This window comes from Streptomyces sp. NPDC043996, from assembly GCF_056435225.1.
The window spans coordinates 56,187-113,254 of sequence record NZ_JBWKEY010000020.1 but is presented as its reverse complement, the minus strand read 5'-3'; the positions used below and the strand labels follow the sequence as shown (position 1 = coordinate 113,254).

At 72.3% G+C, this 57,068-nt stretch carries 49 protein-coding genes and 1 tRNA gene (2 of these 50 cut by a window edge); 22 read left to right on the top strand and 28 right to left on the bottom strand.

Annotated features, from left to right (window positions below; translation table 11 throughout):
* Window positions 1-1,063 carry the end of a SpoIIE family protein phosphatase gene (locus tag AC07A4_RS38220; protein WP_478608487.1) on the top strand. It extends 1,223 nt beyond the left edge of the window, so only the last 1,063 of its 2,286 coding nucleotides appear in the window; its start codon lies beyond the left edge, outside the window; the stop codon is at window positions 1,061-1,063.
* On the opposite strand, the gene AC07A4_RS38215 is transcribed toward AC07A4_RS38220, so the two are convergent.
* The 3 genes from AC07A4_RS38215 to AC07A4_RS38205 all read right to left on the bottom strand — a co-directional run bounded on the left by AC07A4_RS38215 (window position 973) and on the right by AC07A4_RS38205 (window position 4,046).
* A complete protein-coding gene (locus AC07A4_RS38215; protein ID WP_478608317.1) occupies window positions 973-2,079 on the bottom strand; it encodes an AI-2E family transporter in 1,107 nt (368 codons plus the stop codon). The genes AC07A4_RS38220 and AC07A4_RS38215 overlap by 91 nt on opposite strands.
* 207 nt (window positions 2,080-2,286) lie before the next feature.
* Window positions 2,287-3,258 (bottom strand): pirin family protein, encoded by a 972-nt coding sequence (locus AC07A4_RS38210; RefSeq protein ID WP_478608315.1) that lies wholly within the window; start codon window positions 3,256-3,258, stop codon window positions 2,287-2,289.
* Window positions 3,259-3,563: 305 nt separating this feature from the next.
* Entirely contained in the window at window positions 3,564-4,046 is a 483-nt protein-coding gene (locus AC07A4_RS38205) for an SseB family protein (protein ID WP_478608313.1), read from the bottom strand.
* Window positions 4,047-4,190: 144 nt separating this feature from the next.
* Between AC07A4_RS38205 and AC07A4_RS38200 the strand changes: the two genes are divergently transcribed.
* The 4 genes from AC07A4_RS38200 to AC07A4_RS38185 all read left to right on the top strand — a co-directional run bounded on the left by AC07A4_RS38200 (window position 4,191) and on the right by AC07A4_RS38185 (window position 9,817).
* The gene (locus tag AC07A4_RS38200) at window positions 4,191-5,066 is read left to right on the top strand and encodes an alpha/beta fold hydrolase (RefSeq protein WP_478608311.1); all 876 of its coding nucleotides are present in this window, start codon (window positions 4,191-4,193) and stop codon (window positions 5,064-5,066) included.
* A 129-nt stretch (window positions 5,067-5,195) separates the two neighbouring features.
* On the top strand, window positions 5,196-7,022 hold the full coding sequence (locus AC07A4_RS38195) for an acyl-CoA dehydrogenase (protein WP_478608309.1): 1,827 nt from the start codon (window positions 5,196-5,198) through the stop codon (window positions 7,020-7,022).
* Window positions 7,023-7,908: 886 nt separating this feature from the next.
* On the top strand, window positions 7,909-9,207 hold the full coding sequence (locus AC07A4_RS38190; protein ID WP_478608307.1) for a M18 family aminopeptidase: 1,299 nt from the start codon (window positions 7,909-7,911) through the stop codon (window positions 9,205-9,207).
* Window positions 9,208-9,319: 112 nt separating this feature from the next.
* Entirely contained in the window at window positions 9,320-9,817 is a 498-nt protein-coding gene (locus AC07A4_RS38185) for an LURP-one-related/scramblase family protein (RefSeq protein ID WP_478608305.1), read from the top strand.
* A gap of 10 nt (window positions 9,818-9,827) precedes the next feature.
* On the opposite strand, the gene AC07A4_RS38180 is transcribed toward AC07A4_RS38185, so the two are convergent.
* On the bottom strand, window positions 9,828-10,658 hold the full coding sequence (locus AC07A4_RS38180) for a carbon-nitrogen family hydrolase (protein ID WP_478608303.1): 831 nt from the start codon (window positions 10,656-10,658) through the stop codon (window positions 9,828-9,830).
* A 136-nt stretch (window positions 10,659-10,794) separates the two neighbouring features.
* Here AC07A4_RS38180 and AC07A4_RS38175 point away from each other — a divergent pair, with 136 nt between their 5' ends.
* Window positions 10,795-11,619, top strand: coding sequence for a maleylpyruvate isomerase family mycothiol-dependent enzyme (locus AC07A4_RS38175; RefSeq protein ID WP_478608301.1), 825 nt, complete (start codon window positions 10,795-10,797; stop codon window positions 11,617-11,619).
* 85 nt (window positions 11,620-11,704) lie between these two features.
* On the opposite strand, the gene AC07A4_RS38170 is transcribed toward AC07A4_RS38175, so the two are convergent.
* On the bottom strand, window positions 11,705-13,015 hold the full coding sequence (locus AC07A4_RS38170; protein WP_478608298.1) for an MFS transporter: 1,311 nt from the start codon (window positions 13,013-13,015) through the stop codon (window positions 11,705-11,707).
* A complete protein-coding gene (locus AC07A4_RS38165) occupies window positions 13,012-13,743 on the bottom strand; it encodes a GntR family transcriptional regulator (RefSeq protein WP_478608296.1) in 732 nt (243 codons plus the stop codon). The genes AC07A4_RS38170 and AC07A4_RS38165 overlap by 4 nt, the downstream gene beginning before the upstream one ends.
* A 274-nt stretch (window positions 13,744-14,017) precedes the next feature.
* Between AC07A4_RS38165 and AC07A4_RS38160 the strand changes: the two genes are divergently transcribed.
* The gene (locus AC07A4_RS38160; protein WP_478608294.1) at window positions 14,018-14,899 is read left to right on the top strand and encodes a D-alanyl-D-alanine carboxypeptidase family protein; all 882 of its coding nucleotides are present in this window, start codon (window positions 14,018-14,020) and stop codon (window positions 14,897-14,899) included.
* Between the two features lie 113 nt (window positions 14,900-15,012).
* Here the strand turns inward: AC07A4_RS38160 and AC07A4_RS38155 are convergent, their stop codons facing one another.
* From AC07A4_RS38155 to pdhA (AC07A4_RS38145), 3 genes are read right to left on the bottom strand one after another with little or no spacing between them, the layout of a single operon-like run.
* Entirely contained in the window at window positions 15,013-16,458 is a 1,446-nt protein-coding gene (locus tag AC07A4_RS38155) for a dihydrolipoamide acetyltransferase family protein (RefSeq protein WP_478608292.1), read from the bottom strand.
* A 12-nt stretch (window positions 16,459-16,470) separates the two neighbouring features.
* Window positions 16,471-17,451 carry an alpha-ketoacid dehydrogenase subunit beta gene (locus AC07A4_RS38150; protein ID WP_478608290.1) on the bottom strand — a complete coding sequence of 327 codons (981 nt, stop codon included), beginning with the start codon at window positions 17,449-17,451 and terminating at the stop codon, window positions 16,471-16,473.
* A gap of 2 nt (window positions 17,452-17,453) precedes the next feature.
* A complete protein-coding gene (gene pdhA, locus AC07A4_RS38145; RefSeq protein WP_478608289.1) occupies window positions 17,454-18,680 on the bottom strand; it encodes a pyruvate dehydrogenase (acetyl-transferring) E1 component subunit alpha in 1,227 nt (408 codons plus the stop codon).
* A 358-nt stretch (window positions 18,681-19,038) separates the two neighbouring features.
* Here pdhA (AC07A4_RS38145) and AC07A4_RS38140 point away from each other — a divergent pair, with 358 nt between their 5' ends.
* Together AC07A4_RS38140 and AC07A4_RS38135 are read left to right on the top strand one after the other, a co-directional pair.
* The gene (locus tag AC07A4_RS38140) at window positions 19,039-19,701 is read left to right on the top strand and encodes a response regulator (RefSeq protein ID WP_478608287.1); all 663 of its coding nucleotides are present in this window, start codon (window positions 19,039-19,041) and stop codon (window positions 19,699-19,701) included.
* 202 nt (window positions 19,702-19,903) lie between these two features.
* Complete coding sequence (locus AC07A4_RS38135; protein ID WP_478608285.1) at window positions 19,904-20,344, top strand: pyridoxamine 5'-phosphate oxidase family protein; 441 nt, start codon at window positions 19,904-19,906, stop codon at window positions 20,342-20,344.
* A gap of 25 nt (window positions 20,345-20,369) precedes the next feature.
* Here the strand turns inward: AC07A4_RS38135 and AC07A4_RS38130 are convergent, their stop codons facing one another.
* Window positions 20,370-21,971, bottom strand: coding sequence for a protein kinase domain-containing protein (locus AC07A4_RS38130; protein ID WP_478608284.1), 1,602 nt, complete (start codon window positions 21,969-21,971; stop codon window positions 20,370-20,372).
* 362 nt (window positions 21,972-22,333) lie between these two features.
* On the opposite strand from AC07A4_RS38130, the gene AC07A4_RS38125 reads away from it, so the two are divergent.
* Window positions 22,334-23,980 carry a protein kinase domain-containing protein gene (locus AC07A4_RS38125; protein ID WP_478608281.1) on the top strand — a complete coding sequence of 549 codons (1,647 nt, stop codon included), beginning with the start codon at window positions 22,334-22,336 and terminating at the stop codon, window positions 23,978-23,980.
* Between the two features lie 82 nt (window positions 23,981-24,062).
* On the opposite strand, the gene AC07A4_RS38120 is transcribed toward AC07A4_RS38125, so the two are convergent.
* The 9 genes from AC07A4_RS38120 to pdhA (AC07A4_RS38080) form a co-directional block, all read right to left on the bottom strand.
* Complete coding sequence (locus AC07A4_RS38120) at window positions 24,063-24,605, bottom strand: bacterial proteasome activator family protein (protein WP_478608279.1); 543 nt, start codon at window positions 24,603-24,605, stop codon at window positions 24,063-24,065.
* An 89-nt stretch (window positions 24,606-24,694) separates the two neighbouring features.
* Window positions 24,695-25,099: a hypothetical protein gene (locus AC07A4_RS38115; RefSeq protein WP_478608277.1), complete on the bottom strand. Its 405-nt coding sequence runs from the start codon at window positions 25,097-25,099 to the stop codon at window positions 24,695-24,697.
* A gap of 233 nt (window positions 25,100-25,332) precedes the next feature.
* Window positions 25,333-26,310, bottom strand: a complete 978-nt coding sequence (locus tag AC07A4_RS38110) for an NAD(P)H-quinone oxidoreductase (protein WP_478608274.1) — start codon at window positions 26,308-26,310, stop codon at window positions 25,333-25,335.
* A gap of 112 nt (window positions 26,311-26,422) precedes the next feature.
* Window positions 26,423-27,529 carry a potassium channel family protein gene (locus AC07A4_RS38105; protein WP_478608272.1) on the bottom strand — a complete coding sequence of 369 codons (1,107 nt, stop codon included), beginning with the start codon at window positions 27,527-27,529 and terminating at the stop codon, window positions 26,423-26,425.
* Window positions 27,526-29,121 carry a molybdopterin molybdotransferase MoeA gene (locus AC07A4_RS38100; RefSeq protein WP_478608269.1) on the bottom strand — a complete coding sequence of 532 codons (1,596 nt, stop codon included), beginning with the start codon at window positions 29,119-29,121 and terminating at the stop codon, window positions 27,526-27,528. Before AC07A4_RS38100 ends, AC07A4_RS38105 begins: the two co-directional genes overlap by 4 nt.
* 590 nt (window positions 29,122-29,711) lie before the next feature.
* A complete protein-coding gene (locus AC07A4_RS38095; protein WP_478608267.1) occupies window positions 29,712-30,896 on the bottom strand; it encodes a DUF6457 domain-containing protein in 1,185 nt (394 codons plus the stop codon).
* Window positions 30,897-31,101: 205 nt separating this feature from the next.
* The gene (locus tag AC07A4_RS38090; protein ID WP_478608264.1) at window positions 31,102-32,520 is read right to left on the bottom strand and encodes a dihydrolipoamide acetyltransferase family protein; all 1,419 of its coding nucleotides are present in this window, start codon (window positions 32,518-32,520) and stop codon (window positions 31,102-31,104) included.
* Window positions 32,520-33,524: an alpha-ketoacid dehydrogenase subunit beta gene (locus AC07A4_RS38085; protein WP_478608261.1), complete on the bottom strand. Its 1,005-nt coding sequence runs from the start codon at window positions 33,522-33,524 to the stop codon at window positions 32,520-32,522. Before AC07A4_RS38085 ends, AC07A4_RS38090 begins: the two co-directional genes overlap by 1 nt.
* Complete coding sequence (pdhA, locus tag AC07A4_RS38080) at window positions 33,521-34,663, bottom strand: pyruvate dehydrogenase (acetyl-transferring) E1 component subunit alpha (RefSeq protein WP_478608258.1); 1,143 nt, start codon at window positions 34,661-34,663, stop codon at window positions 33,521-33,523. The genes AC07A4_RS38085 and pdhA (AC07A4_RS38080) overlap by 4 nt, the downstream gene beginning before the upstream one ends.
* 215 nt (window positions 34,664-34,878) lie before the next feature.
* On the opposite strand from pdhA (AC07A4_RS38080), the gene AC07A4_RS38075 reads away from it, so the two are divergent.
* Window positions 34,879-35,364 (top strand): Lrp/AsnC family transcriptional regulator, encoded by a 486-nt coding sequence (locus AC07A4_RS38075; RefSeq protein ID WP_478608485.1) that lies wholly within the window; start codon window positions 34,879-34,881, stop codon window positions 35,362-35,364.
* Window positions 35,365-35,435: 71 nt separating this feature from the next.
* Here the strand turns inward: AC07A4_RS38075 and AC07A4_RS38070 are convergent, their stop codons facing one another.
* Both AC07A4_RS38070 and AC07A4_RS38065 read right to left on the bottom strand, forming a co-directional pair.
* The gene (locus tag AC07A4_RS38070; protein WP_478608255.1) at window positions 35,436-36,029 is read right to left on the bottom strand and encodes a TetR/AcrR family transcriptional regulator; all 594 of its coding nucleotides are present in this window, start codon (window positions 36,027-36,029) and stop codon (window positions 35,436-35,438) included.
* Complete coding sequence (locus AC07A4_RS38065) at window positions 36,026-37,540, bottom strand: 3-hydroxyacyl-CoA dehydrogenase (protein WP_478608252.1); 1,515 nt, start codon at window positions 37,538-37,540, stop codon at window positions 36,026-36,028. The genes AC07A4_RS38070 and AC07A4_RS38065 overlap by 4 nt, the downstream gene beginning before the upstream one ends.
* Window positions 37,541-37,735: 195 nt before the next feature.
* On the opposite strand from AC07A4_RS38065, the gene paaN reads away from it, so the two are divergent.
* The gene (paaN, locus tag AC07A4_RS38060) at window positions 37,736-39,427 is read left to right on the top strand and encodes a phenylacetic acid degradation protein PaaN (protein ID WP_478608249.1); all 1,692 of its coding nucleotides are present in this window, start codon (window positions 37,736-37,738) and stop codon (window positions 39,425-39,427) included.
* A 61-nt stretch (window positions 39,428-39,488) separates the two neighbouring features.
* On the opposite strand, the gene AC07A4_RS38055 is transcribed toward paaN, so the two are convergent.
* The 3 genes from AC07A4_RS38055 to AC07A4_RS38045 are packed head-to-tail and all read right to left on the bottom strand — an operon-like array spanning window position 39,489 to window position 42,585.
* Window positions 39,489-40,295 carry a TrmH family RNA methyltransferase gene (locus AC07A4_RS38055; RefSeq protein ID WP_478608246.1) on the bottom strand — a complete coding sequence of 269 codons (807 nt, stop codon included), beginning with the start codon at window positions 40,293-40,295 and terminating at the stop codon, window positions 39,489-39,491.
* Window positions 40,292-41,698: an HTTM domain-containing protein gene (locus tag AC07A4_RS38050; RefSeq protein ID WP_478608243.1), complete on the bottom strand. Its 1,407-nt coding sequence runs from the start codon at window positions 41,696-41,698 to the stop codon at window positions 40,292-40,294. Before AC07A4_RS38050 ends, AC07A4_RS38055 begins: the two co-directional genes overlap by 4 nt.
* Window positions 41,695-42,585, bottom strand: coding sequence for a DUF5819 family protein (locus AC07A4_RS38045; protein ID WP_478608242.1), 891 nt, complete (start codon window positions 42,583-42,585; stop codon window positions 41,695-41,697). The genes AC07A4_RS38050 and AC07A4_RS38045 overlap by 4 nt, the downstream gene beginning before the upstream one ends.
* Before the next feature lie 412 nt (window positions 42,586-42,997).
* Between AC07A4_RS38045 and paaA the strand changes: the two genes are divergently transcribed.
* From paaA to AC07A4_RS38015, 6 genes are all read left to right on the top strand, one after another.
* Window positions 42,998-44,053, top strand: a complete 1,056-nt coding sequence (paaA, locus tag AC07A4_RS38040) for a 1,2-phenylacetyl-CoA epoxidase subunit PaaA (protein WP_478608240.1) — start codon at window positions 42,998-43,000, stop codon at window positions 44,051-44,053.
* Window positions 44,050-44,340, top strand: coding sequence for a 1,2-phenylacetyl-CoA epoxidase subunit PaaB (gene paaB / locus AC07A4_RS38035; RefSeq protein ID WP_478608237.1), 291 nt, complete (start codon window positions 44,050-44,052; stop codon window positions 44,338-44,340). Before paaA ends, paaB begins: the two co-directional genes overlap by 4 nt.
* Complete coding sequence (paaC, locus tag AC07A4_RS38030) at window positions 44,337-45,065, top strand: 1,2-phenylacetyl-CoA epoxidase subunit PaaC (protein ID WP_478608235.1); 729 nt, start codon at window positions 44,337-44,339, stop codon at window positions 45,063-45,065. The genes paaB and paaC overlap by 4 nt, the downstream gene beginning before the upstream one ends.
* Window positions 45,059-45,559: a 1,2-phenylacetyl-CoA epoxidase subunit PaaD gene (gene paaD / locus AC07A4_RS38025; RefSeq protein ID WP_478608232.1), complete on the top strand. Its 501-nt coding sequence runs from the start codon at window positions 45,059-45,061 to the stop codon at window positions 45,557-45,559. The genes paaC and paaD overlap by 7 nt, the downstream gene beginning before the upstream one ends.
* Window positions 45,559-46,626 (top strand): 1,2-phenylacetyl-CoA epoxidase subunit PaaE, encoded by a 1,068-nt coding sequence (gene paaE, locus AC07A4_RS38020; protein ID WP_478608229.1) that lies wholly within the window; start codon window positions 45,559-45,561, stop codon window positions 46,624-46,626. The genes paaD and paaE overlap by 1 nt, the downstream gene beginning before the upstream one ends.
* 134 nt (window positions 46,627-46,760) lie before the next feature.
* Entirely contained in the window at window positions 46,761-47,912 is a 1,152-nt protein-coding gene (locus tag AC07A4_RS38015; protein WP_478608227.1) for an acyl-CoA dehydrogenase family protein, read from the top strand.
* Between the two features lie 54 nt (window positions 47,913-47,966).
* Here AC07A4_RS38015 and AC07A4_RS38010 read toward each other — a convergent pair whose 3' ends face one another.
* From AC07A4_RS38010 to AC07A4_RS37995, 4 genes are all read right to left on the bottom strand, one after another.
* Window positions 47,967-48,296 carry a rhodanese-like domain-containing protein gene (locus tag AC07A4_RS38010; RefSeq protein WP_478608482.1) on the bottom strand — a complete coding sequence of 110 codons (330 nt, stop codon included), beginning with the start codon at window positions 48,294-48,296 and terminating at the stop codon, window positions 47,967-47,969.
* A gap of 80 nt (window positions 48,297-48,376) precedes the next feature.
* Window positions 48,377-49,240, bottom strand: coding sequence for a J domain-containing protein (locus AC07A4_RS38005; protein WP_478608224.1), 864 nt, complete (start codon window positions 49,238-49,240; stop codon window positions 48,377-48,379).
* A gap of 75 nt (window positions 49,241-49,315) precedes the next feature.
* The gene (locus AC07A4_RS38000; RefSeq protein ID WP_478608221.1) at window positions 49,316-50,860 is read right to left on the bottom strand and encodes a DUF2252 domain-containing protein; all 1,545 of its coding nucleotides are present in this window, start codon (window positions 50,858-50,860) and stop codon (window positions 49,316-49,318) included.
* 412 nt (window positions 50,861-51,272) lie between these two features.
* Window positions 51,273-51,359: transfer RNA gene (locus AC07A4_RS37995), tRNA-Leu, on the bottom strand.
* Window positions 51,360-52,706: 1,347 nt separating this feature from the next.
* Here AC07A4_RS37995 and AC07A4_RS37990 point away from each other — a divergent pair.
* The 4 genes from AC07A4_RS37990 to AC07A4_RS37975 form a co-directional block, all read left to right on the top strand.
* On the top strand, window positions 52,707-53,570 hold the full coding sequence (locus AC07A4_RS37990; protein ID WP_478608218.1) for an FhaA domain-containing protein: 864 nt from the start codon (window positions 52,707-52,709) through the stop codon (window positions 53,568-53,570).
* A 10-nt stretch (window positions 53,571-53,580) separates the two neighbouring features.
* Window positions 53,581-54,105 carry an FHA domain-containing protein FhaB/FipA gene (locus tag AC07A4_RS37985; protein ID WP_478608215.1) on the top strand — a complete coding sequence of 175 codons (525 nt, stop codon included), beginning with the start codon at window positions 53,581-53,583 and terminating at the stop codon, window positions 54,103-54,105.
* A gap of 90 nt (window positions 54,106-54,195) precedes the next feature.
* Window positions 54,196-55,788, top strand: a complete 1,593-nt coding sequence (locus AC07A4_RS37980; RefSeq protein WP_478608480.1) for a Stp1/IreP family PP2C-type Ser/Thr phosphatase — start codon at window positions 54,196-54,198, stop codon at window positions 55,786-55,788.
* Window positions 55,789-55,814: 26 nt separating this feature from the next.
* On the top strand, window positions 55,815-57,068 hold the 5' portion of the coding sequence (locus AC07A4_RS37975) for an FtsW/RodA/SpoVE family cell cycle protein (RefSeq protein ID WP_478608213.1). 159 nt of this gene lie beyond the right edge of the window; 1,254 of the gene's 1,413 nt are visible here — the first part of the coding sequence; the start codon lies at window positions 55,815-55,817; its stop codon lies off the right edge, out of view.

Sequence of the window (57,068 nt, the reverse complement as noted above, 5' to 3'; positions counted from 1 at the left end):
CCGCGCCACGCGCTTCCTCTCGGGCATCACCGACGGGATCACCTACGGCTCCACGGACAGCCGGGACGAGCCGGGCGCCGACCCGCGCTTCGCGACGTGCCTCTACGTAGAGGCCGACCCGGCCACCGGCGTCCTGGAGATCGCCCGCGCGGGCCACCCCGAGCCCGTCATACGCATGGCCGACGGAACGGTTCTCCAGCGGTCCGTCGCGGGCGGTCTGCCCCTGGGCATCGACCCGGACGCGGACTACCCCACGACCCGGCTCGTCCTTGACACCGGCGAAACGATGCTGACCTGCACGGACGGCCTCATCGAGACCGGCGGCCACGACCTGGAGACCGGCTGGTCCCGGATCCGGCGCATCCTGGAGGAGTACGAGGGGTTCACCGAGCCGTCCCCGTACGCGGCGCGGACGGAGCCGCGGTACGAGCGGAGGCCCGGCGCGGACGACGGCCTGGAGACGCTCGCCGACACCCTCGTCCAGGCCGTGCACGGGCCGTCCTCGCACCACACGACCGGGCCGCTCGCCGACCGCCGCGAGGACGACATAGCCGTCCTGCTGCTGCGCCGCACCGGCCGCCCCGAGCTCCGCTCCCGGGCCCGCCGCACGATGCTGACCATCGCCCAGGCCGAGCCGGAGCGGGTCGCGGGCGCGCGCGGCCATCTGCGGGACCTGCTGCACGACTGGGCGGACGCCGACCAGGTCGACTCGGCGGTCCTGCTGATCTCCGAGATGATCACCAACGTCCTGGTGCACACCGACGGCGACGCCCTGCTGGTCGCGGAGGTCACCGGCGATGAGGGCACGCGCAGGCTCCGCGCGGAGGTCACCGACGGCAGCGACGACCTGCCGCACAAGCGGCACCCCGGGGAGCTCGCCTCCTCGGGCCGGGGCCTGGTCCTGATGGACCTGCTTGCCGACCGGTGGGGCGTCGACCCGCGCGGCGAGGGCAAGAGCATCTGGTTCGAGCTCTACGAAGGGCCGGGGGCGGGCGGCGGCTCCGTAGAGGGCGCGGAGGCCCCCGGGGAGGCCGGGGAGGCCGAGGGTGCCTTCTCCTCGTAGCGGGCGCGCAGTTCGCTGATCACCCCGAACGCGGCCGCCGTCAGCGGCACGGCGAGCAGCATCCCGATGATCCCGGCGACGGACGCGCCCGCGGTGATCGCGAGCATCACGACCGCCGGGTGCATCTGCACGGTCCTGCTCTGGATCATCGGCTGGAGCACGTGCCCCTCCAGGACCTGCACGGCGAGCACCACGCCGAGCGCCCACAGAGCGATCACCAGGCCGCGGTCGGCGAGCGCCACGAGGATGGCGATGGCGCCGGACAGGAACGCTCCCAGGTACGGGATGTAGGCGCCCACGAAGACCAGCGCGCCGAGCCCCAGGGCGCCCGGGACGCGCAGGACCAGCAGCCCGACGGTGATGCACACGGCGTCGATGAGCGCGATGAACGTGGTGCCGCGCATGAACCCCTCGACGGCCCCGAAGGCCCGCCGGGCCATCGCCTCGACGGTGTCCCCGGAGTGCGCGGGCACCAGCGAGCGCAGCGCGTCCGCCGTCTTGTGGGAGTCCCGCAGGAAGAAGAACACGAGGAGCAGCGCGAGCACGGCGGTGGCGATCATCTCGCCCACCACGCTCAGCCCGCTGACGACCCCGGAGGCCGCCGTCCCGCCGAACTTGCCCAGGAGGTCCTTGGAGTTGGCCGCCAGGTCGTCCAGGGACGTACCGGCCGCGCCGAAGTGGTCGGCGAGCGACCGCGCCGCGTCCCTGAGCGAGGCGATGATCTGGTCGCCGGTGTCGATGAGCGCGGCGACCACGATGTACACCGCGCCGCCGACCACGGCGAGCACGGCCGCGCAGGTCAGCCCCGCGGCCACCGACCGGTGGACCCCGGCCTTGACGAGGCGCCGGTACATCGGCCCGAGCAGGGCCGTGCCGAGCAGCGCCAGGAGCACGGGCGTCACGGCCGTCTTGAACTCCACGCACAGCCGGATCCCGACCCAGGCCACCCCGGCGACGAGCAGGACGACGGCACACCAGGCGGCGAGCCGGCGTACGGGTTCGGGAAGCAGTCGCACGCCTCCAGCGGAGCACGGCCGTGGTGGGCTGTCGCGGGCGGACGGCCAATCGGATGACGCCCCGTCACCGGGGGTGCCGCGCGGGGTGGCGTGGCCGTTCGGCGGCGTGGCCGTGCCGGGCGCGGTACGGCGAGCGCCCCTGCCGGGCGCGGCACGGCGAGGGGTGGCGCGCCCCGCTCAGCGGGCGGGGCACGCCACCCCGTGGGCTCACACGCCGCTCTGGGACATCCCGTGCACCGCCGGGACGGACCCGAGCAGCCCCTTCTGGAAGTCCTCGAACGCCTGCTGCAGCTCGGCGCGGGTGTTCATCACGAACGGCCCGTAGTGCGCCATCGGCTCCCGGATCGGCAGCCCGCCGAGCAGGACGACCTCCAGGTCCGGGGTGTGGGCGTCCTGCTTCTCGTCCGCCCGGACGGTGAGGGACCCGCCGGCCCCGAACACCGCGGTCTGCCCCAGCTGGACGGGCCGCCGCTCGGCGCCCACGGTGCCGCGCCCGGCGAGCACGTACGCGAGCCCGTTGAAGTCCTCCCGCCACGGGAGCGTGACCTCGGCCCCCGGGCGCACCGTCGCGTGGATCATGGTGATCGGCGTGTGGGTGATCCCGGGCCCCTCGTGCCCGTCGAGCTCCCCGGCGATGACCCGCAGCAGCGCGCCGCCGTCCGGCGAGGTGAGCAGCCGCACCTGGCCGCCGCGGATGTCCTGGTAGCGGGGGTCCATCATCTTGTCCTTGGCGGGCAGGTTCACCCACAGCTGGAGCCCGTGGAAGAGCCCGCCGGACAGCACGAGCGACTCCGGCGGCGCCTCGATGTGCAGCAGGCCTGAGCCCGCCGTCATCCACTGGGTGTCACCGTTCTTGATGGTGCCGCCACCGCCGTTGGAGTCCTGGTGGACGAAGGTTCCGTCGATCAGGTACGTCACGGTCTCGAAGCCGCGGTGGGGGTGCCAGGGCGTGCCCTTGGGCTCTCCGGCCGCGTACTCCACCTCGCCCATCTGGTCCATCATGATGAACGGGTCCAGGTACTTGTAGTTGATCCCCGCGAAGGCCCGGCGCACCGGGAACCCCTCGCCCTCGAAGCCGCTCGGCGCGGTCGTCACGGCGAGCACCGGCCGGGCCGCCGCGTCGGCGGGCACGGTCACGCGGGGCAGGGTCAGCGGGTTCTCAACGGTCACTGCAGGCATCTTCGGACCTCCTCGTACACTCAGATTAGTTGAACGTAGAACTTTCTGCCACTCAGAACGCGGCACAGCCCGTCGGCATTCCCCCCGACCGCCCCGCCGAACATCCCGTGGCCGGAACCCCACCCCTCGCGCACCGCCCCCACGCGTCACCGCCGCGCGGCCGTCGGTCAGGGAGCGCGGGCATGCGGGAACGACACAGGCCCGCGTGGAGAACGCGGGCCTGCGTGGAGGAAGGGGGGCGTGCGCGGAGGGCGCCGGGGGGTCAGCCGTACCCGCGGACCATCAGCCGCACCCGCCGCGGGCCGTCAGCCGTACATGCGGCGCATGGCGAAGTCCACCATCTGCTCGACGGCCTTCGCGTCGAAGACCATGCGGTGCTCGCCCTCCATGTCCAGGACGAAGCCGTAGCCGGTGGGCAGCAGGTCGATCACCTCGGCGCCGGTGATGACGAAGTACTTGGAGTCCTTGCCCGCGTACCGGCGCAGCTCCTTGAGCGAGGTGAACATCGGGATGACCGGCTGCTGGGTGTTGTGCAGCGCGAGGAAGCCCGGGTTGTCGCCGCGCGGGCAGTAGACCTTCGAGGTCGCGAAGATCTGCTGGAAGTCCTCGGCGGACATCGAGCCGGTCGTGAACGCGCGCACCGCGTCCGCGAGGGAGGGCGGCGAGGGCTCGGGGTACAGCGGGGGCTGCTGGCCGTAACCACCGGGCATCTGCTGCGCGTGCTGCTGCGGCTGCTGCGGCGGGGCGTAGCCCTGGCCGGCACCGGCGTGCTGGTCGTAGCCGTACATGCCCACAGCGTACCGACGCCGCCGGGGGCGTCAGCGGGAAACTTTCTCTAACGAGCGATAGACAATTACCGGCGGGCTCGGCTACGTTTTCTGTAGTGGCGGCTACAGATGGCTGTGGCCGCCTGGACCCAGGGGGGACCTCCCATGCCCGCACACCCGCACGCACCGGCCTCAGCAGCGGATTCCGCCGCCTCGCCCGCATCCACGCGGCCCGCTCCGGCCGCCACGGCCGCCCCGTTCGCGCGCACGGCGGCGGGCACCGGCCCCGGACTGCTGCTCGCCCACGGGGCGGGCGGCTCCGTGGCGGCCAACTACGGCCCGGTCATGGGCGAGTTGACGGCGACCCACCGCGTCGTGGGCGTGGACTATCCGGGCACGGGCGCGACACCCCGCGCCCAGGCCCCGCTCACGCTGGACGCGCTCGCGGACGAGCTGATCGCCGCGGCGGACGCCGAAGGCCTGGAGACCTTCGCGCTCTCCGGGTATTCGCTGGGTACGGCCGTGGCGGTGCGCCTGGCCGCGCTCCACCCGGAGCGGGTGACGGCCCTGGTCCTGACGGCCCCCTTCGCCCGGGCGGACCACCGCACACGGCTCGCGGCCGAGGTCTGGCGCCAGCTGGCCGCGTCCCGTGACCGGGACACCCTGGCCCGCTTCCTGCTCCCGCTCGCGCTCAGCCCCGCGGCCCTGGAGTCCCTGTCCGCCGCGGACCTGGAGGCGGCGGTGCGGGGGACGGCACAGACGGTCCCCGAGGGCACCCAGGAGCATGTGGACCTGGTCGCCAGGGCCGATGTCCGGGCGGATCTGGCGCGCGTCACGGCGCCGACGCTGGTGATCGAGACGACCGAGGACCAGCTGATCCCGCCGGGGCTCCAGCGCGAGGTCGCCGCGGGCATCGCGGGCGCCCGCACGGAGCGCCTGGGGACGGGCCATCTGCCCTTCGCCGAGAACCCCACGGCCTGGCAGCGGCTGATATCCGCCTTCCTCGCGGAGCCCGGGGCGCGGCCCACCCCGGGGAAGTAGACCCAGCTCACACTTGGGCGCTCAGGGGTTGCCTCTTATTACCGACGGGTAGCATCATTTAAGACCACAAGCTACTTACTGGTACGCCTACGAGGTCCCCGCCTCCCAAGCCACTACGGAGCCGTCGCCATGGGGCACTACAAGTCGAATCTCCGCGACATCGAGTTCAACCTCTTCGAGGTCCTCGGCCGCGACAAGCTGTACGGCACCGGCCCGTTCGCGGAGATGGACGTCGAGACCGCCAAGAGCATCCTCAGCGAGCTCGCCCGCCTCGCGGAGAACGAGCTGGCGGAGTCCTTCGAGGACGCCGACCGCAACCCGCCGGTGTTCGACCCGGAGACCAACACCGCGCCCGTCCCGGCCTCCTTCAAGAAGAGCTACCAGGCCTTCATGGACTCCGAGTACTGGCGCCTCGGCCTGCCCGAGGAGATCGGCGGCACCACCTCGCCCCGCTCCCTGATCTGGGCGTACGCGGAGCTCCTGCTCGGCGCCAACCCGGCCGTCTGGATGTACTCCTCGGGCCCGGCGTTCGCCGGCATCCTCTTCGAGGAGGGCAACGACGTCCAGAAGAAGATCGCCGAGATCGCCGTCGAGAAGCAGTGGGGCTCGACGATGGTCCTCACCGAGCCGGACGCGGGATCGGACGTGGGCGCGGGCCGCACCAAGGCCGTGCCGCAGGACGACGGCTCCTGGCACATCGAGGGCGTGAAGCGCTTCATCACGTCCGGCGAGCACGACATGTCGGAGAACATCCTCCACTACGTCCTCGCCCGCCCCGAAGGCGCGGGCCCCGGCACCAAGGGCCTGTCCCTTTTCCTCGTCCCGAAGTTCGAGTTCGACTTCGAGACCGGCGGCCTTGGCGCGCGCAACGGCGTGTACGCGACCAACGTCGAGCACAAGATGGGCCTCAAGGCCTCCAACACCTGCGAGATGACGTTCGGCGACAACCACCCCGCCAAGGGCTGGCTGATCGGCGACAAGCACGACGGCATCCGCCAGATGTTCCGCATCATCGAGTTCGCCCGCATGATGGTCGGCACGAAGGCGATCTCCACCCTCTCCACGGGCTACCTGAACGCCCTGGAGTACGCCAAGGAGCGCGTCCAGGGCCCCGACCTCGCCCAGTTCATGGACAAGGCCGCGCCCAAGGTGACGATCACCCACCACCCGGACGTGCGCCGCTCCCTGATGACGCAGAAGGCGTACGCGGAGGGCATGCGCGCCCTGGTCCTGCACACCGCCGCCGTCCAGGACGAGATCGCGGTCAAGGAGGCGGAGGGCGAGGACGCGAGCGCCCTGCACGCCCTCAACGACCTGCTCCTGCCCATCGTCAAGGGCTATGGCTCGGAGAAGGCCTACGAACAGCTGGCCCAGTCCCTCCAGACCTTCGGCGGCTCGGGCTACCTGCAGGAATACCCGATCGAGCAGTACATCCGCGACGCCAAGATCGACACCCTCTACGAGGGCACGACGGCCATCCAGGGCCAGGACTTCTTCTTCCGGAAGATCGTCCGCAACCAGGGTGCCGCGCTGAACGGCCTCGCCGAGGACATCAAGAAGTTCCTCGCCGTCGGCACGGGCGGCGAGGAGCTCGCCGGGGCCCGCGAGGAGCTGGCCAAGGCCGCCGTGGAGCTGGAGGCCATGGTCGGCGTCATGCTCACCGACCTCGCGGCCACGGAGAAGGACGTCAAGTCCATCTACAAGGTCGGCCTCAACACCACCCGCCTGCTCATGGCCTCCGGTGACGTCGTCGTCGGCTATCTGCTCCTGCGGGGCGCCGCGGTGGCCGCGGAGCGCCTGGAGACCGCCTCCGCGAAGGACGTGCCCTTCTACCAGGGCAAGATCGCGGCGGCGAAGTTCTTCGCGGCGAACGTCCTGCCGGGCGTGGCCACCCAGCGCACCCTCTCCGAGGGCGTCTCCCTCGACCTGATGACCCTGGACGAGGCCGCGTTCTAACCCTCCCTCCACCCCACCGGCCCGCTTCCCCCACCTCGGGGAGGCGGGCCGCCCCCTTCCATGCCCGCGGCCCGCTTCGCCTACCCCGGGGAGGCAGGCCGCCCCTCCCACCCCACGCCCGCTTCCCCCACCCCGGGGAGGCGGGCCGCCCCCTTCCATGCCCGCGGCCCGCTTCGCCTACCCCGGGGAAGCGGGCCGCCCCCTCCCACCCCACGCCCTCCGCTCGCACCCCGAGACAGACGGGCCGCCCCCATCCACCCCACCGCCTGCTTCCCCCCACCCCGGCACAGACGGGCCACCCCTTACCGCCCCCACAGCCCGCTTCGCCCACCCCAGGCCAGACAGGCCACCCCCATCCACCCCCCACAACCCGCTTCCCCCACCTCCGGGGCACACGGGCCGGTCTGGCCCCCTCGCCACCGCAGCCCTTCCCCTCGCCGAGGGAGGCGAGCCGCCCCTTTCCGCCCCCACAGCCCGCCGCTCCGCGCCGGGCCTCCCCACCCACCCACCCGCACCCAGCACCCGCCGACACCGAGCAACCCCCACAAGAACCGCCCACCGAACACCAAACCCGCACGGGCGGGCGGGTGGGAAAGGCAGTCCACCCACCGACGGGCGGCCGCCAACGGCGAACAACCCCCACGTGGAGCGCCCACCTGGCACCAGGCCCGCACGGGCGGGCGGGTGGGAAAGGGCGGTCCACCCACCGACGGGCGGCCGCCAACGGCGAGAGGCGCCCACCTGGCACCGGGGCCGCACGGGCGGGCGGGTGGGCGTGGCACCCGCCCAACGGCCACCGCAGGGCACGCAACCCCCGCCAGGGCAAAGGCACCCAGGCCAACAGGCACAAGGCACGGGCCACACCCTCCTGGTTAGGCTGAGCGCCATGCGCACACGCTTCGATCGCGGTCACACCGACGACCTGATGTCCTTCCTCGCGGCCAGCCCGTCGCCGTACCACGCCGTGGCGAGCGCCGCCGAACGGCTGGAGAAGGCCGGCTTCCGGCAAGTCGAGGAGACCGATGCCTGGGACTCCGCCAGCGGCGGCAAGTACGTGCTGCGGGGCGGCGCGATCATCGCCTGGTACGTCCCGGAGGGCGCCCCCGCACACACCCCCTTCCGGATCGTGGGCGCCCACACCGACTCCCCGAACCTGCGCGTGAAGCCGCTGCCGGACGCGGGCGCGCACGGCTGGCGCCAGGTGGCCGTGGAGATCTACGGCGGGCCGCTGCTCAACTCCTGGCTGGACCGCGACCTCGGCCTCGCGGGCCGTCTCACCCTGCGGGACGGCACGACCCGTCTGGTCAACATCGACCGCCCGCTGCTCCGCGTGCCCCAACTGGCCATTCACATGGACCGTTCGGTGCTCACCGACGGCCTCAAGCTCGACAAGCAGAAGCACATGCAGCCCATCTGGGGCCTCGGCGACGACGTCCGCGAGGGCGATCTGATCCGCTTCCTGGAGGAGGAGAGCGGCGTCGCCCCCGGCGAGGTGACGGGCTGGGACCTGATGACCCACTCCGTGGAGCCGCCCGCCTACCTGGGCCGCGACCGCGAGCTGCTCGCGGGGCCGCGCATGGACAACCTGCTGTCCGTGCACGCCGCGACGGCCGCGCTCGCCGCCGTCGCCACCGCGCCGGAGGCGGGCGAGCTGCCGTACATCCCGGTGCTCGCCGCCTTCGACCACGAGGAGAACGGCTCGCAGTCCGACACCGGGGCCGACGGCCCGCTGCTCGGCGGCGTCCTGGAGCGCACGGTGTTCGCGCGCGGCGGCGGCTACGAGGACAAGGCGCGGGCCTTCGCGGGCACGGTGTGCCTGTCGTCGGACACCGGCCACGCCGTGCACCCCAACTACGCCGAGCGGCACGACCCGACGCACCACCCGCGCGCCAACGGCGGCCCGATCCTGAAGGTGAACGTCAACAACCGCTACGCCACCGACGGCGGCGGCCGCGCCGTGTTCGCCGCCGCCTGCGAGAAGGCGGGCGTGCCGTTCCAGTCCTTCGTCTCGAACAACGCGATGCCGTGCGGCACGACGATCGGCCCGATCACGGCGGCGCGGCACGGCATCAAGACCGTCGACATCGGCGTCGCGATCCTGTCCATGCACAGCGTGCGCGAGCTGTGCGGCGTCGACGACCCGCCCATGCTGGCGGACGCCCTGCGGGCGTTCCTCGAAGGCTGACCCCCGACGCCTGCCCCTCGGGAGGGCAGGCACCACGGGCGGAACCCACGAGCGGAACCCACGAGCGGAACCCAACGGGGGAAACATCCCGTTCGCGGGTACTCATGGCGGCATGAGACTTCTCGTACGGGACCGGCTGTTCGGCATCGGCGACGACTACTGGATCGAGGACGACCAGGGCCGCAAGGTCTTCCTCGTCGACGGCAAGGCCATGCGCCTGCGGGAGACCTTCGAGCTGAAGGACCCGCAGGGGCGCGTGCTCATCGACATCCACGCCAAGATGCTCGCCCTGCGCGACACGATGGTGATCGAGCGCGAGGGCGAGCCGCTGGCCAGGGTCAAGCGCAAACGGCTCTCGCTCCTTCGCAACCACTACCGGGTGGAGCTGGCCGACGGCAGCACAGAGCTCGACGTCAGCGGCAAGATCCTGGACCGCGAGTTCGCCATCGAGTACGAGGGTGAGCTGCTCGCGGACATCTCGCGCCGCTGGTTCAGCGTGCGGGACACCTACGGTCTCCACATCACCCGTGACGACGCTGATCCGGCGCTGCTCGTGGCCGTCACGGTGTGCGTGATCCGCCTCGCGGAGAAGGAGCGGGGCGAAGACTGACGGCGCCGGATCAGCGGCGAGGCTTCGCCACGCCCAGGAGCCGGTCCTTCAGCGCCGGGAACTGCTCCCGCGTCTCGGCGACCTTCGCCAGGTCCAGATCCACGGTGAGCACCTCCTCGGCGGTGCCGCTCGCCTCCCCCAGAACCTCGCCCCACGGGTCGACGACGACGCTGGCGCCTGCCTGCTCCACCCCGCCGTGCGTCCCGGCGGTGCCGCAGGCCAGGACGTACGCCTGGTCCTCGACGGCCCGCGCCCGCGCGAACAGCGACCAGTGCGCGCGCCGCCGGGCGGGCCAGCCCGCGGCCACCACGAAGGCCTCGGCGCCCGCGTCCACGAGCCCCCGGAAGAGCTCGGGGAAGCGCAGGTCGTAGCAGGTGGCGAGGCCGAGGACGGCCTCCGGGGCCCGGACCGTGACCAGTTCGTCGCCCGCGCCCATCAGCACGGCCTCGCCCTGGTCGAAGCCGAAGCGGTGGATCTTGCGGTAGGAGGCGGCGAGCTCGCCGGAGGGGGAGAAGACCAGGGAGGTGTTGTAGAGGGCGCCCTCGCCCCCGGCGGAGCCGCCCGCCGCGGGCGCGCGCTCGGGGATCGACCCGGCGTGCAGCCAGACGCCCGCGTCGCTCGCGGCCTTGGCCATCGTCTCGAACGTGGGCCCCCGCAGCGGTTCGGCCTCCGTGGCGAACGCCTCGTACCCGAACGCGCCCGTCGTCCACAGCTCGGGCAGGACGACCAGGTCCGGTCCGTCCCGCTCGGCGACCTCGCGGATCAGCGAAGAGACGCGCTGTCGGCGGGAATTGACTGATTCGTCATCGTCTACGGCGATCTGAAGGAGAGAAGCGCGCACAGTACCACCGTCCTGGCATTCGAACCGTCAACTAGGCCTACGATCGTCACACGAAAGCACTGCCGGGGTGCCCACGGGCAGCGTAACTTAAGCCCCCAAGACACCCACCGCCCGCGTACGACCGCCGAGGGGTCCCGTGAGTCTCCATCCCAGCCTGCAAACCTACGCCGATGCCTGGGCGCACGCCGTGGAAGCGATATCCGAGCTGGTGTCGCCGCTCCCCGAGGGCGAGTGGAACCAGCCAACGCCGTGCCCGGGCTGGTCCGTCCGGGACATCGTCTCCCACGTCATCGGTCTCGACTGCGAGATGCTGGGCGATCCGCGCCCGATCCACACGCTGCCGCGCGATCTGTACCACGTACAGACCGAGGGCCAGCGGTACATGGAGATGCAGGTCGACGTCCGCCGCCACCACACGGCCCCGGAGATGACCTCCGAGCTCGAGTACACGATCATCCGCCGCAACCGTCAGCTGCGCAACGAGTCGCGCTCCCCCGAGACGCTGGTGCGCGGCCCGCTCAGCACCGAGCAGACCCTGGAACTCGCCATGCGGCTGCGCGCGTTCGACGTGTGGGTGCACGAGCAGGACCTGCGGGTGACGCTGCGCAAGCCCGGCAACCTCGACTCCCCCGGCGCGTACGTCGCCCGCGATCTGATGCTCCTCGGGCTGCCCAAGGTCGTCGCCAAGAAGGCGGGCGCGCCCGCGAACTCCGCGATCGTCCTGGACGTGAGCGGGCCCGTCGACTTCCTGCGCACCGTGCGCGTGGACGCCGAGGGCCGGGGCACCGTCGACAACACGCCCTCGCTCGGCCCGCTCGTCACCATCGGGACGGACTGGGAGACGTACTCCCGCCTCGCCTGCGGGCGCGTGACGTACGCGGCGGTCAGGGACCGGGTGAAGGTCGAGGGCGACCTGGACCTCGGCGACGCGATCCTGGAGGACTTCGCGGTCACCCCGTGAGACCGGTCGCGCCGCCCCCGCGGCCGGTCGAAGGGGAGGGGGCGGCCCCCTCCCCGGCCCCCCGCCTGGCCCCCTCCCCGGCCCGTCACGCGGCGGGCACGTGCACCGTCTCCACCCGGCTCGCCACCAGGCGCTCCCGCTCCCGGCGCGCCGCCCGCCCGCGCAGCCGCAGGACCTGGCTCACGCCGAGCGCCTGCAGGACGAAGACCGCGGAGAACGCGATCCGGTAGTCGTCGCCCGTGGCGTCGAGCAGCACGCCGATCGCGAGCAGCGTGGTCATGGACGCGATGAAGCCGCCCATGTTGGTGATGCCCGACGCCGTGCCCTGCCGCTCCGGCGGGTTCGCGGGGCGCGCGAAGTCGAAGCCGATCATCGACGCGGGCCCGCACGCCCCGAGGACCAGGCACAACACCACGAGCAGCCACATCGGCGCGTGCTCGGCGGGGTAGGCGAGGGTCGCGCCCCACACGAGCGCCGTCGCGCCCACCGTGGAGAGCGCGAGGGGCAGGCGCGCCGCGTGGTGCCGGGCCACGACCTGGCCGTACACCAGGCCGATCGTCATGTTGGACAGGACGATCAGGGTCAGCAGGTCGCCCGCGGTGCCCCGGCTGAGGCCCTGGGCCTCGACCAGGAAGGGCAGGCCCCACAGGAGCAGGAACACCATCGCGGGGAACTGCGTCGTGAAGTGCACCCACAGGCCGAGCCGGGTGCCGGGCTCCCGCCAGGAGCGGGCGATCTGGTGCCGTACGTAGCCGCGGCCGGCCTCGGCGCGGGCGGGCGGCGCGGGCGGTTCGTGGCCCTCCGGGTGGTCCTTGAGGAACAGCGCCATGAGGATGAGGACGACGACTCCGGCGAGGGCGCTGCCCGCGAACGCCGTGGTCCAGCCGACGTCGTGCAGGAGCCGGGCCAGGACCAGCGTGGACACGAGGTTGCCCGCCATGCCCACGAGCCCCGCGAGCTGGGCCACCAGGGGGCCGCGCCGGGCCGGGAACCAGCGGGTGCCGAGCCGCAGCACGCTGATGAACGTCATCGCGTCGCCGCAGCCGAGCAGCGCGCGGGCCGCGAGCGCCGTGCCGTACGAGGGGGCCAGGGCGAAGCCGAGCTGGCCGAGGGTGAACAGGACCGCGCCGAGCGCGAGCACCTTCTTCGTGCCGAGCCGGTCGACCATCAGGCCGACGGGTATCTGCATGCCCGCGTACACGAGCAGCTGGAGGATCGAGAACGTGGACAGGGCCGAGGCGTTGACGTGGAAGCGGTCGGCCGCGTCCAGGCCCGCGACACCGAGCGAGGTGCGGAAGGTGACGGCGACGAAGTAGACGGCGACCCCGACGGACCAGACCAGGACGGCCCGCCTGCCGCCCGGTGGATCTCCGGGCAGGCGTGCGCAGGCGGTCATCGCGTGGCCCCTCGGGCGAGGTCCTTGAACCAGCCCACGTGCCGGGTGACGACCGCGACCGCCGCGTCCGCGTCCTTCGCCCGCAGCGCGGCCAGGATCTCCTCGTGCTCGGCGAGCGTCTTGGCGACGCGGTCGGGGTGGGAGTGCATCACGGCGACGCCCATCCGCAGCTGGCGGTCGCGCAGCTGGTCGTACAGGCGCGACAGGATCTCGTTGCCGCCGCTGCGGACGATCGTGGCGTGGAAGCAGCGGTCGGTGCCGGCCGCCCCGGTCAGGTCGCCCGCGGCGGCCTGCTCCCGCTGCTTCTCCAGGAGCTCCGCGAGCCGGTCGAGCAGTCCGGGCGGCGCGGGCACCGCCTTGCGCACCGAGTGGGTCTCCACCAGGAGCCGGGTCTCGACGACGTCCGCGATCTCCTGCGCGGAGACCGGCAGGACGAGCGCGCCCTTCTTCGGGTAGAGCCGGAGCAACCCCTCGACCTCCAGCTTGAGCAGCGCCTCGCGCACGGGGGTGCGGGAGACCCCCACGGCTTCGGCGAGCTCGCCCTCGGTCAGCAGGATGCCGCCCTCGTAGCGGCGCTCAAGGACGCTCTGCTTGACGTGCGCGTAGACGCGCTCGGCGGCGGGGGGCTGTTTGGCGGGAGCGGCGGGACTGCCCGTACTGGTGGGGCTGGCGGTGGCAGGGGGAGGGGTGAGGGCCGTGGGGGAGGGGGACGTGGGGGCCGTAGGCATGCGCACAGCATAGATACAACATGTATGCACGGGATCTTCGGTCCACGATCCGGACAGCGCTCGATCCGGACAGAGCTCTCGCACAGTCCGCGGCATGTGACAACTTTCAGGTCACTTTTTCCGTCGTCCGTGCATCCTTCGGGCCCGCTCGCGAGTCTTGTGCGTGGCGGCTCCCTCATGTCGTCTGTAATTCGGGGGGATTTGGGGCGTGAGCCGCCCAACTTACGTATCAGGGATATATGGAGCGTCTACCTTGAGAATCCGGACAACAGGCATGCGCCGAGCGACGGCGGCCGCCGCCGTCACGGCCGGAGCCGTCCTGACGACGACGGTCATCACCGCCCCCGCGCACGCCGCCGCGCCGCCCAAGCCGTCGATCTCGGCGAAGGGCGGCTTCCTGATGAACAGCGCGACGGGCAAGACGCTGTTCACCAAGAGCGCGGACTCGCGCCTCAAGACGGGGTCCACCACCAAGATCGCGACCGCCCTCACGGTCCTCAACCAGCCCAATCTGAACCTGAGCCGCAAGGTCAAGTACCAGAAGGCGTACAGCGACTACATCGTCCGCAACGGCGCCTCCTCGGCCAAGGGCCTCATCGTCGGCGACAAGGCCACGGTCCGCGAGCTGCTGTACGGCCTGATGCTGCCCTCCGGCTGCGACGCCGCCTACGCCCTCGCCGACACCTACGGCAAGGGCTCCTCGCGCGCGGCCCGCGTGAAGTCGTTCATCGGCAAGATGAACAAGACCGCGCGCGACCTCGGCCTGCGCAACACGCACTTCGACTCGTTCGACGGCATAAGCAATGGCGCCAACTACTCGTCGCCGCGCGACCTCACCAAGCTGACGGTCAAGGCGATGAAGAACTCGACGTTCCGCACCGTCGTGAAGACCAGGGGCTTCAAGGCGAAGCCGACGATGCCCAACGGCGGCACCCGCGGGATGCCCACCTGGGGCAACACCAACCAGCTCCTCGGCTCCTACCGCGGCGCCATCGGTGTGAAGACCGGCTCCGGCGCCCAGGCCAAGTACAACCTGGTCTTCGCCGCGACCCGCAACGGCAAGACGGTCGTCGGCACCGTCCTGACGGCGCCGACCAAGTCCGGCCGCTACAAGGACGCCAAGAAGATCATGGACTACGGCTTCCGCGTCGCGTAACGCGCGGGGAGACGTACCCGAAGACGTACCCGAAGGTGCACCTGAAAGGCGCACCTGAAAGGGGGCCCGCCGCACACCGCGGCGGGCCCCCTTTCCGTACGCCTACCTACCGGCTACGACCAGGTCATCAGCCGCTTGGGCTGCTCCAGGATCGCCGCCACGTCACCGAGGACCTTCGAGCCCAGCTCCCCGTCCACCAGGCGGTGGTCGAAGGACAGCGCGAGCGTCGTGACCTGACGCGGCTTCACCTTGCCCTTGTGGACCCACGGCTGGAGCTTGATCGCGCCGACCGCGAGGATCGCGGACTCGCCGGGGTTCAGGATCGGCGTGCCCGTGTCGATGCCGAAGACACCGATGTTCGTGATCGTGACCGTGCCGCCCTGCATGGCGCCGGGGGACGTCTTGCCCTCACGGGCCGTGGTCACCAGATCGCCCAGGGAGGCGGCCAGCTCGGGCAGGGTCTTGGCGTGCGCGTCCTTGATGTTCGGCACGATCAGACCGCGCGGGGTCGCCGCGGCGATGCCCAGGTTCACATAGTGCTTCTGGACGATCTCCTGGTTCGCCTCGTCCCAGGCGGCGTTGACGTCCGGGTTGCGGCGGATCGCCACCAGGAGCGCCTTGGAGATCAGAAGGAGCGGGTTCACCCGCAGGCCCTCGTAGGCCCGGTCCTGCTTCAGCTCCTCGACCAGCTTCATCGTGCGCGTCACGTCCACCGTCACGAACTCCGTGACGTGCGGCGCCGTGAACGCCGAGCCGACCATCGCCTGCGCGGTGGCCTTGCGGACGCCCTTGACCGGGATGCGGGTCTCGCGGGCGTCGCCGCCCGCCACCGGCGCCGGGGCCACGGCGGGCGCGGCGGCCGGGGTGTCGCGCGGGGCCGCGGGCGCGGGCGCCGGGGCGGCGGCCGCGTGCACGTCCTCGCGGGTGATGATGCCGTCGGGCCCGGAGGGGGTGACGGCCGTCAGGTCGACGCCGAGGTCCTTGGCGAGCTTGCGGACCGGCGGCTTGGCCAGGGGGCGCGTGCCCGTCGCCACCGACGCGGCCGTCGTGGCCGGAGCCGGGGCTTCCGGGGCCACGGGCGTGCTGTGGCCGTTCAGCTCGGCCTGCACCGCCGCCGCGTACGCCGCCGACGGCGGCTGCTCCGCCTGGCCGGGGACGGGCTTGCGGGCGCGCCGCTTGGTGGAGGACTCGGCGACCCCGTACCCGACGAGGACCGGCTGGCGGCCCTTGGGGGCCTCCGGCTCCGGCTCGGCGGCGGGCGCGGGCGCGGCGGCCGCGGGCGCCGGGGCGGCGCCGCCGACGGCCACGGTGATGATCACCTGGCCGACGTCGACGGTCGTGCCCTCGGCGAACCGGAGCTCCGCCACCGTCCCGTCGAAGGGGATCGGGAGTTCGACGGCCGCCTTGGCGGTCTCGACCTCGCACACGACCTGGCCGTCGGTGACGGTGTCACCCGGCGCCACGTACCACTTGAGGATCTCCGCCTCGGTGAGTCCCTCGCCCACGTCGGGCATCTTGAACTCGCGGACGGCCGACGTGGTGTCAGTCATTGTCGTCACGATCCTCTTCCCTCAGTACGCCAGCGAGCGGTCGACGGCGTCGAGCACCCGGTCGAGGCCCGGCAGGTAGTCCTCTTCCACTCGCGCCGGCGGATACGGGGAGTGGAAGCCGCCGACGCGCAGCACCGGCGCCTCCAGGTGGTAGAAACAGCGCTCCTGGATGCGGGCGGCGATCTCCGCGCCCGCGCCGAAGAACACCGGCGCCTCGTGCACGACGACGAGGCGGCCCGTCTTCTCCACCGAGGCCTGCACCGTGTCGAAGTCGATCGGCGAGACCGTGCGCAGGTCGACGACCTCCAGGGACTTGCCCTCCTCGGCCGCCGCGGCGGCGGCCTCCAGGCAGGTGCGCACCATCGGGCCGTACGCCACGAGCGTGGCGTCCGTGCCCTCGCGGGCCACGTGGGCCTTGTGCAGGGGCTGGGGGATGGCGTCGGTGTTGACCTCGCCCTTCTCCCAGTAGCGCCGCTTGGGCTCGAAGTAGATCACCGGGTCGTCGCTCTGGATGGCCTGCTGGAGCATCCAGTACGCGTCGGAGGAGTTCGAGGGGGAGACCACCTTCAGGCCCGCGACGTGCGCGAACAGCGCCTCCGGGGACTCGCTGTGGTGCTCGACGGCGCCGATGCCACCGCCGTACGGAATGCGGATGACGACCGGCACCTTGACCTTGCCGAGCGCCCGCGCGTGCATCTTGGCCAGCTGCGTGACGATCTGGTCGTACGCGGGGAAGACGAAGCCGTCGAACTGGATCTCCACCACCGGGCGGTAGCCGCGCAGGGCGAGGCCGATGGCCGTGCCGACGATGCCCGACTCGGCGAGCGGGGTGTCGATGACGCGGTCCTCGCCGAAGTCCTTCTGCAGGCCGTCCGTGACGCGGAAGACGCCGCCGAGCTTGCCGACGTCCTCACCCATGACGACGACCTTGGGGTCGGCCTCGAGCGCCGTCCGCAGGGATTCGTTGATCGCCTTGGCGATCGGCAACTTCTGTACGGCCATGACTACTTGCCCTCCCCGCTCACGGCGTCCACGGGCGCGTCCGCGAACGACGCCTGGTAGGCGGCGAACTGGGCCCGCTCCTCGTCCACGAGCGCGTGCCCGTCCGCGTAGATGTTCTCGAAGATCGACATCGGCTCGGGGTCCGGCATCGCCCGCACCACCTCGCGCACCCGCTTGCCCAACGTCTCGGCCTCGGCGTCGAGTTCCGCGAAGAATCCCTCATCCGCGTGACCCTGGGCCTCCAGGTACGTCCGCAGCCGCAGGATCGGGTCCTTGGCCTCCCAGGCCTCGCGCTCCTCGTCGCGCCGGTAGCGCGTCGGGTCGTCGGAGGTGGTGTGCGCGCCCATGCGGTAGGTGAACGCCTCGACCAGCGAGGGGCCCTCGCCCGCGCGCGCCCGCTCCAGGGCCCACCGGGTGACCGCGAGCGAGGCGAGCACGTCGTTGCCGTCGACGCGGACGCCGGGGAAGCCGTAGCCCTGCGCGCGCTGGTACAGCGGCACGCGGCTCTGCTTCTCGGTGGGCTCGGAGATCGCCCACTGGTTGTTCTGGCAGAAGAACACCACGGGGGCGTTGTAGACCGCGGAGAAGGTGAAGGCCTCGGCCACGTCGCCCTGGCTGGTGGCGCCGTCGCCGAAGTACGCGACCACGGCGCTGTCCGCGCCGTCCTTGGCCACGCCCATCGCGTAGCCGGTGGCGTGCAGCGTCTGCGAGCCGATGACGATCGTGTACAGCTGGAAGTTGTTGGAGTTGGGGTCCCAGCCCCCGTTGTTCACCCCGCGGAACATGCCGAGCAGCAGCGTCGGGTCGACGCCCCGGCACCAGGCCACACCGTGCTCGCGGTAGGTGGGGAAGACGTAGTCGTCGTCGCGGGTGGCGCGGCCGGAGCCGACCTGCGCGGCCTCCTGGCCGAGCAGCGACGGCCACAGGCCGAGCTCGCCCTGGCGCTGCAGCGTGACGGCCTCGGCGTCGAAGCGCCGGGTGATGACCATGTCCCGGTACAGGCCGCGGAGGTCCTCGGGCGTGATGTCCGCGACGTAACGGTCGTACTCGGCGTTCTCGACCCGCTCACCCTCGGGCGTCAGCAGCTGTACGAGCTCGGGCTCCTGGTTCTGAGCCGCGCCCTTCTTGGATGTCCTGGCGCTCGCACTCTTCTTCGCGCTCGCACTTGCGCGCTTGGCGCCGCTGCCTGCGCGGCGCGGCGTACGCGCGGCGGTGCTTTCCACGGTCACGTGTGCTCCTCCGTCGGTCCGGCCCCCGGGGTCCACCGGGAGACCAGTACGGCTCGCCCGATTCCAGCCCGTCGCACGGGGTGGGTGCGGCTAGCCGGGATTAGGCGTGACAGTTGCCCCGGCGAGCGCCCTTCTCCAAGCACGTTACCCAGTGTGTCCCAAATCTGTGAAACCCCATCTGACCTGCAATTTTGCTTGGATTTCCAAGTAAACGCCGCTAGGAAATCCAAGTAAATCCAGAAGAGGGGAAACACGGCCTGGTCACGACACTGATCACAGCCTGGCAGGGTGCCGGAACACCGGCACGTTATCCCGGGCACCCCGGGCACGGGAAGACTCGATGTGTGACACTTACACCGTGCGCGAAGAAGGAAAAATCACGGTATTCCTGCTCGATGATCACGAGGTCGTGCGGCGTGGAGTGCACGAGCTGCTCTCCGTGGAGTCCGATATCGAGGTCGTCGGCGAGGCCGGGACAGCGGCGGACGCGCTGGTGCGCATTCCGGCCACGCGGCCGGATGTCGCGGTCCTCGACGTGCGCCTTCCCGATGGCAGCGGGGTCGAGGTCTGCCGTGAGATCCGCTCGCAGGACGACTCCATCAAATGCCTGATGCTCACGTCCTTCGCGGACGACGAGGCCCTTTTCGACGCGATCATGGCAGGCGCCTCCGGGTACGTCCTGAAGGCCATCCGCGGCAATGAGCTCCTGTCCGCCGTGCGCGACGTCGCCGCCGGGAAGTCCCTGCTCGACCCGGTGGCCACGGCCCGCGTCCTGGAGCGCCTTCGCGACGGCAACAACGCCAAGGGCGACGACCGCCTGGCCAACCTCACCGACCAGGAGCGCAAGATCCTGGACCTGATCGGCGAGGGCCTCACCAACCGCGTCATCGGCGAGCGGCTGCACCTCGCCGAGAAGACGATCAAGAACTATGTGTCCAGCCTGCTGTCCAAGCTGGGCATGGAGCGGCGCTCGCAGGCCGCGGCGTACGTGGCGCGGATGCAGGCGGAGCGCCTTCGCTGAGCGCTTGGCGGGCTGTGCCGCGCCCTGGCCCTGCCCGAAACCGGGGCTCCGCCCCGGGCCCCGTATCGGCGCTCCGCGCCTCGTCCTCAAACGCCGGACGGGCTGGATCTTCCAGCCCGTCCGGCGCCCTTGGGACTTACGTCCCTTGTTTACGGGGCGGGCGGCTCTTCTCCCGCCCGCGCGCGTGCCGCACGGTAGGGGCATGCCCTCCGACTCCGACCTGCAGCTCGCCTTCGCCCTGCTCCGGCGCACCGCCTACGGCCGGGTCGCGACCAGCATGCGCGCCCTGCCCTTCCTCGCGGCGGCCCGCCACCTCGTGACCGACGGGCACGTCCTGCTGCGCATGCACCGGGGCTTCGGATACCACGACGCGTGCGTCGGGAGCGTCGTCGCGTACGGAGCGGACAACCTGGGCACGGCGGGTGCCGCCGAGGGCCAGTGGACGGTCCAGCTCGTCGGCCTCTGCGAGGCCGTGCGCCCCAGCGCCGCGGACCTTGCCCGCTTCGGACCGCCCCCGGGTTATGTGGACGGCGAGCCCTACGACGCGGTGTACCTGCGCATCGAGCCCCAGAAGGCAGTGGTCCACACGCTCAGCCCCGCGGTGGACAGCGCCGTCGCCGGCGCCTCCCCCGCGGTGGGCTGAGCCGGAGGTCACTCCGAGCCGGAGGTCACTCCGATTCGGAGCCCTCGCCGCCCTCCACGCCACCGTCGTTCCCGCCGTCGTCCGGCGGCGAGACCGGGTCGGACGGCTCGGTGGGCGGATCCGTGGGATCGGTCGGCGGGTCCGTGGGGTCCGTGGGCGGATCCGTCGGCTCGGTCGGCGGATTCGTCGGTTCCGTCGGCTTCGTCGTCGGCTGGGTCGGCTGGTGCGTGGGCCGGGTCGACTGCTGCGGATAGTCGTTCTGCCCGCCGGTGCCGTCGCCGCCGGGCTGTGTGTTGCTGTCCTGCGTCTCGTCGTCGTCCGCGCTCTTGCTCGGCTTCTTCTCCTGCGACTGCTTCGTCGAGGGCGTCTTGGAAGGACCGCCGTCCTTCTTGCCGTCGCCGCCGTTCCCGGACAGCGCGAAGGCGACGCCGACCGCGATGGCGACCACCGCGAGCACCGCGAGGATCCACACCTTGCCGGCCCGGCCCCGGCCGCCGCCGTCGCGGTGACCGCCGTCGAAGCCGCCGTCGTCGCCGCCCGGCGGCCGCAGCATCGGGCTCGGGATCTGCTGGGTGCCGCTGTCACCGGGGTGCGGCATGGCGGTGGTGCCCGCGACGCCCATCGCCGGGGTGTGCGCGCCCTCGTGGCCGTGCACCGCGGCCACCGGACCGGTGTTCCAGGTTCCGGTGTGGCTGCCCTGCTCGGCGAGCATCTGGAGCCCGTACTGGATCAGGCCCCGCATCTCCTCGGCGGTCTGGAAGCGGTCGTCGGGGTCCTTGGCGAGGGACCGCATGACGAGGCCGTCCAGCTCCGGCGGCGCCGCGTCCGACACCTCGGACGGCGGGATGGGCGTGTCCTGCACGTGCTGGTAGACCACGGACAGCGGCGTCTCGCCGGTGAACGGGGGCCGCAGCGCGAGCAGTTCGTACAGCAGGCAGCCCGTCGCGTACAGGTCGGACCGGTGGTCGACGGCCTTGCCGAGCGCCTGCTCCGGCGACAGGTACTGGGGCGTGCCCATGACCATGCCGGTCTGCGTCATCGTCGTGGACGCGCCGTGCAGGGCGCGCGCGATGCCGAAGTCCATCACCTTCACCGCGCCGGTGTTGGTGATGGAGACGTTCGCGGGCTTGATGTCGCGGTGCACGATGCCGTGCTGGTGCGAGTAGGCGAGCGCCTCCAGGACGCCCGACACGATGATCAGCGCCTGCTCGGGCCCCGGGGCCTCGGCGTTGATCAGCAGATCGCGGATGGTGCGGCCCTCGACGAGCTCCATCACGATATAGGGGACGGAGCTGCCGCCGACGAAGTCCTCACCGGAGTCGTAGACCCCGACGACCGCGTGGTGGTTCAGGCCCGCCACCGACTGCGCCTCCCGCGTGAAGCGGGCCTTGGAGACCGGGTCCTCGGCGAGGTCCGAGCGCAGCAGCTTGACCGCCACCGTGCGGCCGAGGCGCACGTCCTCGGCGGCGAAGACCTCGGCCATGCCGCCCCGGCCGAGCCGGTGGGTCAGGCGATACCTGCCGTCTCCGACAAGTCCACCGTTCCCCCACATCTCGGGCCCGTCTGACATGCCGCCGCCAGTCGCCTCGGGGTCGGACGGGCCCTGAGCGCGCTGCGTCTGTGCCATCAGTCCTCGCCGTCGTTCTGATCGTGGTCCGCTCGGGGAGAGCGTGTACCGGATACGTGATGGGAGCGGTACGGGGTACTCCGCCGTGCCACGCTACAGCCTTCGCGTGACATGCCGGTCCGGCGCGGACCGGCCATCAAACCCTTCACGGGCCCCGTAGGGCAAACTTGTAACGCTTCCGAGACGCTTCTTGCGCGTACGGTCACGGAACGGGCACCGAGCTTGACGTGTCACTGCCCTCGGGCAGACTTGGCCAGGAATCGCGGATCGATCACCGTCGCCATGACGTCTTCGGTCGCACCCTTAGCCACAGTCACAGCCGCGGCGCCGTCTCGCGTCCGCGCCGATGGGGGACGCACGACATGAGCCAGGACGGCGCGCAGGGCCGGTACGCGGGCAGTTCACTGGCCGGTGGCCGCTATCAGCTGCGCGATCTGCTCGGCGAGGGCGGCATGGCCTCGGTGCACCTCGCCTATGACACAGTGCTCGACCGGCAGGTCGCGATCAAGACACTCCACACCGAGCTGGGCCGCGAGCAGTCCTTCCGCGAGCGCTTCCGCCGCGAGGCCCAGTCCGTGGCCAAGCTCACGCACACGAACATCGTGTCGGTCTTCGACACCGGCGAGGACGATCTTGGCGGCGCCACGATGCCGTACATCGTCATGGAGTACGTGGAGGGCAAGCCCCTCGGCTCCGTCCTGGACGCCGCGATCCGCCAGCAGGGCGCGATGCCCACCGACCAGGCGCTGAAGATCACCGCGGATGTGCTCGCGGCCCTGGAGATCAGCCACGAGATGGGCCTGGTCCACCGCGACATCAAGCCCGGCAACGTGATGATGACGAAGCGGAACGTCGTCAAGGTCATGGACTTCGGCATCGCCCGCGCCATGCAGTCCGGCGTCACCTCGATGACCCAGACCGGCATGGTCGTCGGCACCCCGCAGTACCTCTCCCCCGAGCAGGCCCTCGGCCGCGGCGTCGACGCCCGCTCCGACCTGTACTCGGTCGGCATCATGCTGTTCCAGCTCGTGACCGGCCGCCTCCCCTTCGAGGCGGACTCGCCGCTCGCCATCGCGTACGCGCACGTCCAGGAGGAGCCGGTCGCCCCGTCCTCCATCAACCGCTCGCTGCCCCCGGCCGTCGACGCCCTGGTCGCCCGCGCGCTCAAGAAGAACCCGAACGAGCGTTTCCCGACCGCCGAGGCCATGCGCGACGAGTGCCTGCGCGTCGCCCAGTCCTTCCAGGCCGCGCTTTCTCAGGCCCCCAGCATCGTGCCCGGCGCCCAGACCGCCAGCGGCGCGGGCGTCGGCTCCGCCGTCTTCCCGCCGGTCGACTCGGCGAACCCGCAGACCCCGGGCAGCGTCCAGACGCCGTACCAGCCGGGTCCCTACGGGCCCGCCACCCCGGCCCCCGCCCCGCAGGCGGGGTACGGCTACCCGCAGCAGGGCTACCAGACCCCGGCGCCCACGAACGCGTACGTCCCGGCGCCGCAGGCGGCCCAGACCCCGCCGCCGTACCACATCTCGCCGCAGACGGCCGCCGCGTCGCCGTCCACCGGCGGGCCCGGCGGCCCGGGGGGCCGGAAGCGGAACATGCCGGTGGTCATCGGCTCCATCGTGGTCGCCCTGATCGCCATCGGCGGCGTGATCACCGCGATCACGCTGAACGGCGGCGGCGATGACGACGGCGGTGCCAAGGAGCCGAAGAAGCCCGTGGCCGGTCACCGGGGTCCGGACCGCACGAACACGGTCGAGAAGACCGAGTGCACGGAGCCGGACACCGCGTACAACGACGAGAACAAGATCAAGCTGCCCGACTTCACCTACAAGGACTGGCGGTCGGTCCTTTCCTGCTTGCAGGCGTCCGGGTGGAACTACACCAAGCAGCGGGTCGACGAGAACACCTACGGTGAGGACACCGTCATGAGCCAGATCCCGAAGGCGGGCTCGGACGTCGACCCCAAGGACGTGCAGATCACGTTCTCGATCTCGTCGGGCAACCCGTCCTGACCTTCCGGCCTCCGCCGTCTCGTACGAAGTCCAGGGGCCCGGTACGCGTCCTGCGTACCGGGCCCCTTCGGCTGTGTACCTCTTACAGGTAGGGGCCTCCGGTGCGGCCCGCCACGCCGCCCTCCTCGTCGTCCATGCCGCCCCCGACGCCCGGCGGCAGCGCGCGGCGCATCTGCTCCAACTGCGCCCGGGCGGCCATCTGCTGGGCGAACAGCGTCGTCTGGATCCCGTGGAAGAGCCCCTCCAGCCAGCCCACCAACTGGGCCTGCGCGATGCGCAGTTCCGCGTCACTGGGCGTGGTCTCCTCGGTGAACGGCAGCGACAGGCGCTCCAGTTCCTCGACGAGCTCCGGCGCGAGGCCGTCCTCAAGCTCCTTCACGGAGCTCGCGTGGATCTCCTTGAGGCGCACCCGGCTCGCCTCGTCCAGAGGTGCCGCGCGCACCTCCTCCAAGAGCTGCTTGATCATGCTGCCGATGCGCATGACCTTCGCGGGCTGTTCGACCATGTCCGTCACCGGGACCTCGCGGGCGTCGTCGTCGCCTCCGCCGCCGAGCGCCATTCCGTCCTGGCCAACGACCAGGACCTGGGGGTTCTCCGGCGACCTTTCGTTCCTCGGCATCTCCATGCCGCCATTCTCTCGCACCGGTTGCTCACACATCCGTGGTGCCCCCATACGCCCGTGATCCACCCTGTTCACGGGCACACGCGCGCGCGTCAGCCACGGCGCAGCCGCAGGCCGAGGAAGCCGAGGCCCAGGCCGATCAGGACGAGACCGGCGCCGAGCGGCAGGACCCGCAGGCCGGGGATGGGCGGACCGGTCGCGGCGTGCCGCCGGAACGCCCCGGCGGCGTCGGCGGAGGGCGGCGGCGGGTCGGGGCGCGGCTCGCGCGGCGGGGGCGGCAGCGGGCGCCACGCGCGCGGCTCGGGTACGTCGAGGGGCTCCGCGCGCCCGGGCCGCGCGCGCCCCTCGCCCGCGCGGGTCCCGGCGAGGGACACCTCGTCGTAGTAGGCGGCGGACGGCGCGGGCAGGGGCTCGGCGGCGTACGCGGGCGCCCCCGGGGCGAGCAGCAGCGCGCACAGCGCCACCGCGGACAGCGCACAACGCAGCCGTGGGACCACCGCGAGGACCCCCTCCCGCTGCCGGCCAAGACCAAGGACGTACAGCCAGCGTCACACGCCCTCACGCATCCGGCACGCCAGAGCCTCCAGCAGCGTGAGACTCAGCCCGTCCGGCGTTTGAGGACGAGGCGCGAAGCGCCAACGCTTGTGGGGCGGGGGCCCGGGGGCGGCAGCCCCCGGTTCGGGAAGGGGCGGGCCTGGGGCGCACCGCGAGGCCCCACCCACCCGCACCCTCACCTCACCAGCACCACCTTCCCCACATGCCCACCCCCCTCCAACACCTGATGCGCCGCCCCGGCATCCCGCAGGGACACCCGCCGATCCACAACGGCCCGCACCTTCCCCACCCCCACCAACGGCCACACATGCTCCCGCACAGCCGCCACGATCGCCGTCTTCTCCCCGACGGGCCGCCCCCGCAACGACGTCGCCGTGATCGCCCCCCGCTTGCTCAGCAGCGCCCCGATGTTCAGCTCGCCCTTCACCCCGCCCTGCATCCCGATGATGGCGAGCCGCCCGTTCACCGCGAGGCACCGCACGTTCCGGTCCAGGTACTTGGCGCCCATGATGTCCAGGATCACGTCCGCCCCGGCCCCGCCCGTGGCCCTCCGCACCTCCTCCACGAAGTCCTGCTCGCGGTAGTCGATGAGCACGTCCGCGCCGAGCTCGGCGCAGACCGCGAGCTTCTCCTTGCCGCCCGCCGTCACCGCGACCCGCGCCCCGACGGCCTTCGCGAGCTGGATCGCCATGGTCCCGATGCCGCTCGCGCCGCCGTGCACGAGCAGCGTCTCGCCGGGGCGCAGATGGGCCACCATGAACACGTTCGACCACACCGTCGCGGTGACCTCCGGCAGCGCCGCCGCCGTGACGAGGTCGACGCCGTCCGGCACCGGGAGGACCTGCCCCGCGGGCACGGCGACCTTCTCCGCGTACCCGCCGCCCGCGAGCAGCGCGCACACCTCGTCGCCGACCGCCCAGCCCACGGCGCCGGGGCCGAGCGCGGCGATCCGGCCGGAGCACTCCAGGCCCGGATAGGGGGACGCGCCGGGCGGCGGGGCGTAGAAGCCCTGCCGCTGGAGCAGATCGGCGCGGTTCACGGCGCTGGCCGCCACGTCGATGAGGACCTCGCCCTCACCGGGTACGGGATCGGGGACCTCGGCCCACTGAAGCGCCTCGGGCCCGCCGGGTTCGGGGATCGTGATCGCATACATGCGGGCGAGGCTACTCCCGCCGCCCCCGGGCGAGGCCGCTGCGGCCGCACCCCGGCGAGGCCCCTCCGGCGGCCCCGGGAACGGCGGGCGTCAGCCCCGGGAACGGCGGGCCTCAGTCCAGGGACCGCGCGCCACGCCGCCCGTCGGCCGTCGCCGCCTCGGGCGCCGGGGAAGCCCGCACGATGGTGATCAGACGGTCCGTCAACTGGAGGTCGCCGACCGCCGGATCGTCGTACGCGAGCAGCCGGTGCCCGCGCAGGACGCTGACGACGAGGTCCTTGGTGTCGCGCACGCTCCGCCCCGCCTCGGCCTTTATCACCGGCCGCTCGACGAGGTCGAGGCCGCTGCCCTGCTGGATCAGGTCTTCCATGACCAGGCCCGCGCTCGGGCTGAGCACGGACAGGCCGAGCAGCCTGCCCGCCGCACTGGCGCTGGTGATGACGGCGTCGGCGCCGGACTGGCGCAGCAGCGGCGCGTTCTCCTCCTCGCGCACCGCGGCGACGATCTTCGCCTTCTTGTTGAGCTGCCGGGCGGTGAGGGTGACCAGGACCGCCGTGTCGTCCCGCTGCGTGGCCACGATGACCTGGCTGGCCCGCTGGAGCTCGGCCCGCAGCAGCACATCGCTGCGGGTGGCGTCGCCGACGACGCCCGCGTATCCCTCCGCCGTGGCCGCGTCGACGACCTTCGAACTCGGGTCGACGATCACGATCTGATCGGGCCGCAGCCCGGTCGCCCGCACGGTCTGGATCGCGGAGCGGCCCTTGGTGCCGAATCCGACGACGACGGTGTGGTCACGCAAGTTGGACCTCCAGCGGGATAGCCGCCATTCCTCACGGGTGCGTTCCGTCAGCACTTCGAGCGTGGTGCCGACCAGGATGATCAGAAAGAGCACGCGCAGCGGCGTGATCAGGAAGATGTTGGCCAGCCGCGCGGTGTCGCTGTGCGGCACGATGTCGCCGTATCCGGTGGTGGAGAGCGTCACGGTGGCGTAGTACGAGGCGTCGAGGAAGTCGACCGTCCCGTTGGCGTTGTCGTGGTAGCCCTCGCGGTCGAACCACACGATGAGGATCGTCGCCGCGAGGACGCACATGGCCATCAGCAGGCGTTTGCCGACCTGCCGCAGCGGCCGCTCGACGACACGCTTGGGCAGTTTGATCCGGAGTGTCACCAAGTGTTCGTCGGCTTGGCGCGCGATGGCGTCATGGCCGGGCAGTTTCACGTGAAACACACCTCGCTGAAGGGGTCGGCCTTGCCATCGGGGCCCAACTCCCCGTGGCTGCCTCCCGGTTCGGTCCACGGCAGATCCAGGATCTCCACCTCCTGGTGGCGGCGCGCACCGCCCGGCGGCATCACGGCGAGCCCGTCGGCGACGGCGATGCCACGCAGCATCGCCGGACCGTTGTAGTGCAGCGGCACCGCGTACTCGGCCCGCAGGACGATCGGCACGAGACGGGTGTCGTGCGGGTGGCCCTGGACGTCATCGCGCAGCGGAGCGGTGTACGGCTCGGCGACGGCTCGGCCCGCGAGCCCGCGCAGCAGCGGCTCGGCCAGGGTCAGCAGGCCGGAGACCGCGGCGAGGGGGTTGCCGGGGAGGCCCACGAGGTGGCGTACGGGGTGACGGACGGGGTGACGGGCGGGGGCGGATGCCTTGGCCGCCGCCTTCGCACCGGGCAGCCGGGCCAGCAGCATGGGGTGTCCGGGGCGTACCGCCACGCCGTCGACGAGCAGTTCGGCGCCGATGCGGCGCAGCGCGGGGTGGACGTGGTCGACGGGGCCGGAGGCCGTGCCGCCGGTCGTCACCACGACGTCGGCCGTGGCACCGGCCAGGGCCTCGTGCAGGGCCTCCGCGTCGTCGCCGAGACGCCGAACGGCGATGACGTCCGCGCCGAGGGCCCGCAGCCACGGCGGCAGCATCGGGCCGAGCGCGTCCCGGATGCGGCCCTCGTTCGGGAGCCCCTGGGTCAGCAACTCGTCCCCCAGGACCAGGACTTCCACGCGGGGGCGCGCGACGACGGTCAGCGCGTCGTACCCCGCCGCCGCCGCGAGGCCGAGCACCGCCGGGGTCACCAGGGCTCCGGGCGGCAGGAGTTCGTCGCCCGTACGGCACTCCTGTGCGCGCGGCCGGATGTCCTGGCCGGGGACGACGTCGCGTTCGGCGTGCAACTGGCTCTTGTCGTCCACGCGGGCGTGCTCGCTCACGCGTGCGTGCTCGCTGCGGATGACGGCGGTCGTGTCACGCGGGATCCGGGCTCCGGTCGCGATCCGCACGGCCTCGCCGTCGCCGAGCGGCGCGGGCTGCTCCTGCCCGGCCAGGACCCCGCCGGGCAGCACGGCCCAGGGCCCCGGTCCGGCCACGGCCCAGCCGTCCATCGCCGAGGTGTCGAAGGAGGGCAGATCGGTGAGGGCGGTCAGGGGTGCGGTGAGCGTCCGGCCCAGACAGTCGTGGAGGGCCAGCGTCTCCCGCGGGGCACCGGCTCCGGCCGCGCCCGCCCCGCTGGCGAGCGAACGCGCCTTCGGCCAGGGGGTGGCGTGCGCGTGCCTGGGTGGGGGGCGGGTGGGGTTGTGGGGGGTGGGGTTGTGGGGGGTGGGGCTGTGGGGGGTGGGGCTGTGGGGGGTGGGGCTGTGGGGGGTGGGGGGTGAGGTCTCCGGCCGCCGGGTTGCGGAGGCCGCGGACTGGCCGGCTTGGCTGCGCTCGGGGGCCTGACCGGGCTCGGGGGCCTGACCGGGCTCGGGCGCCTGGCCGCCTTCGTGGGCCTGACCGGGATCGGGGCCTTGGCCAGCCTGACCGGCCTGGGGGCCCGGATCGCCCAAAGGTCCCTGACCGGCCCGACCAGCCTCGGAACCCCAACCGCCCTCGGGACCCTCAGCAACCCGACCGCCCTCGCGGACTCGACCACCCTCGGAGGCCCGACCGGCCTCGGGGCTTTGGCCAGCCTGAGCGGCCTCGGGGGCCGGATCGCCCATGGGACCCTGGCCAGCCCGACCGCCCTCGGGACGCTGACCAGACCGACCGTCTTCGAAGCCCCGGATGCCGTCGGAGCCGTCGAAGCCGTCGGAGCCCTGGAAGCCCTCGAAGCCCCGGATGCCCTCTGAGCCGTCGGAGCCCTCGAAGCCGTCAGAGCCGTCGAAGGCCTCGCCAAACCGACCAGCCTCGGAACCCCGACCGGCCTCGGGATCCTGGCCAGCCTCGTGGCCCTGACCAGCCTGGTGGTCCGGACGGCCTTGGCGGCCTGGACGGCCCTGGTGGCCTGGGCCAGGGACCGAGACCGGGTCGTCGCCCCGTTCGCGCCGGCCGCCGGGGCCCCCGGCTGTCGCGGCCGCCGGGGGCCCCGGCGCCCGGCGGTCCTCGTTCGCCAAGGCGAGGGCCTCGTCGAATTCGGCGTCCGCCGGGTTGGGCCCGTTCACCGCGCGTCCGGGGTCGCTTCGGCCGGGGCAGCGGGCGCTCCCGACGGCTCCGCGCCGGTCGTGGCCGCCGGGCCTGACGTCGGCTCCGGCTTCGCCACCGCCCCGGCCGTACCGGGGGCGGCAGCCGTTCCGGTCCCGCCGGCGGACTCCTCCGCCCAGCGAGCCGCGAGCGCGGCGGCCTTCCGGGCCGCTTCCGCCACGGCCTGGGGGCCGCCGTCGGCTCCGGCCCGCGCCGCCGCGTACCCGACCAGGAAGGTCGTCAGCGGCGCCGCGGGCCGGGCCACGCCATGGGCGGCGTCACGGGCGAGGTCGAGCAGGATGCCGGTGTCGACGTCGAGGTCGATGCCCAGTTCGTCCTTGACTGCGGAAATCCATTCATCCAACACACGTCCATGCTCCCTGATCCGCGCGCGGGCGGCGGCGATGTCGTCCCAGGTGTCGCAGTCGAACGCGGCCATCGGCTCGGCGACCCGGACCAGGGAGAGGCGCGCGGTGAGCCACCGCAGGGGCAGCCCGGCGAGTCCGGACCCCTCATCGGGACCAGGCCCCTGGCCGGGACCGAGCCCGGGACCCGGCGTGTGGCCGCGCCCGTCGTGGGTGTCCGCGCGAGCTTCGGCGCGCGAAGCGTCCCGGGCGCCCCCGGAGTGCTCCAAGTCCCCACCGCCCCGAGCGCCACCACCGGCCCCGAGGCGCCCAGCGCCCCCAGCGCCCCCGGCGCCCCCGGCGGCGAGCCGCGCGAGTTCCCTTCGTACCGCCTCACTCCGGTACACCGCGACGAGCGGCTGGTCCCGGCCCTCGGGGTCGGTGAGCAGCGCGCCGTCCGCCGTCCCCACCGCGGCGACGAGGTCGCGTACCGTCCGCTCCCGCAGGAACGGCAGGTCGGCGGAGAGCACCACGACCAGCTCGGCGCTCGTGCGGCGCAGACCCGCGTCGAGCGCGGCGAGCGGCCCGCCGCCCGCGGGGTCCTCACGCGCCCACACCACGGGCCGCTCGGTGGGCCGGGGCGCGGCCACGACGACGGTGGTGCCCGCGCCGGAGCAGGCGGCGAGGACGCGGTCGAGCAGCGCCCGGCCGCCCACCCGCACGCCGGGCTTGTCCGCGCCGTCAAGGCGGGCCGCCCGGCCGCCGGCGAGCACGACGGCGTCGAACGCCACCGCGCCCGTGGCCGTGTTCGAGGTCATCCCCCGAGTATGGGCGCCGGGGGTGCCGATGCCACCCCACGGGTGCCCGCGAGGCTCCCGCGCCCCGTTCTTCGCTTGCTCACCGCACCGGGTTCAGCGGTGCGCCACCCGCGCGTGCCCCGCCCGCCAGAGCCACCCCGCACGGCTCACGGCGGGACGGCCGCCGCGGTCGCCCCCGGCGCGCGGGGTGCCGCGGCGGCGGGCGTCACACCTTGCGCAGCAGGACCGCGGGCTGCTCGACGCAGTCCGCGACGAACCGCAGGAAGCCTCCCGCCGTGCCGCCGTCGCACACCCGGTGGTCGAAGGTCAGCGACAGCTGCACGACCTGCCGCACCGCCAACTCCCCCTGGTGCACCCAGGGCTTGGGCACGATGCGGCCGACGCCGAGCATGGCCGCCTCGGGGTGGTTGATGATCGGCGTGGAGCCGTCCACGCCGAACACGCCGTAGTTGTTCAACGTGAACGTGGACCCCGTGAGTTCCCCGGGCGTGAGCGTCCCGGCCCGCGCCGACTCCGAGAGGCGGGCGAGCTCGGCGCTCAGCGACTCCGTGTCGCGCGCGTGGGCGTCCCGGACGACGGGCACGACGAGTCCGCGCTCGGTCTGCGCGGCGAAGCCGAGGTGGACCGCGTCGAGCCGCACGACCTCACGGGCCTCCATGTCGACCGTGGAGTTGAGCTCGGGATGGCGGGCGAGGGCCGCCGCGCAGATCCGGGCGAGCAGCGCGAGGAGGGACACCTTCGGTCCGCCCGCCGCGTTCATCGCCGTGCGCGCCCGCATCAGCTCCGTCGCGTCGGCGTCGACCCAGCAGGTGGCGTCCGGGATCTCCCGGCGGCTGCGGGACAGCTTGTCGGCGACGGCGCCCCGGACCCCGCGCAGCGGAATCCGCGTCGCGCCTCCGGAGGGAGCCGTTTGCCGGGTGCCGCCGAAGGTGGCGCCGAGGCCCGGCGCGGCCGAGCGCGCGGCGGCGGACGCCGACGCGGGTCCCGCGAGCGGCGCGGCCGTGGCCGCCGAGACCCGCAGGGCGTCCTCGACGTCGGCCCGCAGGATCAGCCCTTCGGGGCCCGAGCCCGACAACTCCCGCAGGTCCAGGCCGTTCTCGCGGGCCAGCTTGCGCACCAGGGGCGAAATGACGGGCACGGGACCGTCCCCGCGCGTGGGGAGCCTGTCGGTGTCCGCCGCCGACGGCCCTGCCTGCGCGGCCCGCGCGGACGGCGTCGCCACCGGCGGCCGGGGCACCCCGCGCGCGGGCCGCACCCTGCGCCGGCGCGCGGGCGCGGACGCCGTGCCGTAGCCGACGAGTACGTTCCCGGACGCCTCGTCCGCCGTACCGGCCGGGGCGTCATCCGCCCCGCCAGCGGCGGGCGCTCCCACCGCAGGGGCTCCCACAGCGACCGTCAGGAGCGGCGCCCCCACGGGCAGTTCGGTGCCCTCCTCGCCGAAACGGGCGGTGATCACGCCCGCGTACGGGCACGGGACCTCGACCATGGCCTTGGCCGTCTCGACCTCGACGACCAGCTGGTCCACTTCGACCACGTCGCCGACCTGCACGAGCCAGCGGGTGATCTCCGCCTCCGTGAGGCCCTCGCCGAGGTCGGGCAGCTTGAACTCCAGTACCTGGGCCATCAGCTCTCCGCCTCCCACTGCAGCCGTGCCACGGCGTCCAGGATGCGGTCGACGCCCGGCAGGTGGTGCCGCTCCAGCATCGGCGGCGGATACGGGATGTCGAACCCGGCGACCCTCAGGACCGGCGCCTCCAGGTGGTGGAAGCAGCGCTCCATGACGCGCGCGGCGATCTCCCCGCCGGGGCCGCCGAATCCGCCGGACTCGTGCACGACGACCGCGCGCCCGGTGCGCCGCACGGACGCGGCCACCGTCTCGTCGTCGAAGGGCACCAGCGAGCGCAGGTCGACGACTTCGAGGTCCCAGCCCTCGGCCCGCGCGGCCTCCGCGGCCTCCAGGCAGACCGGCACGGACGGGCCGTAGGTGATCAGCGAGGCGCTGCGCCCGGGGCGCCGCACGACGGCCTTGCCGAGGGGCTCCACCGGCTCCGGGACGTCCGGGTTCCACTCGGCCTTGGACCAGTACAGGCGCTTCGGCTCCAGGAAGACCACGGGGTCGTCGGAGGCGATGGCGGCGCGCAGCAGGCCGTAGGCGTCGGCGACGGTGGCGGGCGTGACGACGTGGAGTCCCGGCGTCGCCATGTAGTACGCCTCGGAGGAGTCGCTGTGGTGCTCGACGCCGCCGATCCCGCCGCCGTACGGCACCCGGATGGTGATCGGCATCGGCATCGCGCCCCTGGTGCGGTTGCGCATCCGCGCCACGTGCGAGATCAGCTGCTCGAAGGCCGGGTACGCGAACGCGTCGAACTGCATCTCCACGACGGGCCGCAGGCCGTACATGGCCATGCCGACCGCGGTCCCCAGGATGCCCGCCTCGGCCAGCGGCGTGTCCGTGCAGCGGTCTTCGCCGAACTCCGCGGCGAGGCCGTCGGTGACGCGGAAGACGCCGCCGAGCGTGCCGACGTCCTCGCCCAGGACGTGCACGGTCGGGTCGTCGGCCAGCGCGTCGCGCAGGGCGCGGCCAAGGGCCTGCCCCATGGTGGCCGGCTTCACGGCGACAGTGGTCATCGGCCCGCTCCTTCCGACTCGTTCTCGGCCGCCAGCTCGGCCCGCAACTGTTCCGCTTGCTCCCGCAGTTGGGAGGTCTGCTCGGCGTACACGTGCGTGAACAGGTCCATGGGGTCGAGGACCGGGTCCTGGTTCATGCGCTCTCTCAGGTCGGCCGCCATCGCCTCCGCGGCGTCGCGCACCGCGCGCGCGTGCTCCTCGTCGAGCAGCCCGCGCGCGGTCAGCTCGCGCTCCAGGAGCAGGATCGGGTCGTGGTCGCGCCAGGCCTGGACCTCGTCGTCGGGGCGGTAGCGCGTGGCGTCGTCCGCGTTGGTGTGGGCGTCCACGCGGTAGGTCACCGCCTCCACGAGCGTGGGGCCGCCGCCCTCGCGCGCGCGCCGCACGGCCTCGCCGAGCACCTCGTGCACCGCCACCGCGTCGTTGCCGTCGACCAGGCGGCCCGGCATGCCGTATCCGACGGCCTTGTGCGCGAGGGACGGCGCGGCCGTCTGCTTGGCGAGCGGCACGGAGATCGCGAAGCCGTTGTTCTGCACCAGGAAGACCGTGGGCGTCTGCCAGACGGCAGCGAAGTTCAGCGCCTCGTGGAAGTCGCCCTCGCTGGTGCCGCCGTCGCCGACCATGGCGAGCGCGACCACGTCGTCGCCCTTGATGCGGGCCGCGTGCGCGAGGCCCACGGCGTGCGGGAGCTGGGTGGCGAGGGGGGTGCACAGCGGCGCTATCCGGTACTCGCGCGGGTCGTACCCGGTGTGCCAGTCGCCCCGCAGCAGGGTGAGGGCGCGCACCGGGTCGAGGCCGCGGGCGACGGCGGCGAGGGTGTCCCGGTAGCTCGGAAACAGCCAGTCGCGCTCTTCGAGGGCGAGCGCGGCGGCGATCTCGCACGCCTCCTGGCCGGTGCTCGACGGGTACACGGCGAGCCTGCCCTGCTTGGTGAGCGCCGTCGCCTGCGTGTTGTACCGCCGACCGCGGACGAGTTCGGCGTGCAGGCGCAGGAGCAGCTCAGGGGTGGCCTTGGCCGCGGCCTCGGTGCCGAGCACGCGGTACGGCTCCGCGTCCGGCAGCAGCGGCGCGGGGTCGGTCCTGAGCTGCCACGCGGGGGGCGGGGCGGGCCGGTAGGCGCCCCGCTGCTCCATGACCGTCATGACGGCACCTCCTGGGGAATCCTGAGGGGAGCCGGCTCCTCGTGGGAGCGGCGGCGGAGGCGCGATCGTGTGACGCGCCTCACCTACCGATTGTTCGGTCGTCGGCACATTTTGGCTACAGGCACCTCCAGGCTGTGGACAAACGGTTCTGCACAGCCTGGGATGGACGCATTACGTCCATGGTAAGGAGGCGGGGGGACATGGCATCTGAACGAATGGCCGACAGGCAGGACGGGAGCCGTCCTGAACCGCAGCCCCGTCCGCTGGACGCCATCGACCGCGACATCCTGCAGATCCTGCACACGGACGGTCGCGCCTCGATACGTTCCGTGGCGGAGCGCGTCCATGTGTCGAGGGCCAACGCCTACGCACGCATCAACCGCCTGATCGACGACGGCGTCATCCGCGGCTTCGGCGCCAGGATCAACCACGAAAGAGCGGGTCAGGGCGCGTCCGCCTACATCACCTTGAAGATCGTCCAGAACACCTGGCGCACGGTCCGCGACCAGCTGCGCACCTTGCCGGGCGCGTCCCACATCGCCCTGGTGAGCGGCGACTTCGACGTACTGCTCCTGGTGCACACGCCCGACACGCGCGCGCTGCGTGAACTGGTGCTCACCCGCCTCCAGGCCATCCCCGAGGTGCTCAGCACGCGCACGCTGCTGGTCTTCGAGGAGGACGACCTGGAGACGGAGGGCTAGGGCCTTAGCGGGGGCCCTAGGGTCCCTCCAAGGCCCGTTGTGCGGCTCAGCGGCCTCGCGGACGTCGGGTCTCAGCCATTCGTACGCAGTCCCGCGAACGCCAACTGCACCACGGCGTCGGCGATTTCCGTCCCGTTGGCGGCGCCCCGGCTGTCCGGCCGGTACCACTCCACGACGGAATTGATCATTCCGAAGAGCAGCCGGGTGGCGAGGCGCAGCTCGACGTCCGACCGCAGGTCGCCGTCCGCCACGGCCTCCTTGAGCAGGGCCGCGACCTGGTGGTCGAAGTCTCTGCGCCGCTCCATCGCCCAGCGCTCGGTGTCGGTGTTGCCGCGCACGCGCAGCAGCAGCGTCACATAGGGCAGCTCGGCGACCAGCACCTCGACCGTGCGCCGGGTGACGTACTCCAGGCGTTCGACCGCGCTCCCCACGCGCGCGTGCTCCTCGCCGAGCACGGCGAACAGCCCGTCGAGCGCCCGGTTCACCGCGCGCCGCAGCAGCTCCTCCTTGCCCGCGACGTGGTGGTAGATCGACGACTTGGAGATGCCCGCCGCCTTGGAGAGGTGCTCCATGGACGTGCCGTCGTAGCCGCGCTCGTTGAAGACGCGTACGGCGACTTCGAGGAGGGTCTCGGGGGTGTAGGGGTCGCGCCGTGCCATGGTCATCCGTTCTCCTCACGCGCGGCCGCGTGCCGCAGCCCCTGCGAGGGGGCGTAGCGCCCGGTGGGGTACTCGCCGTGCACGTTGTCGAGGAACTCGGCCACCCAGGGGGCGCCGAGCTCCGTACCCCAGGACAGCGGGCCGCGCGGGTAGCTGACGCCCAGGCGCATGGCCGTGTCGACGTCGGCGGCGTCGGCCACGCCGCGCGCCACGGCGTCGTACGCGAAGTCCACGAGCATCGCGACCGTACGGGCCACGATCAGGCCCGGCGTCGCGCCGATCACGCTGACCTGCTTGCCGAGGGCCTGGAAGAGGCCCACGGCCTCCCCGAGGGCCTCGTCGCTCACGCGGACGTCCCTGGCGAGGGCGATCCGGGTCGCGGACGCGTAGTCGAGGGCCAGGTCGAACTCGATCGTGGGGCGCGCGGCCGTCTCCACGGACGTGCCGCTGACGAGCGCGAGGCGCGCCCCCGCGGGCAGTTCGATCCAGCCCGGGTACGCGGCGAGCCCGGCGTCGCCGCGCTCCACGCGGATCCCCGCCGCCTCGATGAGCCCGACCAGCGCGGCCGCCTGGAACAGTTCACCGTGCAGCGTGACGGCCCCCGGCGCGGCGGCGGGTTCCGCCGTGTGCGCCTCCGCGCGCGGGGCGTCAGGACCGTATCCGTACCAGCCCTGTCCGGACTTGCGCCCCAGTCGGCGTGCCGCGACCAGACGGCCCTGGGCGAGCGACGGTGTGAACTTGGGGTCCTGGAAGAAGGACTCCCACACCGAGCGCGTGACGGCCTCGTTCACGTCCTGGCCGATGAGGTCGGTGAGTTCGAAGGGGCCCATCTTGAAGCCGCCGCACTCGCGCAGCACGGCGTCGATCGTCGCGGGGTCGGCGGCCCGCTCCTCGTACGCGCGCAGCGCCTCGGCGTAGAAGGGCCGCGCGACGCGGTTGACGATGAACCCAGGGGTGTCGGCGCAGCGGACCGGGGTCTTGCCCCAGGCCTTGGCGGTGGCGTACGCGCGCGTGGCGGCCGCTTCGTCCGTCGCGAAGCCACTGACGACCTCGACGAGGGGCAGCAGCGGCGCGGGGTTGAAGAAGTGCAGGCCGACGAAGCGGCCGGGCCTGGCCAGCGGGCCCGCGATGGCGGTCACGGACAGGGAGGAGGTGTTCGTGGCGAGCAGACAGTCCTCGGCGACGATGTCCTCGAGCTCCTGGAACAGCTGCTGCTTGACCTCCAGTCGCTCCAGGATCGCCTCGACGACGAGGCCGCACCCGGCGAGCTCGGCGAGGCTGTCGACCGCCTGGAGGCGCCCGCCCGCGGCGGCGCGGGCGTCCGCGTCGAGGCGGCCCTTCTCCACAAGCCGGTCCAGACGGGCGGTGATCGCCTCGGCGGCCGCCTTCGCGCGGCCGGGTCCGGCGTCGTACAGCCGCACCGGGTGTCCCGCCACCAGCGCGACCTGGGCTATGCCCTGGCCCATGGTGCCGGTGCCGACCACGGCGACCGGGCTGCTGAGATCGAGTGCTGTCATGCTCGCGATCCTCCCGCACAAGGGTCTTGGCCAGGGGTTCGGGGTGGGCGGGGGAGGTTTTCCACAGCTTTGGCAGACCCTCTTGTCCCGACCGATCGTTCGGTTACTCTAGCTCTGTCCAGCTGTTCCTGCCCACTGCCCCTGCCCAGCTCGCCAGCTCGAAGGAGAGCTGACTCGACGAGGAGTTGGTCCGTCATGGCCGCCGAACTCACCGCGCACCAGCTGATCGCCAAGCACCGGCCCACGCTCGACCAGGCCCTGGAGGCCATCAGCACGCGCGCGTACTGGTCGCCGCACCCCGAGCACCCCAAGGCCTATGGGGAGAACGGCAGCCTGAGCCTGCCGGAAGGCAAGGCCGCCTTCGAGTCCCTCCTGAACGGCCGCTTCGACCTGGACCAGCCGGGCACGGACGACTGGACGGGCGCGGAAGTCTCCCCCTTCGGCCCCGAGTTGGGCATCACGTATCCGCACCCAGACGTGGACACCCTGCTGCCCGCGATGCGCGCCGGACTGCGCGCCTGGCGCGAGGCGGGCGCCGAAGGGCGCGCCGCGGTGTGCCTGGAGATCCTGTCGCGCCTCAGCGCCCGCACGCACGAGCTCGCGCACGCCGTCATGCACACCAGCGGCCAGGCCTTCATGATGGCGTTCCAGGCGGGCGGCCCGCACGCCCAGGACCGCGGCCTGGAAGCCGTCGCGTACGCGTACGCGGAACAGGCCCGCACCCCCGGCACCGCCGAGTGGACCAAGCCCCAGGGCAAGCGCGACCCACTGGTCCTCGACAAGCGCTTCGTCCCGGTCGGCCGCGGCGTGGCCCTGCTGATCGGCTGCAACACCTTCCCGACCTGGAATGGCTACCCCGGCCTCTTCGCCTCCCTGGCCACGGGCAACGCGGTCCTGGTCAAGCCGCACCCGCGCGCGGTCCTTCCGCTCGCCCTGACCGTGCGGATCGCCCGCGAGGTCCTCACCGAGGCGGGCTTCGACCCGAACCTGGTCGCCCTCGCCGCCGAGCGCCCCGGCGAAGGCATCGCCAAGACCCTCGCGGTGCGCCCCGAAGTCAAGATCATCGACTACACGGGGTCGACGGCCTTCGGTGACTGGCTGGAGACCAACGCCCGCCAGGCGCAGGTCTACACGGAGAAGGCAGGCGTCAACACGGTCGTCATCGACTCGACCGACAACTACAAGGGCATGCTGTCGAACCTGGCCTTCTCCCTGTCCCTGTACAGCGGCCAGATGTGCACGACCCCGCAGAACCTCCTCATCCCGCGCGAGGGCATCGACACCGACGCGGGCGCCAAGTCGTACGAGGACGTGGTCACGGACCTCGCGGCCGCGGTGAACGGCCTCCTCGGCGACGACGCCCGGGCGAACGGCGTCCTCGGCGCCCTGGTCAACCCGGACGTCAAGGCCCGCCTCGAGGGCGCCGCGAGCATCGGTGAAGTCGCCCTCCCCTCGCGGGAGATCGCCAACCCCGAGTTCCCGGACGCCGTGGTGCGCACCCCGGTGATCGTGAAGCTGGACGGCGCGAAGCCGGACGCCGAGGCGGCGTATCTCAGCGAGTGCTTCGGCCCGGTGTCGTTCGCCGTCGCCGTGGACTCCTCGGCGGACGCGGTGGACCTGCTGCGGCGCACGGTGCGCGAGAAGGGCGCCATGACCGTCGGCGCCTACACCACCTCCCAGGACGTGGCCTCCGCCGTCGAGGAGACCTGCCTGGAGGAGAGCGCCCAGCTGTCGCTGAACCTGACCGGCGGTGTCTATGTGAACCAGACCGCCGCGTTCTCGGACTTCCACGGCTCGGGCGGCAACCCGGCGGCGAACGCCGCGCTGTGCGACGGCGCGTTCGTGGCCAACCGCTTCCGCGTGGTGGAGATCCGCAAGGACGCCTGAGCGAGGCGGCACGGCTCCGGGGCCCCGAGGAGGGTCCCGGAGCCGACCCCGGGAGCGAGGGTCAGTCCTGCGCTCCCGGGGCACCGGCCAACGGCCGGTGTGAGGACGAGGACCAGTGGAAGAGCGTCATGCCGACGCTCGTCGCCAGGTTGTAGCTGGACACCTGCGGCCGCATCGGCAGCGACACCAGGTGGTCCGCGCGGGCCCGCAGCGCCGCCGACAGGCCGCTGCGCTCGGACCCGAAGGCCAGCACGGCGTCGTCGGGGAGCTTGAGCCCCCGGATGTCCTCGCCCTCGGCGTCCAGCGCGAACAGCGGTCCCTCGGGCAGTTCGGCGACGTCCACGCGCTCCACCGCCGTCGCGAAGTGCAGCCCCGCGCCGCCCCGGACGACCGTGGGGTGCCAGGGGTCGAGCGTGCCGGTCGTCACCACACCGGTCGCGCCGAAGCCCGCGGCGAGCCGGATCACCGCCCCGGCGTTGCCGAGGTTGCGCGGGTCATCGAGGACGATCACGGGCGCGTGCCGCGGCCTGCGCCCCAACGCCTCCAGGTTAGCCGCACGGGACGGGCGCTCCGCGAGGGCCACCACCGCCGTGGGGTGCGGCCGGGGCACCAGGGCGCGCAGCGTGGCGTCGTCGGTCTCGACGAGCAGGTCGCCAAGGGCGTCCGCGACATCCGGCGCGAGGTCCTCGGCGAGGCCGAGAGCGGCGTCCTTGTCCCCGGTCAGCGCCACCGGTACGCGCGCGCCGAAGCGCAGCGCGTGCTTCAGGGCGTGAAAGCCGTCGAGCAGCACCGACGTCTCGGCGAGCCCGCGCCACGCGCGGACCGCGTCCGCCGCCACCCGCGCCTCACCCGCATCCGTACCGCTCATGCACCGAAGCCTACGCGCGCGTGCTCAGCGTCCTCCCGCGCCCGTTCAGCGCCCTCCTGAGGCTCCTGCGCCGCCGGGTGCCCGCCGCCCGGCAGACGCGGCCCCGGCAGCCGGGAGAGCAGCGCTCCACGCGCGCGTGCCGCTCCATCGCCGAGCCGCCGCAGGAACGACGTCGGCAGGAACACCGCGTCGGCCGCGATCATCGCGAGCGAGAAGAACGGCAGTCCGAGGACGACGGCGATGACGGCGTGCTCGAAGATCATCAGCGTCAGGAGCACGTTCTTGACGCGCCGGTTGAGCAGCGTGAACGGGAAGGCCACCTGCACCGCGACGGTCCCGTAGGTGATGATCATGATCATCACGCCGTGCGAGGCGAGCAGGTCGGAGAGCGCGGGCCAGGGCGAGAAGTAGTCCAGGTTCAGCGGGTAGTAGACGGCGGTGCCGTCCTGCCAGCGGCTGCCCTGGATCTTGTACCAGCCCGCCGTCGCGTAGATCAGGCACGCCTCCACCATGATCACGAGCAGGGCCGCGTTGTGCACGAGGTTGGCCACGACGTCGAGCAGCCGCCGGGTGTCGCCGCCCGGGGCCCGCCGCCCGACGGCCCACCACAGGCCCTGGGCCACCCACAGCCCCCAGAAGAGCGCCAGCCAGAACCAGCGGAGCTCCGCCATGAACGTCATGGCGACCAGCACGACGCCGAGCCCCCACCACAGCGCGGGCCCGACGTGGTCCACGCCCGCGTGGACGCCGTGCGCTTCGGCGCGCACCGACGCATCGTCCACGTCCGGCACACGTCCCTCGTGCCCGTCCGGCACACGCCCGTCGTGCTCGTCGGCACGCGCGCGTGCGTGGCGGCGCGCGTCCAGGGACCACACCTGCCCGCAGCGCGTGAACACCAGGTAGATCGCCATCAGATGGATGACGTTGTCGCCGCCGTCCCCCATGAAGATGCTGCGGTTCTGCAGCGACAGCACCCCGACCATGAACAGCACGGACATGGCGCGCGTGCGCCAGCCCAGCAGGAACAGGGCGCTGCTGAGCACGGCGAAGGCGTAGACGGCCTCGAACCACAGCTGCGAGTCGGACCACAGCAGCACCGTGAACGCGTCGTTCACGGAGGTCAGCTGCCGCGCCATGTCCCAGGCCCAGGGGCCGTCGGGCCCGTACAGCTCGTTCCTGTGCGGCAGTTCGCGCAGCAGGAACAGCAGCCACGTGGCCGCGAAGCCGATGCGGACCACCGCGCTCTGGTACGGGCCGAGCGCGCGGGAGGTGACGCGCTGGAGGCCCCGTGCGAGCGGGTCGAGACGGCCGGGACGGGCGAGGTCTCCAGGACGGACGGGACGGTCGGGGCGGACGAGGCGGTCGGGACGGACGAGGCGGTCGGGACGGACGGGGCGGGTCACTGGGGGCTCCCTTCGGGGGCCCGGGGGCGCCCTTCGGCCGCGACGTCGCGCTTCGCGCGCGCGTCGTCGGCGAGCGGCAGGTCGTCCGAGGTCACCGACCACCAGGGCAGCAGCCTCAGCACGGGTTTGGCGTTGGCTTTCTCGTCGCTCCACTTCGGCGGCCGCACCCCGGCCGTACGGGACCTGACCTGCACCTGGTCGAAGGCCTCCCCGCGCCGCAGCGGGCCCTGCCGGTCGATGCGCAGCAGCACGATGCGGCGGATGTAGCGCTCGGAGATCTCACCGCGCAGGCCGGTGGGACGATTCTGCGCGTCGTGCGTGGACACGAAGAGGTCCCAGGCCCGGCGCAGTTCGTTCTGCTGGGTGTGGCTCGGCAGGGGGTTGTGGTCGACGGCCGCGCCGTCCTGAGCGGACAGGTCGTACCAGCCGGTGAACCGGCGGCCGCCGTCCGCCGTGCGGATCTGCGCCCGGGCCTGCACCGCGACGTTCTGCTGCAGCGGGTTGGGCGCGAACAGCTTCCAGTTCTGCTCGAACTCCGGGTACACCCAGTCGGCGATGGTCTCGCCGTGCTTCTTGCTCACGGTGTTCGGCGGGGCCACGTGCAGGAACAGCATGCCGACGTGTACGCACACCGTCACGACGACCACGGCCAGGGCGAGGGCGGCGACGAGCTGGTAACCACGGGGGAGCCCGGCGATCCCGCCCGCGGCGGGCGGCGCGGGCTCGGAGGGCCCTGAGGCGGGCTCCGCGAACTCTGAGGCTGGCCCTGCGAACTCTGAGGTGGGCCCCGAGGCGGGCTCTACGGGCTCTGAAGCGGGCCCTGAGGCGGGCTCCACGGGCTCCACGGGCTCCACGGTCCCCGCGGGCGCGGCGGGGCGCTCCGGCACGTCGTCATCCAGCGGCGCGGGGGTCCCTCCGGACCCAGCGGAACCGTCAGCCTCGGTAGACCCCTCAGTCTCTCCGGCCCTCCCAGCCCCTTCAGTCCCTTCAGCCCTGTCAGGCCCCTCAACCCCAGAGGCCTCCTCGCCCCCGTCCGGCGCGGAGGACCTGTCAGGCCCGCCGGGCCCGTCCCGCGGGCCCTTGTCATAGGCGTCCATTGCGTCCCGCTTCCCGATCCCGCACCGAACCCTGCCGCCGGAACGGTACTCAGGCCTGCCTGCCAGGCACAGCGCCCCGGAGGTTATCCACAGGGTTGACACCTTATGGCGAGGCGCCGCACCATTGAATTCCGGCGGACCGAACGATCGGTCGGGAGCCGCCGGGAGACGCAGACTCTGCCCGAGGTCGAGGGGGACCGAGATGGCGACAGCGCACCAGCCGCCCGGCGTGGCACAGGACCACCGCGCGTCCGGCGCCACGGACGGCGCCGTGCCCGTGGACATCACCGCGCTCGAGTCCGCGTTCGACGCGGCCGTGGCGGCCGACGACCGCATCGAGCCGCGCGACTGGATGCCGGACGCCTATCGCGCCACGCTCGTGCGCCAGATCGCGCAGCACGCCCACTCCGAGATCATCGGCATGCAGCCGGAGGCCAACTGGATCACGCGCGCCCCGTCGCTGCGCCGCAAGGCGATCCTGATGGCCAAGGTCCAGGACGAGGCGGGCCACGGCCTGTATCTGTACAGCGCGGCGGAAACGCTCGGCGTCAGCCGCGACGAGCTCCTCGACAAACTCCACTCGGGCCGCCAGAAGTACTCATCGATCTTCAACTACCCGACCCTGACCTGGGCGGACGTAGGCGCGATCGGCTGGCTCGTGGACGGCGCGGCGATCACCAACCAGGTGCCGCTCTGCCGCTGTTCGTACGGCCCCTATGCCCGCGCGATGGTTCGCGTCTGCAAGGAGGAGTCCTTCCACCAGCGCCAGGGGTACGAACTGCTGCTGGCCCTCAGCCGCGGCACCCCCGAACAGCACGAGATGGCCCAGGACGCCGTGAACCGCTGGTGGTGGCCGTCCCTGATGATGTTCGGCCCGCCCGACGCCGAGTCGGCGCACTCCGAGCAGTCCATGACCTGGAAGATCAAGCGCCACTCGAACGACGAGCTGCGCCAGCGCTTCGTGGACATCTGCGTCCCCCAGGCCGAGTCCCTCGGCCTGACGCTGCCCGACCCCGAGCTGCGCTGGAACGAGCAGCGGGAGCACCACGACTTCGGCCCCATCGACTGGAGCGAGTTCCGCTCGGTCCTCAAGGGCAACGGCCCGTGCAACGACCAGCGCATCACCCAGCGCAGGAACGCCCACGAGCAGGGCACCTGGGTGCGCGAGGCAGCCGCCGCGTACGCCGCGAAGCACACCGACCACGACAAGGACCGCCGGCCCGCGACGATCGGCGCACACGGGGAGGCGACCGCATGAGCAGCTCGACCGAATGGCCCCTGTGGGAAGTGTTCGTGCGCTCTCGGCGCGGCCTGTCCCACACGCACGCGGGCAGCCTGCACGCTCCGGACGCCGCCATGGCCCTGCGCAACGCCCGGGATCTGTATACCCGCAGGAACGAGGGCGTCTCCATCTGGGTCGTGCCGTCCGCCGAGATCACCGCCTCCTCGCCGGACGAGAAGGACTCCTTCTTCGAACCGTCCGCCGACAAGCCCTACCGCCACCCGACGTTCTACGACATCCCGGAAGGAGTGAAGCACCTGTGACCCCCACGCCCCTCACCACGGCCCACGCCGCGGCACTCGCCCTCGGCGACGACGCCTTGGTGCTCTCGCACCGCCTGGGAGAGTGGGCGGGCCACGCGCCCGTCCTCGAAGAAGAGGTCGCCCTGGCGAACATCGCCCTGGACCTGCTCGGCCAGGCCCGCGTCCTGCTCTCCCTGGCGGGCGACGAGGACGAGCTGGCGTACCTCCGCGAGGAGCGCGCCTTCCGCAACGTCCAGCTGGTCGAGCAGCCGAACGGCGACTTCGCCCACACCATCGCCCGCCAGCTGTACTTCTCCGTCCACCAAGGCCTCCTGTACGGCCAACTCGCCGCCACGGACAGCGAGCTGGCCCCCCTGGCCGCGAAGGCCGCCAAGGAAGTCGCCTACCACCAGGACCACGCCGAGCAGTGGACGCTCCGGCTCGGCGACGGCACGGCCGAGAGCCACGAGCGGATGCAGCGCGCCCTCGACGCGCTGTGGCGGTTCACGGGCGAGCTGTCCCAGCCGGTGGAGGGCCTCGACCTGGACTGGCAGGGGCTGCGGGAGCAGTGGACCGCCAGGGTCACCGAGGTGATCGAGCAGGCCACGCTCACCGTCCCGGAGGGTGCCCAGAGCGGGGCGTGGACGGCGGGCGCCGGACGCGAGGGGCTGCACACGGAGTCTTTCGGGCGGATGCTCGCCGAGATGCAGCACCTGCACCGCAGCCACCCGGGGGCGTCATGGTGACCTCCGCGCCCACCGCCCTCGAGGAGCGGCTCCGGGACCTGGCGGGCTCGGTGCCCGACCCCGAGCTGCCCGTCCTGACGCTGGCCGAGCTCGGCGTGGTGCGCGCCGTCCACGTCAGCGGCCCCGGCCGCGTCGAGGTCGAGCTGACACCGACGTACACGGGCTGTCCGGCGATCGAGGCCATGGCCGCGGACATAGAGCAGGTCCTGCACGAGCACGGCATGGCCGACGTCCAGGTGCGCACGGTGCTCTCCCCGGCCTGGTCCACGGACGACATCAGCGCCGAAGGCCGCCGCAAACTCGCCGAGTTCGGCATCGCCCCGCCCCGCCCGCACGCCGCCGAAGGACCGGTGCCGATCGCGCTCACGGTCCGCTGCCCCCACTGCGGCTCCGCCGACACCGAGCTGCTCAGCCGCTTCTCGTCGACCGCGTGCAAGGCCCTGCGCCGCTGCGTCGCCTGCCGTGAGCCCTTCGACCACTTCAAGGAGCTGTGATGGCGCGCTTCCACCCGCTGCGCGTAGCGGCCGTCGACCGGCTCACCGACGACTCCGTGGCCCTGACCTTCGACGTGCCCGAGCCCCTGCGCGCGGACTACCGCTACGCCCCGGGCCAGCACCTCGCCATCCGCCGCGTCGTGGACGGCGAGGAGATCCGGCGCACCTACTCCATCTGCTCCCCGGCGGCCGCCCCTGACACCGCCGAAGGGCCAAGGGCGCTGCGCGTGGGCGTCCGCGTGGTGGACGGCGGCGCCTTCTCGACGTACGCGCACAAGGAAATAGCCGTGGGGGACGAGCTGGAGGTGATGACCCCGGCGGGCCGCTTCACCCTGGCACCCGCGCCCGGGCGGTACGCCGCGGTGGTCGGCGGCAGCGGCATCACCCCGGTCCTCTCCATCGTCACCACGCTCCTGGAGCGGGAGCCGCGAGCCGAGTTCTGCCTCATACGCAGCGACCGCACGACGGCGTCCACGATGTTCCTGGAGGAGGTCGCCGACCTCAAGGACCGGTGGCCCGACCGGTTCCAGCTGGTGACGGTGCTCTCCCGCGAGGAACAGCAGGCCGGGCTCACCTCCGGGCGCCTCGACCAGGACCGGCTCGCGGACCTGCTGCCCGCGCTCCTTCCGGTGACCGAGGTCGACGGCTGGTTCCTCTGCGGTCCGTACGGCCTGGTGCAGAGCGCCGAGCGGACGCTGCGCTCCCTGGGAGTGGACCGGCGCCGTGTCCACGAGGAGATCTTCCATGTGGACGAGGCTCCGGCGCCCGCCGCCCAGGCTCCGGCGCCGGAGCACAGCAGCGTCACCGTGACCCTCGACGGCCGCTCCGGCACCTGGCCGGTGCGGGCCGGGGAGTCCCTGCTCGACACGGTGCTGCGCAACCGCGCGGACGCCCCGTTCGCCTGCAAGGGCGGCGTGTGCGGCACCTGCCGGGCCTTCAAGGTGTCCGGCGGGATCCGGATGGACCGGAACTTCGCGCTGGAGCCGGAGGAGACCGAGGCCGGTTATGTACTGGCCTGCCAGTCCCATCCCACCACGGACAAGGTGGAGCTGGACTTCGACCGCTGAACCCGGGCGCGGACCCGGCCGATCCCGTTGGCTTCTGTTCCCTTCCCTTAGAACCTGTTCTATCTTGACGCTCCGTCAGACACCGTGGGCGGAGCGGACGGACACGACCAGGCCGGTACGCGGGAGGACGAGCAGTGGACTTCACCTTCACCGAGGAACAGCAGGCGGCGCTCGAAGCGGCCAAGGCCCTCTTCACCGGCGTCGCGCCGGACGGCGTGCCCAGCCCCGCCCTGACGCCCGGCGCCGTCGCCGATGACTTCGACCGCGCGCTCTGGTCGAAGCTCGCCGCGGCGGACCTGCTCAGCCTGCACCTCGACCCGGAGTACGGCGGGTCCGGCCTGGACGTCATCGCGCTCTGCCTCGTGCTGCGGGAATCGGCGAAGGTCCTGGCCCGGGTCCCGCTCCTTGAGTCCGGCGCGGCCACCTACGCCATCGGAACCTACGGCGGCGACGCGTTGAAGCAGCGCGTGCTGCCGCGAGCCGCCCGCGGGGAACTCGTGCTGACCGTCGCCCCGCACGGCCGCACCGGCCACGACGGCGCCGAACTCGCCGTCACCGCACGGCCCGACGGCGCCGACTGGCTCCTGGACGGCACCCAGACCGCCGTGTCCTGGGCCCACAACGCGGACCTCGTCGTCGTCCCCGCCACCGCCTCCGAAGGCCGTACGGTCCTCGCCGTCGTCCCCCGAACCGCCCCCGGCCTCACGCTCGCCGAGCAGATCTCCACCACCGGCGAGCGGCTCGCCGAACTACGCCTGGACTCCGTACGCGTCACGGCCCCCGAGCTCATCACCGCCGACGGCGCCTGGGACTTCCTGCGTGATCTGCTGGCCACCGGCACCTGCGCGCTCGCGCTCGGTCTCGGCGACGGCGTCCTCCGCATGACCAGCGAATACGCCGGAAAGCGCGAGCAGTTCGGCCATCCCATCGCCACGTTCCAGGCCGTCGCGGTCCAGGCCGCCGACCGCTACATCGACCTGCGGGCGATGGAGGCCACACTCTGGCAGGCCGCCTGGCGCCTCGGCGCCCCCGGCCACACCAGCACAGGCCACGACGGACCGCTGCCGGTCAGCGCGGACGTAGCGGTGGCCAAGACCTGGGCCTCGGACGGCGTGCGCCGTGTCGTGCAGACCGCGCAACACCTGCACGGAGGCTTCGGTGCCGACACCGACTACCCCCTGCACCGCTACCACGCCTGGGCCAAGCACCTGGAACTGTCCCTCGGTCCGGCAGCGGCACACGAGGAAGCGCTCGGCGACCTGCTGGCCGCCCACGCCCCCGGCTGAGACAACACGTCCGCGCGGGACGGCACCAGGCGTCCCGCGCCGCGCGGCACCGTCCTAGATCACGGTGCCCGGCTGGCCCTTGCCGTCGACGACGGGCTTCCCCGAGGCCTCCCAGACCTGCATGCCGCCGTCGACGTTCACGGCGTCGATGCCCTGCTGCGCGAGGTACATGGTCACCTGTGCCGAACGGCCGCCGGACCGGCAGATCACGTTCACCCGGCCGTCCTGGGGCGCCGCCTCGGTCAACTCCCCGAAGCGGGCCACGAAATCACTCATCGGGATGTGCAACGCGTCCGCCGCGTGACCGGCCTGCCACTCATCGTCCTCGCGAACGTCGAGCAGGAAGTCTCCGTCCGAAAGGTCAGCGACCGTGACCGTGGGCACACCAGAACCGAATTCCATGCCACCGACGCTACCCGACCCCGCCGCCCGCGACACAGCCCGCGTGCCCCGTCGGCCGCCGCTCAGGCGGTGAGCCGCTCCAGCTCCGCCTCGCGCTCAGCCACCTGCGTCAGCAGCTGCTCGGCGATCTCCTCGAGGAGCCGGTCGGGGTCGTCCGGCGCCAGCTTCAGCATCGCGCCGATCGCGCTCTCCTCCAGCTCCCCGGCGACCACCGTCAGCAGCTCCTTGCGCCGCGACAGCCACTCGAGGCGGGCGTACAGCTCCTCGCTGGGGGTGGGCCGCGACTCCTCGGGCACCGGTCCGGCGCTCCACTCCTCCAGGAGCTCGCGCAGCATCGCCTCGTCGCCACGGCCGTACGCCGCGTTCACCCGCGTGATGAACGCCTCGCGCCGCTCCCGCTCCGGCTCGTCCTGCGCGAGGTCGGGGTGGGCCTTGCGGGCCAGCTCGCGGTAGAGCTTGCGGGCCTCGTCGCTCGGCCGCACCCGCTGCGGCGGCCGCACCGACTGCTCGGTCAGCATCGCGGCCGCCTCGGGCAGCAGCCCCTCGCTGTCCATCCAGCCGTGGAAGAGCTCCTCCACGCCCGGCATCGGCTGCACCCGCGCCCGCGCCTCCTCCGCCTTGCGCCGGTCCTCCGGGTCGCCGGAGCGCGCCGCCACCGCCTCGGCGATCAGCGCGTCCAGCTCGTCGAGCCGCGTGTACATCGGGCCGAGCTTCTGGTGGTGCAGCCGGGAGAAGTTCTCCACCTCGACGCGGAACGTCTCCACCGCGATCTCGTACTCGATCAGCGCCTGCTCGGCCGCCCGCACGGCGTTCTCAAGCCGGGCCTCGGGTCGTTCCTGACCGTCGTCCCGTCGCGTCTGTGCGGGCGTCTCGGGCCGCTCCTCGGGCATCTCGTCCTGCGTCGGCTCGGCTTCCGGGGTCGTCACCCACCCAGCGTAGGCCACGGGTGCGGCGGGCTCCTCACACGGCGCCCCAGCTCGCCACACCCCGTCACGCCCTCGTCACACCCCCGTCTCCGCCGGGACCCGCCCCTCTCTGACAGCGGCGACCAGCAGTGCGTGATCGGCTTCCGTGCGGTTGGCGTACGTCACCGCGAACGCGGCTATCGCCTCGTCCAGTTCGTCGTTCTTGCCGCAGTACCCGGCGATGAGCCGGGGGTCGGCGCTGTGGGCGTGGGCGCGGGCGAGGAGCGCTCCGGTCATGCGGCCGTAGTCGTCGAGCTGGTCCGGGGCGAGCGCGGCCGGGTCGACGCTGCCCTTGCGGTTCCTGAACTGCCGTACCTGGAACGGCCGTCCATCGATCGTCGTCCAGCCGAGCAGGAAGTCGCTGACGACCTGCATGCGCTTCTGGCCGAGCACGACACGGCGGCCCTCGTGGACGGTGTCCTGCTCCTTGAACCCCACCGTCGGCAGATGGGGCAGCAGCGCGGAGGGGGACGCCTCCTTGACCTGAAGCACCAGTGGCTCGCCCCGGTGGTCCAGGAGCAGCACCACGTAGGAGCGCAGGCCCACGCTTCCGGTGCCCACGACGCGGAACGCCACGTCCTGGATCGCGTACCGCGCGAGCAGGGGGAGGCGGTCCTCGGGCAGCGTGTTCCGGTACTCCCCCAGGGCCAGGGCGACCGCGGCGGCTTCGGCGTCCGGTACGCGGCGCAGGACCGGGGGCGCGTCGACGAAGCGTCTGGGGGGGACGCCGCCGGGGGTCTCCTCGGCGGCGGTGACCGGCTCGGTCGACTTGGCGGCGAAGCGGGCGCTGGTGTTCTGGCGTGCCTTCTGCGAGACGCGGTCGAGGGTGCCGAGCAGGTCGCGGGCGTCGGTGTGGGAGACCAGTTCCTCGTCGGCGATCGCGTTCCACGCGTCGAGGACGGGGAGCTTGGCGAGCAGGCGCATGGTGCGGCGGTAGGCGCCGACGGCGTCGTAGGCGGCTTCCTCGCAGGCCTCCTCCGTGGCACCGGCTTCGCGGCCCGCGAGGACGAGGGAGGTAGCCAGGCGCTTGACGTCCCACTCCCAGGGGCCGTGCGCGGTTTCGTCGAAGTCGTTCAGGTCGATGATGAGTCCGCCGCGCGCGTCCGCGTACAGGCCGAAGTTGGCCGCGTGGGCGTCGCCGCAGATCTGTGCGCCGATGCCGGTGAGGGGCGTGCGCGCGAGGTCGTAGGCCATGAGCCCGGCCGAACCGCGCAGGAAGGCGAAGGGGCTGGCGGCCATCCTGCCGGTCCGGATCGGGGTGAGCTCCGGGATTCGGCCGCGGTTGGTGTCCTCCAGGACGGAGAGGGGGTCGGGACGGTGATCGTCCGCCGTGTACGCCGCGTGCGTGGAGCGCGGGACGCGGGTGCGCAGGGACTTGCCTTCCTGCTTGGGCCCGCCGGGCTGCCCGGCGGCTCCGGATGCGGCTCCGGGTGCGGGCGCGGGGAAGCCCGCGAATCCGTCCACGTGCGGCAGCCTTCGCACGCCTCGCGGATCGCGCGGCCCCGGCAGTGCCGCCTCGGCGCTCCCAGACCCGGCCGGTCCGCCTGCGCCTGGTGTGTCAGTTGTCTCAGTCACGGCCATCGCCCCCCGAGTTCCGGTTGTCCGCGCGCACCCGGCGGCGCCTGCCCCGTACCGAGGTCCGAGGCGTCGTGCGGCGGCGCGAACATCAACTGGCATTGACCGTACCGCCGCGAGCGAACCGCCGTCACAGCCTGTGGATAACTTCGCCGGACCCTCTCCGCCCCAGCCCTCGGGTGACATACATCACCGGCTACGGCAGGGGGTCGTGAGGCCGAAGAGCATCGGGGAGCCTCAGGAGGCGCGGGCGCAAGAAGGGGACACGAGAACAGGGCAAACCCTCAAGACCTCAAGACACCCAGAGCTCAGGACGCCCAGACCTCAAGGCACCCGGGTCGCAAGACACCGAGGCCTCCAGGCCTCAACGCACCCACAAAAGCAGAGAGACCCCAGATGAATCTGGGGTCTCTCTGACTGGTGCGCGAGGGGGGAGTTGAACCCCCACGCCCTTTCGGGCACTGGAACCTGAATCCAGCGCGTCTGCCTATTCCGCCACCCGCGCATGGGTGTTGTCTTTGGGTCTCTCACTGTGTGGTGCGAGCGCCTGCCGACATCCAGAAGATTAGCACGCTGCAGCGGGTGGATTCACATCCGTATGTGCGGGCACCTGCAGAGGGGCCCGCGGCCGGACCCCGGCCCGGGGTCCCGTACCGCCTGGTCACGTGACTGCTCACGTGACCGCCCACGTGACCGCCCACGTGACCGCTCACGCAGCTGGTCGCACGACCGGTCACACGGCACGACGGCCACCGGCACCGCCCCCTCGCCCCGCGCACGCGCCCCGCCCACGTCCACCCCGCGCCCGACGAAGCGCCGCCGGACGCAACCGAGCCGCCCGTCAAGTCCTCCTCCAAGGTCCACAGCCACGTGCGGGACACTGTCTCGAGAGCCCCTCTACGATCCGTGGTGAAGAGGGGCCGGGCCGAACGCACGAGGGCCCGAGGGTTCCGCCGGGAAGCTCGGCGGAAACACGGCCGGAAGCCGGAGAGAACATCCGGGGACCCGGCGGCGGCCCTGGCGGCCACGGCGCAACGCGGCGCGGCGCGACGAAGCGCACGCGGAAGGCGGCGCGGCGAGGCGGCAGGGCGAGGCAGCAGACGGCACAGCGGCAAGCGGCAGGCGGCACGAAAGGGAAGAAGAGAGGAAGACGAAGAGGGCGGAGCGAGCACGGCAGGCCTGGCGGGCCCAGCAGGACCCGAGGACCCCAGTGCCTGGGTGAGACCCGAGGACCCGAGCGGGTTCCGGCGGACCCAATCGGGCTCCGTACGAAACCGCGAAAGCTCACGGAAACGCGACAGCTCACGGACCCGCGACAGCTCCGGACGACGGCGTACGCGCCGGATGCCGGAGGAACCCCTGAATCCGGAGGAACCCCTGAACGGGAAGGCTGAACGGACCTCCGATCGGCACCCCCGATCGGTTGCCGACGGAGCCCTGGCGGCCCTGGGCCCCGGACGCCCTGAGACCGTCGCCAAAGGAGCCCCTGGAGCGGCAGCGCACGGATCCGAGGACGCGGCAGCGCACGGATCCCCGGACGCGGCAGCGCCTGGAGCCCCGGACGCGGCCGCCGACGGAGCCCCAGAAGCGGTTCCCAAGATGGTTCCCGAAGGTGCCCCTGAACGATCCCTGAAGATCGACCCCGGACCACCGCCGGAAGCCCCGGCGGAACCCCGGAAGGTCTCCGGAGGATCCCTGAAGGAACCCGGAGGATCGCGGAAGAGCGGTGCGGGCATGCCTTGTGAGAGGCGACACTCGTGGTCTGGGCAGACAGGGGGAACCAGCTGATTTCCCGGCGCGTGGATACGATCAGTAAGCAGTACGAGGATGACAACGACGGAGGAGGTGCCCCATGGGAGTCCTGAAGAAGTTCGAGCAACGACTCGAAGGTCTGGTCAACGGCACCTTCGCCAAGGTGTTCAAGTCCGAGGTCCAGCCCGTCGAGATCGCCGGCGCCCTGCAGCGCGAGTGCGACAACAACGCGACGATCTGGAACCGCGAGCGGACGGTCGTCCCGAACGACTTCATCGTGGAGCTCAGCACCCCTGACTTCGAGCGCCTGAGCCCGTACTCGGGACAGCTCGGCGACGAGCTGTCCGGCATGGTGCGCGAGTACGCCAAGCAGCAGCGGTACAGCTTCATGGGCCCGATCAAGGTCCACCTGGAGAAGGCCGAGGACCTCGACACCGGCCTGTATCGGGTGCGCAGCCGCACGCTCGCGTCCAGCACCTCCCAGACTCCTCAGGGCCCCGGGGACCCCCCCGGCGGCCCTGGAGGCCCCGGGGGCGCGGGACCGGCCCCCCGCGGCGGCTTCGGCCAGCCGCAGGGCGTCTCCGACGCCCCTCCCATGCCCGCCGCTCCGCCTCCCGGCGCGAGCGCGGGCCGTCCCGGGCAGGCCCCGGGCCGACCGGGTGCCGGCGCCCCCACGGGCGCGCAGGTACGGCGCTGGATTGAGATCAACGGCAATCGCCACCAGATCTCCCGCCCGACGCTGGTGCTGGGCCGCAGCACCGACGCCGATGTGCGGATCGACGACCCCGGCGTCTCGCGCCGGCACTGTGAGATCCGGACCGGAACGCCCTCGACGATCCAGGATCTCGGGTCTACCAACGGCATCGTGGTAGACGGGCAGCACACCACCCGCGCTACGCTCCGCGACGGCTCGCGGATCGTCGTGGGCAGCACCACCATCATTTACCGGCAAGCCGAAGGGTGAAGCGGGGGCAATGTCAGAGCTGACCCTGACGGTCATGCGGCTGGGTTTCCTGGCCGTTCTGTGGCTGTTCGTGATCGTGGCCGTCCAGGTCATCCGCAGCGACCTGTTCGGTACGCGCGTCACGCAGCGCGGCTCGCGCCGCGAGGGCGGCCGCCAGGCCGCCCGGCAGGCGGCGCCACCGCAGCAGCGCCAGCAGGCCGCCGGCGGGCGCCAGAGCGGTGGGGGCCGCCAGCGCCGCGGTGCGCCGACGAAGCTGGTCGTCTCCGAAGGCACCCTCACGGGCACGACGGTCGCGCTGCAGGGCCAGACGATCTCGCTCGGCCGGGCCCACGACTCCACCATCGTGCTGGACGACGACTACGCCTCCAGCAGGCATGCCAGGATCTACCCGGACCGTGACGGCCAGTGGATCGTCGAGGACCTCGGGTCCACCAACGGCACGTATCTGGACCGGACCCGCCTGACCACCCCGACGCCCGTTCCGCTGGGCGCGCCGATCCGCATCGGCAAGACCGTCATCGAGCTGCGGAAGTAGTACGACAATGAGCGAGCGGAGCGAGCGAGCCGACGCGGTCCAGACACAGGACGCCAGCGCGCTCCCGACCGGAGGGTGGGCACCGTGCGGATGTACCCGGAGCCGACGGGCGAGGTGCGCATGAGTCTGTCACTGCGCTTCGCCGCCGGATCGCACAAAGGCATGATCCGGGAGGGGAACGAGGACTCCGGTTACGCCGGTCCGCGGCTCCTCGCCATCGCCGACGGCATGGGGGGCCAGGCGGCGGGCGAGGTCGCGAGCTCCGAGGTGATCTCCACGCTCGTCACGCTCGACGACGACGTGCCGGGCTCGGACATCCTCACCTCGCTGGGCACGGCCGTGCAGCGGGCCAACGACCAGCTGCGGCTCATGGTCGAGGAGGACCCGCAGTTGGAGGGCATGGGCACGACGCTCACCGCCCTGCTGTGGACCGGACAGCGCCTCGGCCTCGTCCACGTCGGCGACTCGCGCGCGTACCTGCTGCGCGACGGCGTCCTCACCCAGATCACCCAGGACCACACCTGGGTGCAGCGGCTCGTCGACGAGGGCCGCATCACCGAGGAAGAGGCCACCACGCATCCGCAGCGCTCGCTGCTGATGCGCGCGCTCGGCAGCGGCGACCACGTGGAGCCGGACCTCTCGATCCGCGAAGTCCGCGCGGGCGACCGGTACTTGATCTGCTCCGACGGCCTGTCGGGCGTGGTGTCCCACCAGACGATGGAGGACACCCTCGCCAGCTACCAGGGCCCCCAGGAGACCGTGCAGGAGCTGATCCAGCTCGCGCTGCGCGGCGGCGGCCCCGACAACATCACGGTGATCGTCGCCGACGTCCTGGACATCGACACCGGTGACACCCTCGCGGGCCAGCTGTCCGACACCCCCGTGGTGGTCGGCGCGGTCGCCGAGAACCAGCTCCAGGCGAACGACGGCGGCGCCATGCAGACCCCGGCGGGCCGCGCCTCGGGCCTGGGCCGTCCGAACCCGCCGTCGTCGGCCGGCTTCGGCCCGCCCGGCAGCGGCGACAACCCGGAGTACGTCCCCGAGGACGCCTTCGGGACGTACGGCGACGAGGACTTCGTGAAGCCCGGCGGCGGCCGCAAGTGGCTGAAGAGATCGCTGTACACGGCGCTCGCGCTCGCCGTGATCGGCGGCGGCCTCTACGGCGGCTACCGCTGGACCCAGACGCAGTACTACGTGGGCACGAAGGACGAGCACGTAGCGCTCTACCGCGGCATCGACCAGGACCTGGCCTGGGTCAGCCTGTCGAAGATCGAGAAGGACTACCCCGAGATCGAACTCAAGTACCTGCCGTCGTACAAGCGCAAGCAGGTCGAGGCGACGATCGGCGAGGGCAGCCTCGACGACGCGCAGGGCAAGATCGAGGAGCTGGGCCTGCAGGCATCGGCGTGCAAGAAGGACGCCGAGCGCCGGAAGATCGACCGGGAGAACAAGGAGCGGGCGGAGAGCGACGCCAAGCCGGGCGCCAAGCCCACCGAGGGCGAGGCGGGCGGCCTGACGAGCCAGACCGTGAAGCCGACGCCCACCAGCTCCACCAGCCCTCCCGACGACGACAAGAACGCCAAGGACGACAAGTCCAAGTCCACCACCGCACCGACTCCCACAACCGGTCCCAGCCTCTCCGAGGAGGAGCAGAAGCTGGTCCCGCAGTGCGGTAAGCAGTAAGCAGCCGTTGGGGGCCTTCGCACGCCATGAGCAGTAGCACTACACACACGTCGACGATCGGCGCCATCGGTGCGCCGAGCCGGCGCAACACCGAGCTCGCGCTCCTGGTGTTCGCCGTCGTCATCCCGCTGTTCGCCTACATGAACGTGGGGCTCGCCATCTCCGGCGAACTGCCCCCGGGCATGCTCGGGTACGGCCTTGGGCTCGGCCTGCTCGCGGGCGTCGCGCACCTGGTGGTGCGCAAGTTCGCGCCGTACGCCGACCCGCTGCTGCTGCCGCTGGCCACGCTGCTCAACGGCCTCGGGCTCGTGGTGATCTGGCGGCTCGACCAGTCGGAGAAGCTCCAGCAGCGCCCCACGTTCTCCGAGGCCGCGCCGAACCAGCTCCTGTACTCGGCCGTCGGCATCGCGCTGTTCGTGGGCGTCCTGCTGCTCCTGAAGGACCACCGCGTCCTGCAGCGGTACACCTACATCTCGATGGTCGCCGCGATCGTGCTGCTGCTGCTCCCGCTCGTACCGGGCCTCGGCATGAACGTGTTCGGCGCGAAGATCTGGATCCGCGTCGGCGGCTTCTCCATCCAGCCGGGCGAGTTCGCGAAGATCGTCATCGCGGTGTTCTTCGCGGGCTACCTGATGGTCAAGCGGGACGCCCTCGCGCTCGCCAGCCGCCGCTTCATGGGCCTGTACCTGCCGCGCGGCCGCGACCTCGGACCGATCCTGGTCGTCTGGGCGATGTCCATCCTGATCCTGGTCTTCGAGACCGACCTCGGCACGTCGCTGCTGTTCTTCGGCATGTTCGTCGTGATGCTGTACGTCGCCACCGAGCGCACCAGCTGGATCGTGTTCGGCCTGCTGATGTCGGCCGTCGGCGCCGTCACCGTGGCCTCCTTCGAACCGCACGTGAAGGTGCGTGTGGACGCCTGGCTCGACCCCTTCTCCAAGGAGGTCATCGCCAGCACCGGCACCGACCAGATCGCCCAGTCCCTGATGGCGTTCGGCTCCGGCGGCACCCTCGGCAGCGGCCTCGGCCAGGGCCACTCCGACCTGATCGGCTTCGCCGCCAACTCCGACTTCATCCTCGCCACGTACGGCGAGGAGCTGGGCCTCGCCGGTGTCATGGCGATCCTGCTGATCTACGGCCTGATCGTGGAGCGCGGCGTGCGCACGGCGCTCGCGGCCCGCGACCCGTTCGGCAAGCTGCTCGCGATCGGCCTGTCCGGCGCCTTCGCCATCCAGGTGTTCGTCGTCGCGGGCGGCGTCATGGGCCTCATCCCGCTGACC

Coding starts and splice junctions, on each gene's coding strand:
- AC07A4_RS38210 (WP_478608315.1), bottom strand. CDS start 3,258: ATGCCTGCAGTGACCGTTGAGAACCCGCTGACCCTGCCCCGCGTGACC.
- AC07A4_RS38205 (WP_478608313.1), bottom strand. CDS start 4,046: ATGTACGGCTACGACCAGCACGCCGGTGCCGGCCAGGGCTACGCCCCG.
- AC07A4_RS38200 (WP_478608311.1), top strand. CDS start 4,191: ATGCCCGCACACCCGCACGCACCGGCCTCAGCAGCGGATTCCGCCGCC.
- AC07A4_RS38195 (WP_478608309.1), top strand. CDS start 5,196: ATGGGGCACTACAAGTCGAATCTCCGCGACATCGAGTTCAACCTCTTC.
- AC07A4_RS38190 (WP_478608307.1), top strand. CDS start 7,909: ATGCGCACACGCTTCGATCGCGGTCACACCGACGACCTGATGTCCTTC.
- AC07A4_RS38185 (WP_478608305.1), top strand. CDS start 9,320: ATGAGACTTCTCGTACGGGACCGGCTGTTCGGCATCGGCGACGACTAC.
- AC07A4_RS38170 (WP_478608298.1), bottom strand. CDS start 13,015: ATGACCGCCTGCGCACGCCTGCCCGGAGATCCACCGGGCGGCAGGCGG.
- AC07A4_RS38165 (WP_478608296.1), bottom strand. CDS start 13,743: ATGCCTACGGCCCCCACGTCCCCCTCCCCCACGGCCCTCACCCCTCCC.
- AC07A4_RS38160 (WP_478608294.1), top strand. CDS start 14,018: ATGCGCCGAGCGACGGCGGCCGCCGCCGTCACGGCCGGAGCCGTCCTG.
- AC07A4_RS38150 (WP_478608290.1), bottom strand. CDS start 17,451: ATGGCCGTACAGAAGTTGCCGATCGCCAAGGCGATCAACGAATCCCTG.
- AC07A4_RS38135 (WP_478608285.1), top strand. CDS start 19,904: ATGCCCTCCGACTCCGACCTGCAGCTCGCCTTCGCCCTGCTCCGGCGC.
- AC07A4_RS38130 (WP_478608284.1), bottom strand. CDS start 21,971: ATGGCACAGACGCAGCGCGCTCAGGGCCCGTCCGACCCCGAGGCGACT.
- AC07A4_RS38125 (WP_478608281.1), top strand. CDS start 22,334: ATGAGCCAGGACGGCGCGCAGGGCCGGTACGCGGGCAGTTCACTGGCC.
- AC07A4_RS38120 (WP_478608279.1), bottom strand. CDS start 24,605: ATGGAGATGCCGAGGAACGAAAGGTCGCCGGAGAACCCCCAGGTCCTG.
- AC07A4_RS38110 (WP_478608274.1), bottom strand. CDS start 26,310: ATGTATGCGATCACGATCCCCGAACCCGGCGGGCCCGAGGCGCTTCAG.
- AC07A4_RS38095 (WP_478608267.1), bottom strand. CDS start 30,896: ATGACCTCGAACACGGCCACGGGCGCGGTGGCGTTCGACGCCGTCGTG.
- AC07A4_RS38090 (WP_478608264.1), bottom strand. CDS start 32,520: ATGGCCCAGGTACTGGAGTTCAAGCTGCCCGACCTCGGCGAGGGCCTC.
- AC07A4_RS38085 (WP_478608261.1), bottom strand. CDS start 33,524: ATGACCACTGTCGCCGTGAAGCCGGCCACCATGGGGCAGGCCCTTGGC.
- pdhA (WP_478608258.1), bottom strand. CDS start 34,663: ATGACGGTCATGGAGCAGCGGGGCGCCTACCGGCCCGCCCCGCCCCCC.
- AC07A4_RS38075 (WP_478608485.1), top strand. CDS start 34,879: ATGGCCGACAGGCAGGACGGGAGCCGTCCTGAACCGCAGCCCCGTCCG.
- AC07A4_RS38070 (WP_478608255.1), bottom strand. CDS start 36,029: ATGACCATGGCACGGCGCGACCCCTACACCCCCGAGACCCTCCTCGAA.
- AC07A4_RS38065 (WP_478608252.1), bottom strand. CDS start 37,540: ATGACAGCACTCGATCTCAGCAGCCCGGTCGCCGTGGTCGGCACCGGC.
- paaN (WP_478608249.1), top strand. CDS start 37,736: ATGGCCGCCGAACTCACCGCGCACCAGCTGATCGCCAAGCACCGGCCC.
- AC07A4_RS38055 (WP_478608246.1), bottom strand. CDS start 40,295: ATGAGCGGTACGGATGCGGGTGAGGCGCGGGTGGCGGCGGACGCGGTC.
- paaA (WP_478608240.1), top strand. CDS start 42,998: ATGGCGACAGCGCACCAGCCGCCCGGCGTGGCACAGGACCACCGCGCG.
- paaB (WP_478608237.1), top strand. CDS start 44,050: ATGAGCAGCTCGACCGAATGGCCCCTGTGGGAAGTGTTCGTGCGCTCT.
- paaD (WP_478608232.1), top strand. CDS start 45,059: ATGGTGACCTCCGCGCCCACCGCCCTCGAGGAGCGGCTCCGGGACCTG.
- paaE (WP_478608229.1), top strand. CDS start 45,559: ATGGCGCGCTTCCACCCGCTGCGCGTAGCGGCCGTCGACCGGCTCACC.
- AC07A4_RS38000 (WP_478608221.1), bottom strand. CDS start 50,860: ATGGCCGTGACTGAGACAACTGACACACCAGGCGCAGGCGGACCGGCC.
- AC07A4_RS37990 (WP_478608218.1), top strand. CDS start 52,707: ATGGGAGTCCTGAAGAAGTTCGAGCAACGACTCGAAGGTCTGGTCAAC.
- AC07A4_RS37985 (WP_478608215.1), top strand. CDS start 53,581: ATGTCAGAGCTGACCCTGACGGTCATGCGGCTGGGTTTCCTGGCCGTT.
- AC07A4_RS37980 (WP_478608480.1), top strand. CDS start 54,196: ATGTACCCGGAGCCGACGGGCGAGGTGCGCATGAGTCTGTCACTGCGC.